Here is a 55,166-nt window from a genome sequence, read left to right on the forward strand (position 1 = left end):
GTTCGATTTCCGCACCGGCGATGGCGCCGCTGATGGTGGGATGAAACAATAAGGCGCGGCGAAACGGCACCGGCTGAGTGACCATGGCGTAGGCGGCGAGGTCAGCGCCGTTGGAGAAGCCCAGTAACGTCGGCGCGTGGGTGAGCCCTTGCGCGGATAAAGTCGCTTCGATGTGAGCCATCAGCGTGGTAGCCGCTTCCTGCAGGCTGGCCGGATGCGGCGAGCCATCGGGCAGGTGCCGAAAATAAGTGGTTCGCCCATCTTCGACCAACGGTGCCGCCACGGCGAGCACCGGCGCCGCCGGATTGAAGCGCTGGGCAATGGGAATTAAATCCTGCGGCCGACCGCCATGGCCATGGAGCAGGATAAAGGGCGATAGGGTGGCATCGCCAGGGATGAAGACATCGTGCATGTGACCACCGCCTTTCCAGAATAATGGTAACCGATTTTCCCGGGAGACGCGAACATTTCGATGCGCCGGTCAGACAAAAAAAGAGCCGCTGGCGCGACTCGACGTTACCGTAACGCATTGACCAATAACGCAACGACGGCCACCACTGCGGCCCATCCGCACACGCGGCGAGGTAGGCTGGCGTCGCGTTGGCGCACCATGGTGACCAGCCACCCCACCATGGCCACGACGCACACGATGGCACTGCCGACGAAGACGACTGCGGTCAACCACCCCAAAATCGACATCAGGCCGTCTCGTGGTGGGTTTGGCGTTCGGCGAGGGCGGCCAACTGCCGCGCCTTGGCCCGAATCTCCGCCGGTGGCGCCTGCGGTAGCGTGAAGTGGGTGACCATTTTGTGGGGATCAAAGTCGTCAGTCACCGATACCTGTGAATAGAAGACATCGGGTTCGGTGGCCGCGGGGATGGTGGTCAGCGTGTACGCGGTCAGGGCCGCTTCGCCGGCGGGGAGGTGCTTGAGAAAATCGGCCAGCACCCGGTAGGAGTAGTAGGCGGCTTCCTCGTAATTCTCACCGACGGCTTGCGCAGCAGGAATATTGGGAAAACTGATCTCATACCCGTGGGCGGTTTTCTTGTTCTTTGCGATGAAATTATAGTGTCGAATCGCCGCTGCCATTTGCCTCACCTTTCAGTCTTGTTTTCTATTATTATAGCACGATTAAAAATCATTTCAATAAATGACAACTCTTTAATTGTCGAATCCCGCCCCAACTTTTTCAGCGGCGTGGGTTGCAATTTCAGGGGCTTATCGCTATACTCTTACATGTTGTTGCGGTTGTAGTTTAGTGGTAAAACTCCAGCTTCCCAAGCTGGCGTCGCGAGTTCGATTCTCGTCAACCGCTGCAGGGCTGGCGCATCTTGCCAGTTTTTTATTTTGATTCAGAGGAAGCCAAATAGCCGGCACAGTGAACTCGCGGATGGTGGAAGCGAGAGCGGTGATTTGGGGGCGCGCTGATGACACAAGTGGATACATCGAGTGGACAATTTGTCAATGAGAGTGGTACCGCGGGGTGACTCGTCTCTCTTGAAGCATTCGCTTCAAGGAGACGAGTCTTTTTGCGGATTGAGGAGGAAATCATGGATTTTAAACAGCAGGTCGTGACCGCATTGCACCAGGCAATCGGCGACACGATTCCGGAAGCACAACTGATGCAGCTGATCGAAACGCCAAAAAGTGCCGATTTAGGGGATTACGCGTTTCCAACGTTTAGCCTCGCCAAGGTGTTGCGGCAGGCGCCCAAGCAAATTGCGGCAGACCTGGTGACCAAAATCGACGCCAGCTCCTTTGAACAGGTGCAAGCCGTGGGCGGCTACGTGAACTTTTTCTTGCCAAAGGTCGCGTATGCCCACGAGCTGTTGACCACCATTGCCGCCGACCCGGCGCATTACGGTGACGCCACGGTCGGCCATGGCAATGTGCCAATCGACATGAGTAGCCCCAACATCGCCAAGCCGATGAGCATGGGCCATTTGCGGAGCACCGTCATCGGCAACGCGTTGGCGAATATTCTCACCAAGGTCGGCTATTCGCCGATTAAGATCAACCACCTGGGCGACTGGGGCACCCAGTTCGGTAAGCTGATCGTCGCTTACCGCAAGTGGGGCAACGAAGCGGATGTGCGCCGCGACCCGATTCATTATCTCGTGCAATACTACGTCCAGTTCCACGAAGAAGCGGAAAAGGATCCGAGCTTAGACGAGGCGGCGCGCGCCGTGTTCAAGCAGCTGGAAGACGGCGACGAAACCGTCACCGCGTTGTGGAAATGGTTCCGCTCGGCTTCGCTGAAGGAATTCAACCGCATCTATGCGATGTTGGGCATCAGCTTTGACTCGTACAACGGCGAGGCGTTTTACAACGACAAGATGGATGCGGTCGTGGCCGAGCTGACCGACAAGCACCTATTGCACGAAAGCCAAGGGGCGGAAATCGTCGACCTCAGTCAATACGACTTGAACCCGGCCCTGATTAAAAAGTCCGACGGCGCCACCTTGTACATGACGCGGGACCTAGCGGCGGCAATTTATCGCCACGACCACTACGACTTCGTGCAAAGCCTGTATGTCGTCGGCAACGAGCAGCGCGAGCACTTCCAGCAGCTCAAGGCCGTGTTGAAAGAAATGGGCCACGACTGGGCCGATGACATTCACCACATTCCGTTTGGCCTGATTACCTCCGGCGGGAAGAAATTGTCGACGCGCAAGGGCAACATCATCTTGCTCGAGCGCGTGCTCAACGACGCCATCGACCTGGCGCAGCAACAAATCGCTGACAAGCACCCGGACCTGCCGGATGCCGAGACAGTGGCGCATCAAGTCGGCGTCGGTGCGGTGATTTTCCATGACTTGAAAAACGAACGGCTCGACTCGTTTGACTTCAACCTCGAAGAAGTCGTGCGCTTTGAAGGCGAAACCGGTCCTTACGTGCAATATACGAACGCTCGGGCCAACTCGATTCTGCGCAAAACAACCACGGCGCCGGCGCCTGAAGTGGCGCTGACGGATCCCAGTGCCTGGGGCGTCTTGAAGGCCCTCGGCGACTATCCCGACGTCGTCTTACGCGCGGCGCGGGAATACGAGCCGTCGGTCATCGCCAAGTACACATTGCGCTTGGCCAAGGCCTTTAACCAGTACTATGCCAACACCAAAGTCCTGGTCGATGACGCCGAATTACCGGCGCGGCTGGCGTTGGTCAAGGCCGTTAGCCTCGTCTTAGAAAACGCGCTGAGCCTGCTTGGCGTTGGCGCGCCAGAGGAAATGTAGGCGCCGCCGGTGGTGCATGCTATAATGCATACGAGGTGAATTTTTATGAACAAGTCGGAGCGCCAAGCCGCGGTTGCGCGGATTATTAACCAACAGCCCATCGCCACGCAAGATGAACTCCTTGAGGCCCTCAAGGCTGCCAACATCACGGCGACGCAGGCGACCATCAGCCGCGACGTTCGCGAGTTGAAAATCTTCAAGGCGCAAGACGCCAATGGCAACGTGCGCTACACGCTGTTCCGCGGCGATGAAGCGTCACAAATCGAGCGTCTTGGCGCGTCCATCCGCGAGGTGGGCTTGGGCATCACCCGAGTGCAGTTCATGAACGTGATCAAGACGCTGCCGAGTAACGGCAACTTGTTGGCCGCGCAAATCGACGAGATCCACTTTAAGCAGGTGGTGGGCACGTTGGCCGGTCACGACACCATTGTCGTGATTAGCCCTGACGAAGTGGCCGCCAAGTGGTTCCAGCAGCGCTACGAAAATAGTTTTGAATAAACCAAACGGGTACCGACTGGTGAAGCCGGTACCCGTTTTTGTTTGCTGTCAAAATGGCACGGGACACGTCACCGTCAAGGCCTCACCGGTAAACGGTTGGGCCAGCGTGATTTCATCGGCGTGCAGCATCAGCCGCGGCGCAGCTTCAGTGCTGTACAGCGGGTCGCCGATGATGGGAAAGCCCAGATACGCGAGGTGCACGCGCAACTGGTGCGTGCGCCCGGTGGCTAGGGTCAGCCGCACGCGGCTGACCCCGGCGGTCGTGCTCATCACGCGATAATGGGTGATGGCCGGGGCCCCGTCTGGTCGCACCATGCGCTTACGCTTGTCGGCGGGGTCGCGGCCGATTGGCGCGGTGATGGTTCCGGTTGCTGGCAAACCCGCAGGCACGAGGGCAACATAACTGCGCGCCATGGTTTTGGTGGCCAGCTGGCGGTTGAGGATATTTTGCGTGATGGGGTCGCGCGCAATCACCACCAAGCCGCTGGTTGCCATGTCCAACCGGTGGGTAATGTACGCCGGGCGCGGCGCCAAATACGCGGCGACTTGATTCAGCAAGGTGCCGGTTTCGTCCGGCCGGTTGGGGTGAGTTTTGATGCCAGTCGGTTTGTTCACCACCAGTAAGTGCGCGTCTGCATAGGCAATCGTCAAGGGCGTCGGCGCCAGCAAATATTGCGGCGGGGTGGCGTCGACGATGGTCATGGTAACCACGTCGCCGGGGTTCACCGGTTCGTTAAAATGGCGGTACTGGTCATTGACCAAGACGCGGCGGTGAATGCGCAACTCATGGCGCTGCGTCTTCGGCACCTGCCACGTGGTCAGGGCCGCGCGCAGGCTCGCGGCCGAGTGTGTGACCGTGACGCGTAAGGTAAATTCCATGGTGGCCTCCAATCGGCAGTTTTTTCGTTTTCGCTAAGTTCGGGCTGGGGGCCGACAAGCGGCCGGAGTCTGTATGCTACAATAACAAGGATTATCGACACGGGGAGGTGTTGGCTTGACAATCCTGAATCGCGTTTGGGCAGCCATCAAGCCCGCCTTGAAGCAAGGGGGGCATTTGGTGGGCTGGGTCTTCCGGCGCTTCCAGCTCATTCGGTGGGGCATCTTACTGGTGCTCACCTTGATTTTGTGTGCCTCTGCGTGGTTCACCTACCAAGCCAAAACCGCCGATGTCCAAACGGTGAAAAGCAGTCTGCAAACACGGACGACGCTGTATGATCGCAAGGACAAGCGCGCGGGGATGCTGTACGGGCAAAAAGGCACCTATGTGGAGCTCGATAAGATTTCCCCCGAGGTCCAAAACGCCGTGATTTCCACGGAGGACCGGTCGTTTTATACGAACTGGGGGTTTTCCATCAAGGGCATTTTGCGCTCGGTACTGGGGCTGATCATCCATCACGGCCAAATCAGTGGCGGCGGTAGCACCATCACCCAGCAGCTGGCCAAGAACACGCTGCTGTCGCAGAAACAAACCTTCCTGCGCAAGGCGCAGGAGCTGTTTCTCGCGGTGCAATTGACTAAAGTTTACTCTAAAAAAGACATTCTGACGATGTACCTCAACAATGCCTACTTTGGCAACGGGGTGTGGGGCGTGGAAGACGCCAGCCTGCGCTACTTCGGCAAACACGCTAGCGCCCTGACTGCCAGTGAAGGTGCGACGCTGGCGGCGATGCTGCGCAACCCCAGTTACTATAACCCGTTGGATCACATGGATAACGCCATTGCTCGGCGCAACTTGGTGCTGGGGCTGATGGTGGATAACGGCAAGCTGACGGCGGCACAGGCCGCCTCGGCCAAGGCCAGCCGCCTCACGTTAAAAGACGCCTACACGGCTTATTCCCAGGAGCGCTACCCGTATTTCTTCGATGCTGTCATCGAAGAGGCGTGGCAAGATGGCATCAGCCAAGACGATATCGTCAACAAGGGGTACAAAGTTTACACGACGCTGGACACCACCTACCAAACGCAGCTGCAAACCGCGTTTGACAACGACGCCGCGTTTCCGGCGGCGGCCAGCGACGGGACTAAACCGCAGGCCGCTAGCGTTGTGGTGGATCCCCATACTGGCGGCGTCATGGCCGTCGTCGGCGCTCGCGGCAAGCACGTTTACCTCGGTAGCAATTACGCCACGCAGCTGCAACGTTCGCCTGGCTCAACCATTAAGCCGCTGATGGTGTACACGCCAGCGCTAGAAAATGGCTACTCCTATGACTCAATGCTGGAAGACAAAAAGCTCAGCTACGGCACGAATCATTACACGCCGACCAACCCCACCGGCCAGTACCTAGGGAAGACGCCGATGTACAACGCCTTGGCGCAGTCACTCAACGCGCCGGCGGTGTGGTTGCTCAACAAGATTGGCGTCCAAACCGGCGTCGATTCCCTGCAACGCTTCGGCATCACACTGAAGAAAAAGGATCAAAACCTGGCAGCGGCCTTGGGCGGGGTGACCACCGGGTTTTCCCCGCTGACTATGGCGCGGGCGTATTCTGCCTTTGCCAACGGCGGCACGTTGCCACAAACGCATTTTATTCGCAAGATTGTGGATGCCACCGGCAAAACGGTCGTGGACAACACTAAAGTCGATGCCAAGCGCATCATGAAGAAGCAAGTCGCCACGGAGATGACTAGCATGATGCTCGGTACGTTCAAGTATGGCACGGGCGTTTCGGCGCAACCCTATGGCTACACGGTGGCCGGCAAAACTGGCTCCACCGAGGTTCCGGATAGCTGGGGCTACGGGACGCGTGACCAGTGGGTGGTTGGCTACACGCCGGACATGGTAGTGGCGACTTGGGTCGGTTTTACCACCACCGACGCGAACCATTTCCTGCAAGGCACCAGCGAGTCTGGCGTGGCCGGAATTTTCAAGACGGAGATGGAAGCGATGCTGCCGTATTCGCCACACACTAGCTTCAACACCGAAGACGCCAAGGCCAAGGCAACGGTTCAAGCGGACAGTGCTGATGGCAGCGGTGACGTCTGGCAGTCGATTGGCGACGGGATTAAAAATGGGTTAGATACCGCCAAATCGAAAGTCAGTCAATGGTACAATGACGTTAAGGGCCTTTTCGGAGGCAACTAATACATCCACGAAATGAGGCGCCACATGGCAAATATTTACGACACCGCGAACCAAATGGCTCAAGACTTGAAGGCCAGCCAGCAGTTTCAAGAAGTCCAAAAGGCTTACGACCTGCTGAAGCTTGACGCAATGGGCTGGGCGCTGTTCCAGCAATTCCAAAGTAAGCAAGCTGAGCTCCAACAAAAGCAGGCCAGCGGTCAGGAAGTCACGCAAGACGACATCACTGCCATTCAAGACCTGGGCAATAAGATGCAAAACATTCAGCCCGTGCAGGATCTGATGGCCAAGGAACAGATTCTCTTCAACATGATGGACGAATTGAACCGCGTTATCGCCCAGCCGATTGTGGATCTGTACCAAACCAACGACCAGTCGACGCCCGCCAAGGACTAGGTTGGCCAGTCGCCACGTTCACGCGAACGTGGCGATTTTTCGTGGCATTCATGGTATGCTAAAGGCAAATACGAGAGGTGAAAGCATGGCAAAACAAATCTTCGATTATCAAAATGGTGACGAAATGAAGCTGGCGGTGTTGATCAAGTCCGCCGAAGTGCGCGTGGCGAAAAATGGCAAGAAGTTTATCGCCTTTAATTTTCAAGACGCTTCCGGCCATATCTCCGCGAAGTTTTGGGACGCTACCGATGCTGACATCGAGCAGTTCAAGCCAGGCGAGGTGGTGCGCCTAGCCGGCAAGCGCGAGCTGTACCAAGGCAATCCACAGGTCAAGATTTATAACATGCGCTTGGCCACCCAAGAAGAAGGCAACGATCCGGCCAAATACGTCGAATCCGCCCCGGAAAGCGCCGATGACATGGGGGAGGAGCTTAACGACTTCATCTTCCAAATCACCAACGCCAACTGGAACCGGATTGTGCGCAAGCTCTTAGGCGATCACAAGCAGGCATTTTTGACCTACCCGGCTGCCAAGGCGCTGCACCATGCCTTCGCCGGTGGGTTGGCCTTCCATACCTTAAGCATTCTGCGCCTCGCCAAAAGCGTGGCCGAACAATACAGCAGTGTGAACCGCTCATTGCTGTATACCGGCGCGATTTTGCATGATTTAGGCAAAACGATGGAACTGTCCGGGCCGGTATCGACTGACTACACCATCGAAGGCAACCTGATCGGCCACATCGTGTTGGTCGACGAGGCGATCGTTCAAGTCGCGGGACAGTTGAAAATCGACATTCACGGCGAGGACATGATGATGTTGCGGCACATGGTGTTGGCGCACCACGGCTTGCTGGAATACGGTTCGCCTGTGCGCCCGGAGCTGCTCGAGGCGCAGATCTTGCATAACCTCGATGAGCTCGACGCCGAGATCAACATGATGACCGGCGCCTATCAACACACCGAACCAGGCACGTTTACCGAGCGCCTCTTCGGGATGGACAACCGGCGTTTTTATCGCCCGCAAAATGGACAAACCTATCCGGATCCCAAATAAAAAAATTGCGCGTCTTGGCGACATGCCGAGGCGCGCAATTTTTTCGATTAAAAAACCCTCGCCAACGGGTGGCGAGGGACTGGTACTTAGTTGGCGGCGCTCGTAGAAGCGGCGCTGCTACTGCTGTCGAGGTAAACCGACAGGACGTCTTTCAAGTCGTTATCCTTGATGGAGACGTTCGCCTTCTTCAAGACCTTCTTCATGATGCTGGTCATGACGGTCGTATCGGATTGCCAAGTGGTGTAAAGCTGCTTCTTCAACGTGGCGGTGTGATCGCTCATGTTGCCCTTGCCAGGGTTCTTGATCGAGCGAATGACGTGATAGCCATAGCTCGTCTTGACTGGCGTCGTGGTGTAAGTGCCTTGCTTCAAGGCGAAGGCGGCCTTCTTGAACGTGGCATCGAGTTGCGTGTCGGTGTTGTCAAACGCCGGGATCTTGCCGGCATCGGATGCCGTCGCGGTATCGGTGCTGTACTTCTTGGCCAGCTTCTTGAAGTTGGCTTCGGAGTTGTCCTTCTTCAGCTCGGCGATGATGGTCTTCGCCGTGCTTTCTTTTTTGACCAGGATGTGTTGAACCGTGATCTTTGGTTGGTACTTGGCCCATTGCTTCTTGATTTGTTTTTGCGTTGGCTTCTTGAGGTCCTTCAACGCCACTTCAGAAAGCAGGGACGTCTTGACTTGTTCCTTGAAGGACTTGGTCGTGTAGCCACTTTGCTGCAGCACGGAGCTGAAGCTCGTACCGTAGTTGGCCTTGATCTTGTTGTATTGCTTGGTGACCTTCTTGTCGCTGACCTTGTCACCATATTGTTGTTCCAAGGCTTTCAAAACAATCATGTTCCGCAACGTCGACTGGCCAGTGGTGCTGTCCTTCATTTCGTTGTAGAACTCATCCTTGGTGATCTTGGCGCCTTTCATGTTGGCCACCGTGCCGCTTGAACAAGCAGCTAAAGTCGTGGCTAACAGCAGTGTCGCCAAACCGACGATCCATTTTTTCATAAGGTTTCCACATCCTAATTCGTTTTGTAGTGTCGCACGTGCTCTAATATAGCACAATGTCGAATTCTCTGCCGGAACTTCACACAAGTTTCACACTTGCGGGTCGTCAGGCGACAGGTCGGAGACGGCCGCATCGATGCGATCGAGGTGTTCGCCAATCTGGGTCAGCTGCGGCTGGGTCTGAAACTGAAAGTCGTTCACCGCGTCTTCAATGCCGGCCATGGCCGGCGCTAAGTCGGTGGTAAGCGTGTGTTGCAGTTGCTGGCCGGCTTCCTTCAAGTGGGTCACGCTGGCCGTGACGGCGGTGGTGCCATCGGCGATGCCGGTGACATAATCCGTCAGGGCTTGCTGCGATTGCCGACCAGTGCGCTTGGCCGTCAACAGCCCATACACCGTCCCGACCACGGCGCCGAACAGTAATCCAGTGCTGAATTTGGCCATTTAGTCCACCACCTTTGCGCGGATGCTGGCGGCCACTTGTTCCAGTGCCGCGGCGTCGTATTGCGCGCTGTGGTCACCGAAGTGGATATTGAAGTCATCGTCTGCGGAATACCGCGGAATGAGGTGGATGTGGGAATGAAACACGCTTTGGTAGGCGAGTTCCCCGTTGTTGTTCAAGATGTTGAGCCCCTGAATCGCGGGGTCGCTGGCTTTAATCGCGCGGGCAATCTTGGGCAGGCGCGCAAACACGGCCGCGGCCAACTCCGTATCATAGGCATAGATATCCGGCACGTGGCGCTTTGGGACGACCAGCGTGTGGCCCTTGGTGGCTTGGCTGATGTCGAGAAAGGCGAGGACGGTGTCGTCTTCATAAACCTTGGTGCTTGGAATCTTACCGGCGATAATCTGACAAAAAATACAGTCTTCCATAGTAAATCCTCTTTCCTCAGCTGAATTTAGTTGGTTCCATGCTATCATATAGGGAAGTGAAAGAATAGTTGAGGTAACGCGCATGAGCTTAGAAATTCAACAATTGACCGGCGGCTATGGCACCATGCCGGTGATTCAACAACTTGAATTTACCGTTCCGGCCGGCAGCATCGTCGGGTTAATCGGGTTAAACGGGGCCGGAAAGTCGACCACCATCAAGCACATCATCGGGCTATTGACGCCGATGAGCGGCAGCATCGCCATCGACGGCAAGACCTTGGCCAGCGACCCAGACGGCTATCGTGCCGCCTTGGCCTATGTGCCGGAAACGCCGGTGCTGTATCCAGAGTTGACGCTGCGCGAACACATCGACTTGACGATTATGGCCTATGCGCTGGACCGCAAGCAGGCCTGGCAGCGCGCCGAGGCCATGCTGGCCAAGTTTCGCCTGGCCAACAAGCTCGAGTGGTTTCCGGCTAATTTCTCCAAGGGGATGAAGCAAAAGGTCATGATTGTGATGGCCTTCATCACCGACGCCGAGGTTTTCATCATCGACGAGCCCTTCACCGGCTTGGATCCACTCGCGGTGCACGACTTGTTGGATTTGGTGCAGGAAAAACGGGCGGGTGGCGCCGCCGTGTTGATGTCGACGCATATCCTCGCCACCGCCGAGCAATACGCCGACAGCTTCGTGTTGCTTCAAGACGGCAAGGTGCGCGCCACCGGCGACATGGCCGCGCTTCAGGCGCAGTTTAACCTGCCGGCAGGAACCCTGGATGATATTTACATGGCGATGACGGAGGCGGCCCATGAATGAGCTGTGGCGAAAACGGCTCCGCGCCCATTTGCGCGGGCAGATGAAATACCTGCGCCTCGTGTTTAACGACCACTTCGTCTTGGTGTTAATCATTCTCTTTGGGGCCTTGTTGTATGGTTACAGCCAGGTGCTGAAAAGCTTGACGGTCAGTTGGTGGCTGGTGCCGCTCGTGGCGCTGGCGCTTAGTTTAGTCGGCCAACTGGGGGGACTGGCGAGTCTGGCAGAACCGGCCGACGCCACGTTTTTGCTGCCGCAAACGCAGGCCTATTCGCGCTACTTATTTAAAGCGCGCCGGTACAGCCTGTGGTTGCCAGCCACGATTTTGGTGTTGGCGACGCTGGCGGCTTGGCCGTTGATCGGCGTGGTGCACCACACGGATTGGACGCAGCTGGTGACCTTGGGGGTCGCGGTCTTGGTATTCAAGGACCTCGAGTTATGGTTGCGCCTGTTGCGCTTGTACCGGCAGCCGCAAATCGCAGGCTGGGGCCGGTTGGCACTTTGGGGTGGCGAATGGGTCGCCATCATGCTTGGCTTGTGGTGGCATCCGGCCATTACGATGGCGCTGGCCTTGGCCGTCAACTTATTATTCCGCTGGCATCTCACCACTTGGTTCACCCCGGCCAAACTCGACTGGCTCGGGATGATTGCCCAAGAAGACCATCGCATGAGCCGAATTTATCGCTTCTACAATTTATTCACCGATGTGCCTGGCTTAAGCAGCGGGGTGAGTCGGCGCCGGTGGTTGGATCCGCTGGCAAAATTGGTGCGCCGGCGGCCAGAGCGGCTGTGGGATTTCCTGTATGTCCGCGGGTTTTTGCGGCGCACGGAGTGGAGTGGCTTGACCTTGCGCCTCGCGCTAATCGGGGCGGTGGTCGAGGCGCTGGCGAGTCAGTGGTGGCTGGCGGCGATCTTGGCGGCAGTCGTCGTGTATTTGATTGGCTTTCAGCTTTTGCCGTTTTACCTGGTGTATGATGAAATCGTCTTTTCTCAACTGTACCCGAACCAGGACCGGCTGCCAGCGTTTCGCCGCTTGGTCGCCCGCGTGCTCGGCGGCGTGAGCGTGGCCTTGGCCGCCGGCGCATTGGTCGCCAACTGGGTGACGGCCCTTGTGGTGTTGGGCGTGGCCGGCGGCGTCAGCCTCGCGTTTTGCGTCTGGTATTTGCCGTGGCGCCTGGCGCCGAAGCAGGCTTGACGCGGCCGGGTCGCCTTGGGTAAGATGGGAACATGTTGCTTTGCGCCATCATGCGCCAAAGGAGTAATGGTATGGATTTCGATCTCGACCCTGGATGGTCCCTCGAGCCGGTTGGCGGGACCACAGGAGGCGCCTATTTAGGCGTCCACGCACATGAGAAATACTTTTTAAAACGAAATGCGTCCCCCTTTCTGGCGGCCTTATCCGTGACCGGCATCACGCCGAAGCTGATTTGGACCAAACGCATTTCAACTGGTGATGTCCTCACCGCCCAGGAGTGGCTGAACGGCCAAACGCTGACCCGCGCGCAAATGAATTCGCCGCGAGTCGCGCAACTCTTGGCCAAGGTTCATGAGTCTGCGCTGTTGCGGCGGATGCTGGTGAAGGTCAACGGCGTGGTCATGACGGCGGCGATGGTGCGCGAGCGGACGTTGTTGCGGCTGCCGGCGGAGTTGCGCAACCACGCGCTGGTGCAAACGGCGATTGCCGCCTTGGCGGTGGCGCCGGCTGCACCGAGCCGCCTCACCGTGTTGCACGGCGACCTCAACCACAAAAACTGGTTGCTTTCCGATACCGACCGGTTATATCTGGTGGACTGGGACCAGGCGGCCTTAGGCGATCGCGCCTTTGACCTCGCCAGCGTCTTGGTGCCGTATGTGCCGACAGCGGAATGGGGCACTTGGCTGGCCGCGTATGGCCTGCCGCCTGATGCCGACTTAGCCGCGCGCTTGCGGTGGTATGGGGTGGTCAACTTACTCGGTGAGCTGGCGCGCACCTACCACGCGCAACGCTACACGGAAATGAACCAATACTTACTTGCCTTACAAGGGCTGCTTGAGCGCCCATTGGATACTTTCAACGCGTGACCGTGGCCACGCGTTTTGTTTCGCCGCGGCTCGGCCGCAGAAAGGATCACCATGCGTTTACGGAACAAACCTTGGGCGGCACCATTAATTGCCGCACACCCAGAATGGATTTCAGTGCGACCGGTTGGCATGATTGGAAAGTGGCAGGACCGCTTTGCTCAAAGCCAACCCCTAGCGTTAGAAGTTGGATCTGGCAAGGGCCAATTCATCATCGGCATGGCCCAAGCCCATCCTGAGCAAAACTTCATCGCCTTAGAGATTCAAGAAGTCGCTATCGCGTATATTTTGCGCAAGCAAGTCGAGCTGCAGCTGCCGAATCTGCAGCTGATTCTCGGCGACGGGGCGGCCTTGACGGATTATTTTGCGCCAGGTGAAATCAGCCAGCTGTTCCTCAATTTTTCCGACCCTTGGCCCAAGTCGCGCCACGAAAAGCGCCGCTTGACGTATCGGCACTTCTTAGCCGAGGACCAAGCGATCCTGGCTAGCGACGGGCGCCTGCAATTCAAGACGGACAACCAAGGCTTCTTCGAGTATTCCCTTGTCAGCATGAACAATTTTGGCATGACGTTCGACCTCGTGGCGCTGGATCTGCACCACGACGCGCGAGTCACTGACAACATTGAAACCGAGTATGAGCAGAAGTTTGCCTCGCGCGGCGGGCGAATTTATGAACTGGTGGCGCATTTTCCCACTAAAAAAGACACGCCTGCGCGTGCCTAACCGTCAAGCCGTCAACCGGGCCAAGTAGGTGATGGCGCCGGTTTCGGCAATGTCGAATTCATAAGTCACCGGCCGGCCCGCCTGCAGAACTGTCAAGCCGCCGTGATAGGAAGCCACCAAATGATTAGCCACATAGCCGGCCCGCGGGGTCTGGTCGATCCAGCCCCCGGTGATCGGGCCCTTAGCGGCCAGCGCCAGTTGCGCCTTGCGGTACAGGCGGTTGGGTAATACCTGGTGCCAGTAGCGGGTGGTTAGATAAGCTGCCGCTGCAGTCGTGGCCGCTGCCAAGCCGGCAGCCAGCGTGAATAAGCGAGTCGTTGATTTCACCAGCGTCATCCTTTCGTCGTCGATAGGTGCAGTATAGGTGACTAGCGGCGCTTGCACAAGTGCCAGCGGCCGGCTATACTATTCTTATCAAAGGTAAGTGGAGGAATGTGCCATGAAGAAATTTGACACGAACGAAGAAATTGTCAAGGCCAGCCAAGCCGCTGGGAAAAAGATGTTATTTTTCAGTGCGGACTGGTGCCCAGATTGCCGCTTCATCAAGCCGGCAATGCCTGAAATCGAGGCGGAGTACCCGGATTACGACTTTATTTATGTTGATCGCGATGATAACATTGACGTGGCCCAAGACATGGGCGTCTTCGGGATTCCGAGCTTTATTGCGTTTGCCAATGGCAAGGAAACTGGGCGCTTTGTCAACAAGGACCGCAAAACTAAGCAAGAGGTTGAAAGCTTCATCAACGGCCTCCCTGCCTAATCAATTTGGAGGAACACATGCTCATTACCAGTTATAACCGGCGCGCTTTTGGGGACACGTTGATTGCCATTCTCGGCCCGGACCAGCAGCCCCAAACCGTCTCGCAACAAGGTGACGTCGTTGGCATTTTTGCTGGGGACACCGCAATTGGCTTCAACTTTCACCATGTCGCGCAGTGGGGCGTAACGGGCTTAACTGACGGCCAGGTGTTCCTCAGTGAGTCACAGATTGCCAGCTTAAATGCGGCGTTAGCCGCGGCCGGTTTTACCACCAAGCTGGCGGCTGACACCACGCCGAAGCTGGTCATTGGTAAGGTGCTCAAGCTGACGCCGCATCCGGACTCCGATCACCTGCAAGTCGCGCAAGTCGACCTTGGGGCTCAGCAGGTGCAAATTGTCTGCGGTGCCCCCAACGTCGCCGCCGGTCAAACGGTGGTCGCCGCGATTCCCGGCGCCATGATGCCAAACGGGCAATTGATTTGGCCTGGCCAGTTGCGTGGCGTCGATTCTTACGGCATGTTGTGCGCGGCGCGAGAGCTGGCAATTCCCGGCGCTCCGCAGCGGCGCGGCATCTTAATTATGCCAGACGACTTACCCGCGGGCCAAGCCTTTGACCCAACGCTAGCCGAGCAAGTCGTTGCCGCCCAAAATTAATTGAATCTGTTCAAATGAACCGCTTTGCGAAATTTATTTGCGAAGCGGATTTTTTTGACCAGAAAGCAGGCGGCATGATGCAAATGACCAGTGGCTTGATCATGTTGGCGACGCTTGGTGGGTGGTGGCCAACCGGTGGGAATGTGATTCCCGAAACCCAAGCACCGGTGGCAACGGTGTTACCCGGGGATGCGTTACAACAATCGGTGATTGGGGTAGACACGCGCAAGATTATCGGTGCGACGAAGACGTACCCTTACCGCGCGATCGTCAGAATCCGGGTGCACTTTCCCAAGTTGGCCGCCAACATCGACGTGCAAGGCACCGGGACCTTGATTGGCAATGATACCGTCCTCACCGCGGGCCACGTGTTGTATGATCGCACCCTTGGCGGCTGGGCGACGCGAGTGCAAGTCGCCCCTGGTGCGGGCAAAACCGGTACGCCTTACGGGATTGTCAGCGGCCGACAGTGGACGGTGCCGACGCAATACAGTTCGACAGGCAAGGCGAGTGCCGATCTTGGCGTCATCAAGCTGGCGACACCCATCGGTAAAACCACGGGTTATCTGGGGTTAACCAGTGCCATGCCGGCCGGCACGCGCGTGACGCTGGCGGGGTACGCCGTGGCGGCAGGCGGCAACCTTGGCGTGGCCACCGGCAATCTGCAGACGGTGAGTGGTGGCATGGCTACCTACACGCTTGATACGTCTGCCGGTGATAGCGGCAGCGGCTTATTTTCCACCACGCATCGCATCGGCGTCGTGCACACACTGGGGAGCAGCACGATGAACGAAGGGGTGGCGTTAACGGCAGCCTGGGTGGCGTGGCTGAATCAATGGCGGGCCAAGGCGACCAGCGTTGCCGCCAATCACCTGGTGACCATCACCAAGCCGCTGACCATTTGGCAAACGGTCACGTTTCAACGCAAGGTCGCCACTGCCCGCCTTGGCACCGTGTACCGGGTGCGCCGAGAATATTTGGCGCCCAATGGGTATTATTATGACGCCTTGTATGACGGCACCGGGAAATTGCGCGGGGTGATCAATCGCGGGGCGGTGACAACGCTGAAGGCCACACCGGTCCGGCAGTGGCAGGTGGTTCGCCGCGTCGGTTATACCCGGTGGCAAAATCTATTCTGGACCAAGCGCAAAGGCACGACGACCGCGTGGCGCGGGCGTCGGGTCTACGTGGCGACGCGGTATCGCCTCGGCAACGGGGTCAGCTATGCATCGCTGTACACGCGGCCTGGTGGCACCTGGCTGGGCTTTGTGAATGTCAGTGCGCTGGGGTAACAAATTGCCGGCGCCACGCAATAGAGCGCTGTGTTAAAATAGTAGCATTGACGAAACGTCGGGTGACCAATCCGGGTGGCTGAGCATCACCGTACCCTTGGCACCACGACAGAAGAGAAGGACCGCAATGACAGAAGAAATAGATTACTTTATTGGCATCAAAGGCTCAGGGATGAGTGCGCTCGCCTTGATTTTGCACGACCTCGGTCACACCGTGTTGGGCAGTGACATTACTCAGTACACGTTTACCCAGCGCGGCTTGGCGGCGGCGGGCATCGAGATGCTGCCGTTTGCTGCGGAAAATCTAAAGCCTGGCTACACCGTGATCGCCGGTAACAGTTTCACCGAAGAGCATCCGGAGATCAAGGCGGCAAAAGCGTTAGGCCTCAAGATTTATCGCTATCATGAATACTTAGGCCGGTTGTTGGCCAACTACACCAGCATTGGTGTCGCCGGGGCGCATGGCAAGACCAGCACCACCGGGTTGTTGGCGCACACGCTGACCGGGGTGGCGAAAACCAGCTACCTCATTGGCGATGGTACCGGCAAAGGCGTCCCGGATTCGCAGTTCTTCGTGTTTGAAGCTGATGAATACCGGCGGCATTTCCTGGCGTATCACCCGGATTACCTCATTATGACCAACATCGATTTCGATCACCCCGATTACTACACCGGCATCGAAGACGTCTATGATGCCTTCGAAACGGAGGGCAAGCAGGTCAAGAAGGCGATTTTTGCCTGGGGCGACGACCCGTGGCTGCGCAAGCTAAACGTCACCGTGCCCGTGTACTACTACGGCTTGAAGGATACGGACGATTTTCAGGCGAAAAACGTCGTGCGCACCACCACCGGTTCGAGCTTCGACGCCTTTCATGGCACCAGCCTGATTGGCCACTTCCACGTGCCGTTATTCGGCGAGCATTCGGTGTTGAACGCCTTAGCCGTTGTGGCCGTGGCCGACACCGAGGGTCTGGACGCGGAACTCATTGCGCAGGAACTCGCCAGCTTTGGTGGGGTCAAGCGGCGCTTCTCCGAGAAAAAAGAGGCGGATGCTGTCATCATCGATGACTACGCCCATCATCCGAGTGAAATCAAGGCGACCTTGGATGCCGCTCGGCAGAAGTTCCCGGATAAACAAGTCGTCGCGGTGTTCCAGCCGCATACTTTCTCGCGGACGATTGCCTACCTCGATGACTTCGCCACAACGCTATCGGCGGCGGATGCCGTGTACGTGACGCCAATTTTCAGCTCGGCGCGGGAACAATCTGGCTCCGTCAGCGCGGCCGACTTGGCGGCCAAGATCGATAACGGCCACGTCATCGAATTAGCCGACATGTCGCCATTACTGGATTACCACGACGCTGTCTTTGTCTTCATGGGCGCCGGGGATATCCAAAAGTATGAGCACGTGTTTGAGGACCTGTTGGAAGATATCAGTCCAAAGTCTAACTGACAATCAGGTTGCATGCTGTTATACTATTCATAAATTAGTAGGTGAAAGGAGCCGATCAGATGCAAGAGCGGCGAGTTGTGAACGAAGTAGGAGTGGCCAGTTGGTTCAACCGAGTCTATGCGGTTGTCGGTGGCGGGATTGCCATCACTGGGTTGATTAGCGCCCTCCTGGGGAATGTGTATCGGGAACAATATGTCAATTTTATCGGCAGTCATCAGATCATGTTTTACGTGATGACGTTCCTGCCGTTGATCTTGAGTTTCTTCATCTACGGTAAGCGGGCGCGCGCCAATGCGGCGTATGCCAGCGTCATGTTCGTGTTGATTTCCGCGGCCTTCGGGTTCACCTACGCCAGTCTGTGGCTGATTTATCCGGCGGCGAATATTACAGCGGCGCTGTTTACCACCGCGGTGGTGTTCATCAGCATGTCGGTGGTGGGGCGCACCACCAAGACGGATCTGTCGCGGGCTGGTGGGATTGCCTACACGGCATTGTGGGGCATCATCTTGATGAGTCTGGTGAACTTCTTCATCGGCTCGTCTGGCATGAGCTTGCTCATCTCCTACGCGGTCTTGATCGTCTTCATCATCTTGACGGCTTGGGACAATCAGTCGCTGAAGCGGATGTACATGCAGGCTAGCGGCGGTCAGCTGGATGTCAGCATGAACTCGCTGGCCATCATGGGCGCGCTGCAACTGTATCTCGATTTTCTTAACTTGTTCCTCGCCATTCTCCAGATCTTCGGTGGCAACGACAATAACTAACGCAAACCCGAGGCAGGTGCCTCGGGTTTTTGTGTGACCAATTGTGTGCCTTGTGACAATTGCGTCTCAAAGGTGTGACGGTCAGGGTTGTGCGTCAATTGCGTAACAATGTCTCAAAATTTCCGGCAGTTTGTCGCCCCAGTGGTGCAGCGGTGTCATGTTCACCCCGTATAGTAAGCGGTGTTGATGAGTCCTAAGCCAATCCATATAGGAGTGACATGATGATAAAATTTAAAGCCATGACTTGGTGGTTAACCGCCACGCTGGCCGCCGCGTTCGGCGTGACCGTCGCGACGACTGCCCCGACCCACGCCGCCACAATCAGTGGCAACACCGCCACGGTGCAAAGTGGCGATACGCTGTCTGAAATCGCCCACACCACTGGCACCAGTGTTGACACGTTGGTGAGCTTGAACCACCTCGCCAATCGCGACTTGATTCTCGTTGGGCAAAAATTGACCTTGACCGGCACGACGACGGCAGCCACAGCGACGCCGTCCTCAGCGGCTAAGCCCGCGACGGCGCGCGCCACGACGCCGAGTCAACAGCCAAGTACGGGCACCGCGACGAGCCAAGGCACGTTTAAGCTGACGTTTTACGATCCTGCCGTGCTCGGCTCAAACATGGGCTACGGTGGCGTCGCGGCGAACCTTTCCGTTTTTCCTAAGGGCACCCGGTTGAAAATCGTCTTGAGCGACGGCACCACCTGGTATCGCGTCGTCAATGACACCGGTGGTTTTGCCGCCAGCAACCCGCGGCAACTGGATGTCGCCATGCCAAGTAGCCAGATTCCGTCCGCAGGCGTCTTGTCCGCCACGGTTTCCGTTGTCAATTAACACATGTTCCCCGCTGCGGCGGGGATTTTTTTGTGGCTTGCGAATTTGTTTGGTAGGAGGTGAGGAGTTGGACGAGCTGATGGCGTTGTTGCAAGCCGCCGCCGACCTGCACGCAAGCGATGTCTACGTGCTACCGCAAGGCGCGACGTATGACATCTGGTGGCGCACGACGGCGGGGATGCAGCGTAACCAAACGGTCCCCGCCACGATTGCCGCGCGGTGGCTAAATTATTTGAAGTATCAAGCGGGGATGAACATCGCCGAGCACCGCCGGGTCCAGCTCGGCGCGGTGTCCTTGCCGGGGCTGACGCCTCGGTTGCGGCTGAGCACCGTCGGTAACTTTGCCGATCAGGAAACGCTGGTGATTCGGTTGCTGTACGGTATTCCGCTGGTGAACGTCCGCACCGCCATCGTCGTGCGGCAGTTACACCACCTGCTCGCCACGCGCGGCATGTTGGCCTTGTGCGGGCCCACTGGCGCCGGCAAATCGGCGCTGTTGTATCAGGTGGCAGCCGATTTTGCCCAGACGCAAATGGTGATGACCATCGAGGACCCGGTGGAAATCATCCACGCGGCGTTTTTGCAGTTACAGGTGAATGAAGCAGCGGGGCAAAGCTATGCGGCCTTGTTGAAGGCGGCGTTGCGGCACCGGCCGGACGTCTTGGTCATTGGTGAAATCCGCGACCACGAAACGGCGGTGACGGCCTGTGAAGCGGCGGTTAGCGGCCACATCGTCTTGACGACGGTGCACGCCAAGGACGCCAGAAGCGTCCCTGTGCGCCTGCGTTCACTGGGCGTCGCGCAAAGTTTAATCGAGGCCGCGCTGGTGGTGAGTGGCGCTGTGCGCTTGCGTTTGTCCCCGGAGGTTTATCCAGAAGTGGAGATGGTGAAATGGCAAACCGCAAGTTCACGCTAGCTGCGCAAGTCGCGGCGCTGACGACGCTTGCCGCGTTGCTAGATGCCGGGTTTTCGCTCCGCGCCAGCGTGGCGTACCTCGGCGTGAGTCAGCCGCAATTTCAAGCGCGCTGGCGGCAGTTGGAAACGCAGTTAACCGCTGGTGGCGACTTCGCCACGGGACTCGCCGACTTAGGGTTTCACGACGCCATCGTGACGCAAACTACCTTGGCCACCGCGCACGGGCAACTCGCCTTGGCGCTGCGCCAGGCCGGCGAGTTAATCGACTTGCAAACGCGGCGGGTGGGTAGGCTGCGGCAGCTGTTGGTGTACCCGTTACTCCTGTTGGGTTTATTGGCGGGGCTGCAGGTGCTGGTCATCGGCTGGGTATTGCCCACGTTCACGGCGCAACAGCGCCAAGTACCGCTGACCCTAGTGGTGACCGGCGGGGTGGTGCTCGGCGGCGCGGTGGTGGGCTGGTGGCTGCACCACCTGAATGCCCTGCGGCGGTTTGCCATTTTGTCCCGCGTGCCTGGTATCGGGCCGCTGGTGGTATTAGATCAGCAATTTCAATTTGTCAGCGGCGCGGCGCAGTTTCTGGCCGGGGGCCAAACCCTCACGCAATATTGCGAGCACCTGGCGCAGTTGCCGCCTGGCGTGTTGGCACAGGCCGGCCGGCGCATCGTGGCGCGCGTCGCCGCCGGAGCGGCCTTGCCGGATGCGTTAGCCGAGCGGGTGGTGTTTCCGCCGGTGGTCGCCTTGTTGCGGCTGGGGCAGCCAGAGGCGTTGGTGCAACAAGGGGTGGCGTTATTTGCCCAGCAGTTATTGGCCACGCTGGAGGCGCGAGCCAACCGACTCTTGGCGCTGGTACAGCCACTGTTGTTCGGCGTGATTGGCATTCAGATTGTTTTGGTTTATCGCGAATTATTAGTGCCCTTGTACAGCCAATTTGGAGGTGGCTTTTGATGAAAAAACGACTGCGCGGCTTTACGTTGGTCGAGGTGCTCGCGGCGTTGGGCATCATCATCGTCTTGACGTTATCGCTGGTGGCGACGATTCAAGCGCAAGTCACGCGCGCTCACCGGCAACACTTAGAAGCACTTGTGGCGGTTGTGAACAGCGAAATCGTGGCGGCCTACCAAGGCCAAAACGTGGCCGCTAGTGACCTAAAAAGCGGCGAGACCATGGTGAAGGCCCAGATTATCACGAGCGCCCAATGGCAAGAACTGGCCGGGGCGGTGAAGCTTTCGCTGGATGAGCCGCCGCAGTTTACGGTGACCGGCGAGCCATGAGGAAGCCCGCGTTCACGTTGATCGAGGTAACCGCGGCGTTGGCCATCTTCATCACCGTGCTATTAGTGGGCGGCTGGCTGTTGCCCCAAGCGATGCAGGCGCGGCGCGAGCAGGCTTTTTTCACCGAGTTTGAACAAACCTGGCGCACGAGCATGCGAGACGCGCGGCGGCGCCGGCAAGACATCAGCGTGAAGATTGGGCCCGATGCGGTGACCTTTACCGTGGGCGGCCAAACCACCATTGCCATCCCAAAGGGGTTACGGGTGGTGGATGGCCTGGGCAACGCCAGTGTGCTTTCCGTGGTGAACCGCTTCAAGTCGACCACGAGTTATGGCTTTTATACCACGCCGGCGACGGTGCGCTTCTTGCGCGCCAATGGCCGCACGCAAACTTACACGATTCAGTTAGGATGGGGAGTATTATTCAGCAAAAGCAGTTAAGTGCCGTCATCCTCGCCGAGCACCTGGCGGCCATCATGGTGACGGTGCTGATTGTTGGCTGGGTGACGATGACCTATACCGTGTATCAAACCACGACCACGCCACTGCGGGCAGCCGCCTCCGCACGCTATGCCGCGCGGGTCGCCTTGCTGCGCCGAAGCACGCCTGGCGAACTCACGGTGCACGTTGGCTCGGCGACGTGGCACGTGACGATCACTTTGCAGAAAGTAGAGGTAATCAGTGATGCGGGGACAACCACCTACACGCTTAGCCGCGACGACCTTGATTGAAACCACCGTTGCGCTAGCGGTATTTGTTGTGCTGGCCGGCTTGTGGTTGGGCGTGATGCACCTGATGGTCGTGCCGCTATGGCAAGATGAGGCCTTAATTGAAATGTTTGATGCCGAACGGGCGCTGAACGACTTGGCCACGGACGTGACGCCGGTGGTCCAGCGCCCAAGTTCCGGCGCAGGTAAGGAAGCCACGGAGTTAAAGTTGAAGCGATCGGATCAGACGTACCTGGTGGGGGTGGCCATCAGCCCGACCCTCAATGCTTCGGTGTTGCGCGCCACCGGTCCGACCGGCGCCGGTTATATGCCGCTGATGACCGGCGTGGCGGCGATGCACTGGGCACAACTCGATGCCACCCACGTGACCTTTCGACTCGAGACGCTGCCGCGGTGGCGCGGCTTGGGCTATGCCCCTGGCCAGACGTTTGAGGGGGTGATTGGCCGTGCGCTTACCCGGTAGTGCCTTGATTACCGCCATCGGGATCTTAGCGGTGGTGATCATCGTGTCGACGGCACAGCTGATGCAGCTGGCCCAGTGGCAGGCGGAATATCGCAGCGAGATTCGCTGGCAACAACAGGAGGTGGTGCGTACTTATCGCGATTGGTTAGCCATGCAGGCAAAATGAATCCGCTCCCGGCGCCGTTTCTCACCAGTTCACCTTGAAACTGCTTTCTTGGATGGGTAGAATATACTGGTACGTACTGATGAGAATAAAGGGGGTCAAGCAGTGGCACAAGCGGAACTAAAGGCGTTGTGGCAAGCGCTGGAACAAGCGACGACCTTGCTACAAAAAAACCTCCACACGAGTTTTTTAGACGCCGTGATTGAGGCCGGTGAAGACCTTCAGTTGGGTATTCGCCACGAAGACGGGCTGCCCGATGCCGCCACGACGGCAAAACTCAAGGCGTTGTTTGCGCCGATCAACTTGCGCGATTATTCGCCCGAGGAGTTGCGCCAGGCCTTGCAGCTCGTGTTGGTCAAAGCCATTACGGTTGATGGCATTCAGCCGAATCAGCAGGTCACGCCCGATGCGATGGCCAGCTTGGCTTCCTTCATGGTGACGACGTTCATGCCGCACTTTTCGCCCGCCGCCACCATCGTGGATCCCACTGCCGGCACGGGCAACCTGCTTTTTGCTGTGATGAATCAATTGCACACGGCAACTGGCAGCAGCTTGCACGGGGTGGGCATCGACAATGACGAGCAGCTGCTTGGCGTGGCCAGCATGAGCGCGGCCTTACAAGGGCTTGACGTCGAGTTGTTGCACCAAGACGCCTTGGCCAACCTACCGGTGACCGCGGCCACGCTGGTGGTTGCCGACTTGCCGGTCGGGTTTTATCCCGTTGACGAGCGGGCCAAGCAGTTTGCCACTGCAGCCAAGTCGGGGCACTCGTATGCGCATCACCTGCTGATCGAGCAAAGCGTGCGGATGTTGGCCCCAGGCGGGCTCGGGCTGTTCTTTGTGCCGAGCGACCTGTTCCAAACCGAAGAGGCGGCGGGGCTCACCGCGTGGCTGACGCAGGCGGCGCTATTTCAAGGCTTGCTGAATCTGCCGAAGGGCTTTTTCACCAGCGCAACGGCGCAAAAGGCGTTGCTCGTGGTGCAAAAACCAGGTGGCAGCGCCAAGCAGGTCAAGCAGGTGTTGCTCGGCGAGTTCCCGGATCTCAACGACCGGGCGGCGTTTGCGCAGTTTGTGGACTCGGTTCACAGCTGGGCGGCGCAAAACCTGGCGTAATCGCGATACGAATTCATTTTGAGGAGATGCACTATGTCAAAAATTCTTGCAATCAATGCTGGTAGTTCAACGTTAAAGTGGAAGCTGTTCATCATGCCCGACGAAACCGTCGTGGCCTCTGGGATGGTTGACCGCATGGGGTTACCCAACTCGATTTTTAAGGTCAAGTATGGCGATGGGCAAAAATATCAGGTGGAACAAGACATTCCAACCGCCGATATGGCCGTCGATATGTTGCTGAAGGCCTTGTTGGACCTGAAAATCATTAGCGATTACCGCGAAATCGAAGGCGTCGGTCACCGCATCGTGGCCGGTGGCGAACGCTTCAAGGAATCCGAGCTACTGAATGCGGACTCGTTGAAGGAAGTCGAGGCGTTGGCCGAATACGCGCCGCTGCACAACCCCGCCGAAGCCAATGGCATCAAGGCGTTCATGAAGCTGTTGCCAGGCGTGCCGGAAGTCGGCGTGTTTGACACCTCCTTCCACACCACCATGCCGAAGATGAACTACCTGTATTCGATCAAGCCGGAATACTACGAGAAGTACGGCGCGCGCAAGTACGGGGCGCATGGCACGAGCCACCGCTACGTGTCGCACCGCGCCGCCGAGATTCTGGGCAAGGATTTGAAGGACCTGAAAATGGTCACGATGCACCTCGGCAGTGGGGTGTCCATCACCGCCGAAAAAGATGGCAAGTCCTTTGACACGTCGATGGGCTTCACCCCGCTGGCCGGCGTGACGATGAGTACCCGCTCCGGGGACATCGACCCGTCGCTGGTCGCCTTCTTGATGCAAAAGCTTAACCTGACGGATCCCGAGGACATGATTCACATCCTCAACAACGAGTCCGGGTTAAAGGCAATTTCTGGGTTGTCCCCAGACATGCGTGAGTTGGAACAAACCCGCACGGAGCGGCCGGCGTCGCAGTTGGCCATCGACATTTTCACCAACCGCGTCGTAAAGTACGTCGCCGGCTACATCGCCGAAATGGGCGGCGTCGACGCGCTGGTGTTCACCGCCGGCATGGGCGAAGGCGACAAGGTTGAGCGCAAGCGCATCATCGACGGGCTCAGCGTCTTCGGCGCCAAAATCGACGACGAAGCCAATGACGTAATGGGCGAAGAGCGCATCATTTCTAGCGCCGACTCCAAGGTCAAGGTGCTGTTGGTGCCGACTAACGAAGAGTTGATGATTGCCCGCGATGTTGTGCGGTTGAGCAAGTAAACTGGGGGGAAGGCAATGGCCTTCCCCTTTGTCAACGAAAGGGTTGCTATGAATCTATTGAGTTGGGGCTATATCGCCATCTTATTGATTGCCCTCGGCGTGTCGCTGTGGTTGCGTCACGCCATCGTCTTTGCCGCCAGGGTGCGGTGGGGCTGGCGGTTGTTTTACCTGATCGGCGCGGCGCTGGCCGGTGGGCTGACCTGGCTGACGTCGGGCAAGTTCACAGATCTGGTCAGCGGCGGCTTCATCGTGGGGATGTTTCTCGTGTTTGCCTTTTGGCCGCGCGGATTGACCAACGAAGCGCTGGTCAACGGGTTAGGGACATTGCGCGCGTATCGCGTCTTAACCGAGGTGCAACTGAGTGCCAACAATTCCGGCACCCTGGTGACGGCGAAGGTTGGGGCGGTGACCGTGGTGACGATGCGCCTGCGCGAAGCCCCGGCGCCTGTGGCCAAGTGGCTGAAGCAGCGCATGGATCCGCAACGGGTCATCATCACAAAATGAATGATTTTCATGCAAACCGGGAGAACGGTGAAGCGAGCGCGTCAGCTCGCCGCTGCTCCCGGTTTGTTTTGTTGTGCGGCAGGTGGCGTAACCAGCGATAGACCGCGGGTTTGTGTATAATGGACCCATTACGGAGGTTATTTATGGCTAAATCCGCCCAGCCCACCATGGCGCGCAGTTTGAAAAATCGACACATTCAATTGATGGCCATCGGTGGCACTATCGGCACCGGGCTATTTTTAGGCGCGGGGCAATCGATTCACCTCGCCGGCCCGTCGCTGCTGCTAGCGTATGCGATTATGGGCGGCGTGTGCTTCTTCATCATGCGTGCGCTGGGTGAGTTGTTGGTGTCCGACGTCGACAAGCCGTCGTTCATCGACTTTATCAAGCAGTACCTCGGCAGCGACTGGGGCTTTGTCACCGGCTGGACCTATTGGATCTGCTGGTTGGCGATCGCCATGGCCGAGGTGACGGCCATTGGGGTGTATATCCACTACTGGCTGCCGGGGTTGCCGCAGTGGCTGCCAGGGTTAGTCGCGTTGGTGATTTTGCTGCTGATGAACCTGATCAGCGTCGGGGTCTTTGGCGAGACGGAGTTTTGGTTCGCGTTGATCAAGGTGGCGGCGATTTTGGCCTTGATTGCCGTGGGGATTTGGATGCTGATCATGCGCTACCCGACGCCGGCCGGGCACGCCAGCCTGCGCAACCTGGTGGCATACGGCGGCTTCTTCCCGCATGGCGCACGCGGGTTTTTCCTGTCGTTTCAAATGGTGACCTTCTCGTTTGCCGCCATTGAAATGGTGGGGCTGACGGCGGGGGAGGCGAGCGATCCGGAAACCGTGATCCCCAAGGCCATCGATGAACTGCCGATGCGAATCATCTTGTTTTACATCGGCGCCTTGACCGTGATCATGGCGATTTATCCTTGGAACACGGTGCACGCTAACAGTAGTCCCTTCGTGCAGGTCTTCGCCAACCTGGGCATCGGCTACGCGGCCGACGTGGTGAACTTTGTGGTGATCACCGCCGCGGCCTCGTCCTGCAACTCCGCGCTATTTTCCACCGGCCGGTTGTTGTTCTCGCTGAGTCTGACCAGCACGTCGCCGCGCGTGCGGCGGTTGGCCAAGCTCTCGCGGCGCCAGGTGCCGGCGCGGGCGACGCTGGTGTCGGCGTTAATCGTCGCCGGCGCGGTGGTGTTGAACCTCGTGTTGCCAAGCGCGGTGTTCACGCTGATTTCAAGCGTGGCGACGACGAGTTTTCTGTTTATTTGGAGCATGATCGTCTTGGCCCACCTGCGCTACCGCCGGGCGCATCCCGGTGGTGGGCGCTTCCCGGCGCCGTGGTTCCCCTGGGGTGACTATGTTGTGTTGGCATTTTTGGCCGCGGTGTTCGTGATCATGTTGTTCACGACGACGACGGCCGTGTCCGCCGGGGTGGCCATCTTATGGGTGGTGGTGCTGTACGGCGCGCGCCGGTGGTGGCGCAAAACAAATTGATGAATTGGGTGGCTCGGCGCAAACGCCGAGCCACCTTTTTGCTTGCATCGGCGCCTGTCAAGTTGGTACGGTGGAGGCAGGAAGGGCCCCTGCGACTTCACATAAAGTTTTGACCAAATGGGGCTAGTTTGTGCTTCATGTTAGATTGAGTTAACATAATATGTATACTTTACTGAAAAGGGGCGAGCGTTTGAATACTGTTTCTCTGAAAATTTTACCCGACGCCATCGCGGTGACGTTGCCGGCCGGCGCGACTGCCGATCAGCTGCGCATCACCGACGATCCCGACCAAAGCATCGGCGATAACCTCGAAAATCTGCGGGTGCAGCTGGTCGGCATCGATTTTGCCGCCATCATTATTGAAAATCCCTTGAGCTATCCCTTTTCTGATACGGTTGTTGGCTTTCACGGCGGGCGGATCGACATCGGCTTAGCGTTGACCAACATGTTTAACGTGCCGGTGGTGGCCCAGCCGACGGTCAAGCGCATTGGCCTAGCCGAAGCCCTAAACGCCAAGCGCGAGCAGGCCAGCTGGCATCTCGATTATTACGGGCAGTACCAAGGCAAGCGCAACCGCGGCCAAGAGGCGATGCTCACCATCGGCAACGGTTTTTATGGCTTGCGCGGTGCGTATGTTGAGGCGCAAGCCGACGCGGATAATTATCCCGGCCTGTACGTCGCCGGCGTGTATAACCAAACCACGACGACCATTAATGGCCGCGACGTGACCAACGAGGACCTGGTCAACCTGCCGAATGTGCAGGCGCTGACGGTGTCGATCGACCAAGGCAACCCGATTCGGATTCGTCACCGCGACATCCACGATATTTATCGCAGCCTCGACCTGCGCACCGGCCGGCTGACGACGACCTTGATGCTGGCGCTGGCCACCGGGCACCAGCTGATGATCCAAACGCAAAAAGTCGCGGGCATGAACCACTGGCACCAGCTGGGGTTGCGCTATGCCATCACGCCGCTGAATTTTGCCGGCACGATTCAAATCAGCGCGACAATTGACGGCGACGTGGTCAACGGCAACGTCGACCGCTATGCGCAATTCGACCAGCACCACGTGGCGGTGACCGGCATGGCCAGTGCCGGCGAGCGCGCGCTGTTAACCGGCCAAACCAAAACCAGTCACATCGAATTCGCCTTAGGCAGCAAACTCACGACCGGCGCCAAGGCCACGCCGGTGACCACTACCACCGGCGCCAAGGCGATTCGCCAAAGCCTGACGCTCGACGTGCAGCCCGGTGAAACCTACACCGTGGACAAAACCGTGGCAATTTTTACCAGTCGTGAAACCAGCGGTGCGCTGGACACGGCGGTGTGGGAGGAACTGGCTGGTGCCGACTTCGACCATATTACCGCCGACAGCGCGGCGTATTACCGCCACCTGTGGCAAACCAGCGACATCACCGTCGACGGCGACTTGATCAGCCAAAAGCTGTTGCGGGTCAACGCGTTTCACCTGGCCGTGGCGGGTGGGGCGCTGGCCAGCGGGCAACTGGACGCCTCGGTTGGCGCCCGCGGGTTGCACGGCGAGGCTTACCGTGGCCACGTGTTTTGGGACGAGCTCTTCGTGATGCCGGCGTATATCGACCAGTCGCCTGAGATTGCCAAGCAAATGCTGCTGTATCGCTACCGGCGCCTGCCGGCTGCGCGGGAGGCGGCCAAGGCGGCGGGCAACGCCGGGGCAATGTTTCCCTGGCAATCCGCCAGCCGCGGCGACGAGCAGGCGCAAAGCCTGCACCTCAATCCCTTGACCAACCAGTGGGACCCGGATTACTCGCGGCGCCAGCGCCACGTCAGCCTGGCGATTGCCTATAACGTGTGGCTGTACTGGCACACTACCGGCGATGACGCATTCATGCGCGACAACGGCTTGGAAATGCTGCTGAGCATTGGCAAGTTTTGGTTGAGCAAGGCCGAGCTTGATCCGCAAACCAAGCAGTATCACATCAGCGGCGTGATGGGGCCCGATGAATTCCACGAAGGCTATCCCAACGCCAAAACGGCGGGGCTCACCGATAATACCTACACGAATCTATTGGTGGCGTGGCTGCTCGGCACCCTGCAGCAATTGCAGGCCCCGTTTGCGAAGAACTGGGCCCAAGCCGCGCAAGCCAGCGACTGGCAAGCCGCCGACACCAAGCTGGCCAAGGCAGTTCAGCAGCACCTGGCGATTCCCGTCAACCGCGATGGCATTCTCGGCCAGTTCGCCGGTTACTTTAAGTTGCCGACGCTGGATTTTGACGCGTATCGCAAACAATATGGCGACATCTCGCGGCTGGATCGGATCTTAAAGGCGGCGGGCAAGACGCCGGATGCCTATCAGGTGGCCAAACAGGCCGATACCTTGATGGCCTGGTACCTGTTGCCGCAAGCCACAATGCAGCACCTGCTGAAGGGCCTCGGGGTGAAGTTGCCACCGGATTATTTTGCCCAGAACCTGCAGTTTTACCTCGACCGCACCACGCACGGGTCGACGCTGTCGCGAATCGTCTACGCGGCCTTGACCTTAATGGCCGGGCGCAGCGACCAATCCTGGCAGTTTTACCACCAGGCGCTGTTCTCGGATTACTGGGACATTCAAGGCGGCACCACCGCTGAAGGGATTCACCTCGGGGTGATGGGCGCGACCTTGAACGTGGCCACGCAGGTGTATGGCGGCGCCGACCTGCGCGGCCCGCAGCCGACAATCACGCCGCACCTGCCGGATCACTGGACCAAGTTAAGTTTTTCGCTGCGGTGGCACGGTACCGTGCTACGCGTCACGGAAACAGCCGCCACCATCACGGTGCAGGCCGATCACGACTTGACGCTGCAGGTGCTCGGCCGGTCGTTATCGTTGACGGCTAACCAGGCGCAGACGGTGACAATGGGAAAGGATGAGGAACATGAGTCGCTTTGAACAGTTACAAGGCGCACTATTTGATTTAGACGGGGTGATCACGGACACCGCGCGGCTGCACGCGAAGGCGTGGCAAGCCGTAGCGACCCAGGTCGGCGCCGACTGGACGCCGGCGCTGGCCGATTCCCTGAAGGGCATCGACCGCATGAGCAGCCTCGAGCTGATCCTGCGCGCAGCCGGCAAGCAAGACGCATATAGCGCGACGGAAAAACAGGCGCTGGCCACGGCGAAAAACGAGCGTTACTTGGCGCTGGTCGACACGCTGACGCCTGCGGATATCTTACCGGGCATCGAGGCGTTTGTCGGCGAGTTGAAGAATCACGGCTTCCGGATTGCCTTGGCGTCGGCGTCGAAAAATGCGCCGAAAGTGCTCGCTCGGCTCGGCCTGGCCGCAGACTTTCCGCACATCGTCGACCCCGCCACGCTTCAACACGGCAAGCCGGATCCGGAAATCTTCGAGCGGGCCGCCGCCAGCATTCAGCTACCGGCTACTGCCTGCTTCGGTGTGGAAGACGCCGCGGCTGGTGTGACAGCGATTCGCCGGTCGGGGGCGCTGGCGGTGGGCATTGGCGACCCGGCGGTGTTGCGCGATGCGGATCTGGTTTTCGCCAACACCGGTGACTTGACGCTTTCGGCGCTGCAACAACGATTGGCGGGTGACGCCCATGCCTAATGCCGTCGTGTTCTTTGATTTGGATGGCACGCTGTTGGCCGACGACAAGTCGCTGTTGCCGAGCACGCTGGCGGCGATGACCAGCCTGCGCCAGCACGATATTTTGCCGGTGGTGGCCACGGGACGCAACTTGTTTGAGATTCAGTATGTGCTCGACGCCACGCAAATCGACTCGATTGTCTCCGCCAACGGTTCCTACGTGCAACTCAATGGCCAGCCGATTGCGACGGAGACGATTCCGCCGGCGGTGATCACGCGGTTCAACGTGTTTGCCGCCAAATTCGGCGACCCGGTGGGCTGGTACACGCACCAGGGCTTTGCCTTGAGCGCGGCGAGTACGGACACCAAGGAAAACTACGCGCTGTTGCGGCTAGCGGCGCGCGTCGACCGCACCTGGTGGCAGGCTCGCGACATTAATTTTATGTTTGTCTTTGACCGAGGGCGAGACGCTGAGTTTCAGGCCGCCTTTGCCGGCGAGCTCGACTTGGTACGCAACAACATTCGCGGTTTAGATGTGATGAATCACGGCGTCAGCAAACGTACTGGCATCATGACGCTGCTGGCCCAGGCTGGCTTGGCGCATTTGCCGACTTATGGCTTTGGCGATGCAGCAAATGATTTGCCGATGCTGCAACTGGTTGATCACCCGGTGGTCATGGCCAATGGGGAGCCGGCGGCCAAGGCGCTGGCGGAGTTTATCACCACCAGCAACACGGCCGATGGCATCGCCAATGGGTTGCGGCATTACGGGCTGATTGACTGACGGCAAGTTGAATTTGCGTGAGTGTGACGCGCGACGCGTCGGATGAGGTGTCGCGCGTTTTTGGTTGGCGTGGACGGTTGGGCCGCGGTGAGGGAATGTGACGCGTGAGGCGTCACATCGAAGCGTCGTGGCGGTCACAGTCGACAGCAAACGCTCGTTGGAAAGTGGCGATGATTCGATTGACCAGTTCATCTGACGCGTGACGCGTCGGATTGGGTGCCGGCTGTGAGTTGCTGGGGTCGATGGGGGAAGAATCCGGTCTAACAAAATGCGCGTGATAGGTGAGTGTGACGCGTCGTGCGTCACACCGAAGCGGGATGGCGGTCACGGTCGACAGTAAACGCTCGCTGTGAACTGGCGATGATTCGATTGACCAGTTCATCTGACGCATGATGCGTCGGATTGGGTGCCGGCTGCGAGTTGCTGGGGTCGATGGGGGAAGAATCCGGTCTAACAGAGTGCGCGTGATAGGTTAGTGTGACGCGTCGTGCGTCGAATCGAGCAGAAACTGGCGATTTGTCACCGGCTGGTGTGCCCAACTTGATGAATGACACCGTAAAGCATTTTGGTTACGACCAAGTCTGACGCGTCACGCGTCAGACTCAACCGACCCAACAATCGCATCAAAAAAGTCCGACGCGTGATGCGTCAGACTTTGGTTGAGCCAACTATTCGACAGAAATCAAGGCCACATCGGTGACGCCATGGGCTTGCCGCAGCTTGGCGAGTAAATCGTCAAGCGTGCCGGTGAGGTTACTGATGTCGAATGAAATCACAACGCTCGCCCAGTCGTGAATCGGGATGTTTTGGTTAATGGTCAAGATGCTAGCCTCGGCATTCGACACCGTGGCCAAGACCTCGGACAAAATGCCGCGGTCGTGATGGAGCATCAATGAGATCACCGCTTTGCGTGAGGTCAACCCGGCGTCGGGGAGAAACACGTAGTCCTTGTACTTGTAGTAGGTGCCGCGACTGATGCCGACTTGGCGCACGGCCTCGCTGACCTGGCGGACCTGACCGTTTTCGATCAGCGTGCGCGCCTCGATGACCTTGTCGACCACGTCGGGCAGAATCGAACTGTCGACGATATAATACTTTTCCATCGGATTTCCCCCAATTGAGCTTGTAATGCGGCAATTGTACCATGAATCGCGAACACATGACTCAATCTTCCTCAAGGTTTGGTGAAAAAGTCGCGAATTCTTCACGCTTTTCATGCACACTTTGGATGGTAGCGACCGTTGTGCAAAAAACGGCGCCACCGACTGTTTGCACAGCAGGTGGCGCCGAAACCTAAGATTTCTGAGGTGATTAAGTCGTATTGAGTTGGATGTGAGCCATGAATGTCCAGTAAAAATAAAGTTGACGTTGTCGTTTTTTCAAGTGGCGACAATTTACAAAAGCCTGACTCAAAATTGACTCAGACTTTTGACGAAGATGCCGTTATTACTGTAAAAAAATCGGCTACAAACGCTGATTTAGCAACGATTGTAGCCGATTGTAAATGATGTGATGTTACTTTATGGAGGTGAGGAGAATCGAACTCCTGTCCATCAGCCCCGCTCCTTGCAGCTCTACACGCTTAGTCGTCCCATTTGAAGTTCACCAAGCGGCCGCGCCGGACGGCAGGGCTAACGCCACTTGGCTAACCTAAAATCTCTTGACAGCGCCTCAGGTGGCAACGTTGCCCGTAGCTCAATGCTTTTAGACCTTGACACACCCCTTGAGCAAAAGTGGCAAGATCACGCTAGGCCGTAATTAAGCGGCGAGTGCGTAAGATGGTTCGTTGTTTTTTGCAGTTAAATAAACTGTGTTCCGTTGATGACGGAGCCGGACTCCGGCGTGCACCACAAGGGCTAAGACCAATGTCGAGACCATTACACCCCCGGGAAACTCAAGCATAGCAGGGCTTTAGCCGTTTGTCAAAGCGCGGTGGACGTGCTAGTCTGATGAATAGACAATCAATGGAGGAACGCGCATGATTTTTATGTTTGCTGGGACGTTCGAATGGTTATTGGCGCTGATGTATTTGGTGAACCGGGCGCACAAGCGTGGCGGCATTTTCGGCTACACGAGTTACCTGGCTAGCGTCACCGATGACGGGTTTGCCCATGCGCAAACGTGGTGCCGCAACAGTTTATTTATGACCGGCTTGGGCGAGCTGCTGGTGGGCGCCGGGATTCATTACCTCCAGTGGGACCGCTTCTTTATTATCTGGTTGTTCCTGGCGGCGTTGGCGTTTTTAACGCCGTATCTGTACACCGAAAGCCGGCTGAAGCGCTACTTAATCGCGCATGATGCCTTGCCGGATGACTACGTGGATCCGGATGAGGCGTTGCGTCAGCGCTCGGCGCAACGCCAGCGCACCGAGGGCTTGCGCGACCAGTTACGTCACCATCGATAGGAGTTAGATAGATGAAGATTTTGATGATTGAAGACAACGAGAGCGTGTCCCAGATGATGGACATGTTTTTTAAGAAGGAACAATGGGACGTGGTCAACGCCTATGACGGCGAAGCGGGGCTGGCGACCTTCAAGGCGGCGCCGGACAGCTTTGACATCATCACGTTGGACTTGAACCTGCCGAAGATGGACGGCATGCAGGTGGCGCAGGAAATCCGCAAGGTCAGCGCCACGGTGCCGTTGATCATGCTGACGGCGCGGGATTCGGAAAGCGACCAAGTGTTGGGGCTGGAACTCGGCGCCGACGATTACGTCACCAAGCCATTTTCCCCAATCACATTGGTGGCGCGCATCAAGGCGTTGCACCGGCGGGCGGAAGTCGAGCCAGAGGCAGAAGCTGACCAAGGCGTCGGCAATTTTGACGTGGTGACGCGGCACTTTAAGCTCAGCACGAAGACCCGTGAGGCCTTTCTCGACGACCAGCCAATCGAGAACCTGACGCCGAAGGAATTCGACCTGCTGCACACCTTGGCCAACAAGCCCAAGCAGGTGTTTTCCCGCGAGCAACTGTTGCAGCTGGTGTGGGATTATGAATATTACGGCGACGAGCGCACCGTCGACGCCCACATTAAGAAGCTGCGGCAGAAAATCGAGAAGGTCGGCCCCCAGATTATTCAAACGGTGTGGGGCGTCGGCTACAAATTCGATGATTCGGGCCTTGATTCATGAAATTACTCTATCAACAAATGCTGGCGTTTTTCGGCGTCATCGCCATTACGCTGGCGATTTTTGGCATTTTGATGGTGCGCTCCACCAGCAATACGGTGTGGGATAACAGCTTCGACCAGCTTGAGGAATACACCGACGTTTTGACCCAGCGCGCCGTCGATCAGAACACCTATATGATCAACGCGCAGTTCATCCAAAACAGCGAGGAAATTCTGGCCAAGCAGCACACCCGCTTCATGATTTACGACGCCACCAACCAGGCGCGCTACCCGCAAATGGCGCAAGGCACGCGGCCAATTGCCACCAAGTACTGGCGCCAATTGAAAAAAGGCACCGCCGTGGCGCTGCCGGAGCTGACGACCAATCCGCAAACCGGCAAGCAACAAAGCCTGGTGATTTACTACAAGCCGGTGTTCTTGTCAGGCAAGCTCTTGTTTGTCATTGCCGCCTTTGCGCCGGTGGACAACATTCAAAGCGCTATTAATAAAACCGAGCACAACTTATTGATTGCCTTTTTCTTCTCCATGTTAGCGGCGGTGGTGGTGAGTTACTTCCTCGCGCGCTTTCAGGTCAACCGCATCAACCGCCTGCGCGCGGCGACCCACCAGGTGGCGGAAGGCGACTATGACGTCGACGTGGCGTTTCCGACGAAGGCCCACGACGAAGTGGCGGCCTTGGCGAACGATTTTCAAGACATGGTCGGCTCGCTGCGCGCCAGTCAAGCCGAGATTCACCGCCAAGAGGAGCGCCGGCGCCAGTTTATGGCCGACGCCGCCCACGAGATGCGCACGCCGCTGACCACCATCAACGGCTTGCTGGAGGGGCTGGCGTATGACGCGATTCCCGAGGAAAGCAAGGGCGAATCCATCACCTTGATGCGCAACGAAACCAAGCGCTTGATTCGCCTGGTCAATGAGAACTTGGACTACGAAAAGATTCGCACCAACCAAATCGCGCTGAACAAGCGCACCTTCTCCGCCGCCACGGCGCTACAAGGGATCGCCACCCAGCTGCACCAAAAAGCCGAATCCGCCGGCGACACATTGACGGTGCAGGCCCCGGATACGGTGATGGTATACGCCGATCACGACCGCTTCGTGCAGGTGATGTTTAACATCATTCAAAACGCGATTCAATTCACCGACCATGGCGAGATCACAATCACCGCCAAGGCCGGCTACCACCAAACCGAACTCAGCGTCAGCGACACCGGCATCGGCATGAGCGCCGACCAGCTGAAAAACATTTGGGAGCGGTACTACAAGGCTGACCCGTCGCGGAAAAACACGAAGTACGGCGAGTCAGGGCTTGGCTTGGCCATCGTCCATCAACTCGTCACGTTGCATGGCGGCACCATCGACGTGACTTCCGAGCTCGGGCAAGGCACCACGTTTACGCTCACTTTTCCGGATGAAGCAACGGCACCGAGCCAGGCGCCCATTACCCATACGGCCAAATAAAAGCCGCGACTCGGTCGCGGCTTTTTATAGTGGCTTGATTGCCCAGCGGTCCATCAACTGGTGGGGGCCGGGCCGCAGCGGCTCGGCCAACAAGGTGTAGCCGCTAGCGGCATACAGGTGCAACGCCGCGGTCAACCGGTGGTGACTTTCGAGGTAGAGCTTAGTATAGCCGGCAAGCTTGGCTTCGGCCTCGGCGCGAGCCAACAACGCCCGGCCCAACCCCTGGCCGCGGGCGGCCGGAGTGAGGTACAGTTTTTGCAGCTCGGCGGTGGTTCCAGCGTACTCGCCAAAGCCGGCACCGCCCAGCACTTTGCCGTGGGCCACGGCGACAAAATAGCCGCGCCCAGGCTGGGCATAAAACGTACTGAGGTGATCGAGTTGCGGGTCGGCAAAGGCCGTGCCCGGTAGCGCGAGATTAGCGGCGGTGAGGCTGGCGCGAATAATCGCGGCCAGCGGCGCGTCGTCGGTGGGTTGAATCGGTCGAATCATGATGGCCTCCTGAGGTTTCCTTCGATTATCGCACATTCGCGGCCAAACGGCGGTGGTATAATAATCAATAGTTTACGGAAGAAGGCAAGGATCATGACAGCATTAACTGAAACATGGCAACTCCCTAACGGCGTGGCAATTCCGCAGGTCGGGTTTGGCACCTGGCAAATCCCGGCAGGAGAAACGGCCCAAGCCGCGGTCACTGCGGCGCTTGAAGCGGGTTATCGCCATATCGACACGGCTTGGCAGTACAAAAACGAAGCGAGTGTCGGCGCGGCCGTGCGAGCTTCCGGCTTGCCGCGCGACCAGGTCTTTGTCACCTCGAAGCTCCCGGCCCACGCCAAGGATTATGACGCGGCCATGGCAGCCTTTCACGAAAGCATGACCAACTTGGACCTGGGCTACATCGACATGTACCTGATTCACGCCCCGTGGCCATGGGCAGAGCTTGGCGCCGATTACCGCAAGCAAAATCGCGAGGTGTGGCGCGCCATGGAGGATATTTACGAATCTGGGAAGGTCCGCGCCATCGGCATCTCTAACTTCAACGTGCGCGACTTGACTGACGTCGTCGACCACGCCCGCATCGCCCCGATGGCCTTGCAGTTGCAGTATTACATTGGCTTTACCGAAGACGCCATCGTCTCCGCGGCGCGCAAGGCGGGGATGCTGGTCGAAGGCTTTTCACCATTGGCCACTGGGTTCTTGTTGAACAATCCGGCGGTCCAGGCCATCGCCGACGCGCATCACGTCAGCGTCGCTCAGGTGGCGATTCGCTACTGCCTGCAAAATCAGGTGTTGCCGCTGCCTAAGGCGACCAGCCCGGCGCATATTCAAGCCAACGCGCAACTGGACTTCACGCTGACTGCCGACGACATGGTCACCCTCGATGGGCTGACCGATACGGCGCCTGGCGAAGATCACAACGTCTATTAATCAGCACCACGAAAAACGCGGATGAATCGGCTTTCGATTTATCCGCGTTTTGGTGTCGTCAGGCGGACAGCACCGGCGGGGTGGCCAGCTGGTGTTGGGCGTTGGCGGCCAGTAACGTCTCGTCTTGGGTGAAGACGACCAGGCTGCTGGTGGTTTGCCGCAGCGCCGTTTGGGCCAGCGTGATGAAGGCGCGCACCGCCTGGACCGCCATCGTCGCGGGGAAATCGCCCATCACGATGAGCTGGCGGCCACCGAGTATGGCGCGAAAAAGCTGCACATACAGGCTCTGCTCGGTAGTCAAGGCGACGGCGGGGCGGTTAAGGAAGTCCAAATCCTCGCGAAACGCCTTGGGCAAGACGTGAAACGGCACCTTCTCGCCATTTAACAAGAGGTTGCTGCGCACACTTAGGTAAGGCACGACCGCCGGAGCCGGCAACCCGATGGCCGCAAACAATCGGGCGGCCCCTTGCCGGTGGCACACCTGCTGATACTCGCGCATCGTGGCCGCCGCCAGTTCAGGCGTGGCGTGCACAAACGTGATGTGCGCCGGTGGAAACACTTGGTGCACTTGGGTGATGAATTGAAGTTGCAGCTGACGTGATGGCATGGCCACTCCTTTCTAGCGTATCGTGCGCCGGGTGCGCCAGGCACCGATTCCGGCTGCGGCCCCGATACTCAGCATCATGGCACCTGCGCCGACGAAGTAGGTGCGCCACACACCGGCTAACAGGCGCGGTGGCTGGTCGGGGTGCGGCAACATTAAGCCGGTGCCGTTAAATTCGGTCACCTTGTGGGCAAACAGTTTCTGCATAATTTTCGCCACCGTGCCGGCCGATACCTGACTGCGCAGCGTCGCGTCCATCAGCTGATGGTTAAGGCCCTGCAGCCAATCGGTGACCCCGGCGCTGATCACGGCCAGGCCCGCGACGACCAGCCAAAATCCCAGCGTAAAGGCAATCAAGGCTTCGCAGGCGGCTTGCGCGGCGATGTTCCAGCCGGATTTGCCCATGACCAGGTAAGCGGTGATTTCCGTGCGCCGACGCTTGCGTTGCAGCAGCGCAAAGCCCACGCCGATCAGCACCAAGCTCCCCATGCACGCCCACCAAGCCAAGGTATAATGGCTACCGATGGTGTGGTAGGCCTGCGTGACGATGCGCTGCAAGGGCCGCCCGGCAGTGTGATTTAATCCCGCGATGCGGTGCAAGAACCCAGCCAGATTGACTTGGTTCATCATCGTGGCAGTCGCGAGTAAGATAGCGCCAGCGGCCACGCCGCCAACGAGAATCACCAGCACAGCATACGCGCGCCGGTGATACCAAAGCGCATTCAGCGCGCGTTCGACAAACCTCATGGTGTCACCTCGTTATCTGAAGTATAGGCGCGACGTTTGAACTTTGTATGAATATCGCGGGAAATTTCACGCGCCAACGCGTAAAATAAAAGGCAACTTTGACGGTGACACAGAAGGGGAGAACATGCAGAAAAAACAGTTGTGGTTGATTGGCGGCGCAGTGGTGCTCGTGCTTGGTGGCGGGGTCGGCACCACGGTGTGGTGGCAACGCCACCAGGCTGCCCAGGCGGTGCAAGCCGTCGCCACCCGGTACACCAAGGCGTTTGCCCAGCGCGACTACGCCAAAATGGCCAAGGTGGTGACGCCGACCCAAGGCTACACGGCGAAGACCTTGATTGCCCGCAACCAGGCGGTGTTCGCCCGGCTTGGGGCCAGCCATATTAACATTAGCCGGCTGACCACGACGCGGCAATCCGCTCGCGTGTACCGGTTGCGCTTCACGGCGCGGATGCGCACGGTACTTGGTCAACTGCCGGCGCAGCATTACCTGGCCACCATCCAGCGCACCAAGGGCCACTGGCGCGTACGCTGGACCACCAAGTTATTGCTGCCGGCGATGCAGCGCCAGTCGACCCTGCAGCTCACGGTGACGCCGGCGGTGCGCGGTCAGATTTTCGATCGCGACAACGAACCGCTGGCGAAAAACGGCACGGTGACAGAGGCCGGGTTGGTGCCGCGCAGCCTTGGCACCGGCACCACGCAAACGGCGCGGCTCACCGCCATCGCCAAGGCCTGGTCGACGACAGTGGCTGCGCTGAAGCAATTGCTGGGGCAATCCTGGGTGACCAAAGACACCTTCGTACCGGTGAAGGTGGTGAAGGCGCCGACCGTGTTGCCTGGCGCGGCGTACCAAGCTAAGGATGCGCGGACCTATCCGCTCGGTGCCGCGGCGGCGCAACTGATCGGCTATGTCGGTCCCGCGACAGCCGCAGACATCAAGGCCAATCCGGCCTTAACCGCCGCTAGCGTGGTGGGCAAGGCTGGGCTGGAGCGCCGCTACGATCGCCAGCTGCGCGGTCAAACCGGCGGCAAGCTCACCATCGTCACCGGCAAGCACCAGCACCTGTTGTTGGCCAAAGACGCGGCAGACGGTACCGATTTGCACCTGACGATTGCGGCCACCGCGCAGCGGGCCGCGTATCAGCGTCTCGCCGGTAAACCCGGCAGCGTCGTCACGATGGCACCGAAAACCGGGGAGTTGTTGACCTTGGTCAGCTCGCCGAGCTACGATCCCAACGCCTTTGTCACCGGCATCAGCCAGGCCGACTACAATCGCTACGCCAAGAATGCGCAGCTACCGTTTGTCAGTCGCTTCACGCAACGTTATGCGCCGGGCTCGACGTTTAAGCTGCTGACGGCGGGGATTGCGTTGGCCAACGGCACCATCACCACGGCAACCACGAAGACCATCAGCGGGTTGAAGTGGCAGCCGAATGAAAGTTGGGGCAAGTATTTTGTCACCCGCACCGTTGCCGCCGGCCGCGAAAACATGACCCAGGCGCTGGTGAACTCGGATAACATCTGGTTCGCCCAGGTGGCGCTACAAATGGGTCAAGCCGCGTACCTGAAGGGGCTCGCCCCGTTTTTTGCCACCAAAGCAGACCTGCCGCTGACGATGAAGGCGGCGCAGCTGTCGAATTCTGGCAAACTGGCCAGCGCCACGTTGCTGGCCGACACCGCCTATGGCCAAGGCCAGCTGCTGTTGTCGCCGATTCAACAAGCCGCGTTGTATAGCGCCATCGCCAATGCCGGCACGCTGCAACAGCCAACGCTGATCGCCGGGCAAGCCGGCAAGCGCACGGCTGTGTTGAAGGCCAGCGCCGCCAACGCGGTGAAAACGGCGCTGACTCATGTTGTGAGCGACGCGGCTGGCACCGCCCATGGGTTGCAGCTGGCCGGCCACACCATCGCGGCCAAAACCGGCACAGCCGAGCTCAAGCAACAACAAGACACCGCCGGCAAGACCAACGGCTTTCTGGTGGCAATGGACGCCGATCATAACACCTACCTCACCGTCGCCATGCTGGAAAATGCCGGCAGCGACGCGGTGGTAACCGCGTTAAAACCTTATCTGGCCAGCCTTTATTGAACCAAAAAACTCACCGGCAGATGCCGGTGAGTTTTTAATTGGTGCTGAATGAGCTACTTGTCGTCGCCTTTTTCGTGGGGTTCGTGGTGCTCGGGAACTTGGTGATGACGCTGGTGTCGGTTTGCACCTCTGGCGCGTCGGTGCGGTACAAGCCGGTGGTCGAGTGATTGCCGTGTTCGCTGTACAGCGAGGTCGAGGCCTTGCCGAGGTCCTTGGCCACCGTCAACACGCTACGCAGGCTCTTGGTGTAGTCGTATTGGCGCGGGTCAATCGGTGTAAAGCCGTCGGGGACGTAGAAGCGCAACAGGTTTTTCTCGTTGAGCAGATCCGACATAGCGAGTTTCTCGTCGACGGCGGCTTGGTCCTGCTTCAGCTTCTGTTGGGTCGCCGCTGGTACGGTGACCAGCTCGCCGGTGGCATTGCTGTAGATGCTGTCGCCGACGACGGTATACTTCGGCGTCACGAAGTTGTGGTTGCGGAAGGCGACGACTTGGTTGTGTTGCGCCGACAGCAGGTCGGTCCCAAATTGCATGTACTTCCCCGTGTTGACGCCCAGCAGATGCAGCAAGGTCGGCAGCACGTCGATTTCGCCGCCATAGGTATGCCGAACGCCGCCTTTTAAGCCCGGCATGTGCAAAATCAACGGGACGCGCTGGAGCTTGGCGTTGTCGTAATCGGTCCAGTTGTCGCTGTCTAGCCCCACCAGCGGGCCAAGCGTTGAGGCGCGGTCGTTACTGATGCCATAGTGGTCGCCGTACAAGACCACCAGCGAATGCTGCTCAAGCCCCGAGGCCTTCAGGTAGGCGAAGAATTCCTTCAGCGATTGATCGAGGTAGTGCGCGGTTTTGAAGTAACCATTCACGTATGGGTCCTTGGTCCCGGCGTCGGGAAAATCGGAGTCGGTGGCACTGATGTAGTACGGGTAGTGGTTGGTGGTGGTGATGACCTTGGCGTAAAACGGCTGCTGCAGGCGCTCGAGGTACTTGGCGCTTTCGGCAAACATCAACTTATCCTTGATGCCGTATTGCGTCTGGGCTGCGCCGTCTTGGTCGTAGTAGTTGCCGTCGAAGAAGTATTGATAGCCCATCGACTTGTAGGTTTGCTCGCGGTTCCAGAACCCGCCGGAGCCGCCATGGAATACCGCCGTGGTGTAGTGGTCGGTTTGGTTCAAAATCGCCGGGGCGGCTTGGAAGGTGTTATCCGTGCCCAAAGAAGAAAACAGCGAGCCGGTCGCGAGGCCGAAGGTGCTGGTTTCCAACATATTTTCCGCGTCGCTGGTGCGGCCTTGCCCGACTTCGTGGAAGAAGTTGTCGTAGCTCAAGGTGTCGTCTTGTTTAATCAGGCTGTTTAAAAACGGCGTGACTTCCTTGCCCTTAATCTTCAAGCCAATCAGAAACTGCTGGAAGCTTTCCAGGTGAATGATGATGACGTTTTTACCCTTGGCTTCCCCGAAGTACTCGGGATTCGGCGCGGCGTAGTGGGCCTGCGTGTAGGCGCGCACCTTGGCGGCATCGCTGCTGTCGGCGCTAGAGCGCACGGTGTTGGTTTGCGCGGCCTTGACGCCGTCGTACACGGTGAATGGGGTCAAGCCGAGGTACTTCACGATGTAGGTGCGGTCAAAGGTCCGGGTCAACAACTGGGGCTGCTTGAACTCGCTGACGGCAATGGTCGCCGCAAAGGTGGTGGCGGCCACGACGCTGACGGCTTGGGGAAAATGGTAACTCGGTGGCCGCCGGTCGATGATAAAGCCAAAATGCGGCCACCGCAGCGGTTGCTTGTTCAAGAAACGCCAGATGTTCGCCACGCCGTAACCGAGGTAGGCGGCGACGATGATGATCCAGTCAAAGAAGTAGGCCAGGTCATGCCACATCAAGGTGTTAAACGAGCTGGCGCCGAGGCCGGTGGAGATCTTGCCGACGTTGAAAATCGTCGTCACGGTCAAGAAGTCCGACAGTTCCCGGTAGTACAGCACGTTCGACAGCAACAAGACGCCGAGCAAGACATACACCAACAAGCCAACGAAATAAGCGCGGCCGGGTTTGCGCACATACAGGGCCAGGCTCAACAAAAACGCGCTGGTGCCGAGCGGGTTAATAATGGCGATGAACCATTGCAGCCCGCCGTCGAGGCCAAGTGAAAAATCATAAAAATAGGCAAACAGGGTCTTGGCCCACAGCAGCAGTAACAACACGGCCAAAAAGCCGAGGCGCGTGGTCCGGACCCGGTGGATAAACTCTTTCACACCGAACCTCCCATGATTCTTATCTCGCCCATTGTACCGTGCAAAGCACCCGCGGGCAAACTGCCTCACCGGCCTAGCCGGCGCGAATGCCTAAGTTGTGCGACGAATGGACCCGGAAAGAATTACTAAAGATTGCCCATTTGGCTAAATTCGGCGACGTGTTCCGGCCAGTGAATTGATACAATATCCACAGGAGGAACACCCATGCTGCTGTTAGGCCCGCTTTACCGCTTCGTCGCTGCCCACTTTGCCACGCGCATCAACCACTTTCCGCTGGTGCGGCTGGTGTTTTTTAGCGTCGACAAGATGCTTTTCTACCTATTTGTGTTCATGGTGCTGCGCGCGGTGTGGGGTCGTCTGCGTCGCCAGCCGTGGCACTGGCGCCACGAGTGGAAGGTGGCGGGGTTTGCCGGCTACTTGATGTTGCTGTTGAACCTCACCGTGTTCCGCCAGACTTATTGGCCGTGGCAGCTGACTTGGTATTGGCACCGTAATCTAGCGGCGGTGAATTGGGTGCCGCTGGTCGAAACAGGCAAGCTGTGGTTCGGCGCGACGCGGTTTGATTTTTGGTACCAGTCGCTGGGCAATATCTTGTGGTTCGTGCCGTTTGGCTGGGGGATTCAGCGCCTGGCGCGGCGGCCGTACCGACTGCTCGGTGTGGCGGTGCGCGGTGCGGCGTTTTCGCTTTTGATCGAGGCCCTGCAGTTTCTGTTGTGGAGCGGCGTGGCGGACATCGACGACGTGATCTTTAACACGGTGGGGGCGATGGTCGGGTATGGCTGCTTCCAAGTGACCCGTCATTTTCAGAAACATTTTCACGCTTAGCTAATTTTGTGAAAACCAGCAATGCTTCGTTCATCCGGGACTGGGTGAACGAATTTTTTTTGCTGAAAATTTTTCTTGGTGGCGATGCCATGAAAATTCATTGAAGCCGGCATTGCCTATTTTTTCACAACAACTGGCATCGGTTTCAGTATTCGGTTTCACAACCCGCCCTGCGCACCGGTGGGGTTGATTTGAAAACGCTGAACCGATAGACTAAATACTTGTGGCTTTTTACAAGTTCCTGTAAATTAAACGATTAATCAACGAAAAGAGGGTTCACCAATGGCAATCATCATCGCACTCATCCCTGCCTTGGCATGGGGTTCAATCGGCTTAGTGAGTGGCAAACTAGGCGGCAATGCTTATCAACAAACGCTCGGGATGACCTTTGGTGCCTTGGTGTTTGGCATCGGCACCTGGCTGTTCCTGCAACCGACCTTGTCCACCAAGGTCTGGCTGTTGGGCATCCTGTCCGGCCTGTTTTGGGCGTTGGGCCAAAGCCAACAATTCCAGGCCATGAAATATATTGGCGTGTCGATGACCGTGCCGATGTCGACGGGCATGCAGTTAGTCGCCAACACGTTGGCCGGCGCCTTGCTCTTCCACGAATGGCAAAATGGCCAGCAGGTGGGCTTAGGCTTGACCGCACTGGTGCTATTGGTACTCGGCGCGGTATTGACCTCCCGTAAGGAAAGTACCGGCGAAGCCTCGGGCAACCAACAATACGCGCAAGGGATCCGCACGTTGCTGGTGTCCACGGCGGGTTACGCCGGCTACACCATCGTCGTCAACGCCGGTCACCTCGGCGCGCAAGCCGTCGTGTTACCGCAGGCGGTGGGGATGGTCATCGGCGCGTTGCTGTTCTCCATCGGCCACGACGCGATCAACCGCGAAACCGCGTTGAACGTCATCACCGGCTTGGTATGGGGGACTGGGAATGTCTTCATGCTGATGGCGATGAGTTCCGTCGGCTTGGCCATCGCGTTTTCCATGTCGCAAATGGGCATCGTGATTTCGACGTTTGGGTCCATCTTCTTGTTGGGTGAGCGCAAGACCCACAAGGAAATGACCTGGGTCACCTGGGGGTCGTTGCTGATTATTGCCGGCGGCGTCGTGCTCGGTGTGATGAAGTAGGGGATTGCTTGCATTTTCACAGCCGAATGCTTAAAGTTTAACCTGTAAGACGTGTCTACCATTTAGGAGGAAACCATAATAATGGCTCATATCAAGTTTGATTCATCGAAGTTGAGCAAGTTCGTGCACGACAACGAGCTTGGCCAGATGCAGGCGTTGGTCACTGCTGCTGATACTGAACTGCGCGAAGGCACCGGGGCCGGGAACGACTTCCGCGGCTTCATCGATTTGCCGGTTGATTACGACAAGGACGAGTTCGCTCGGATCAAGGCTGCGGCCAAGAAGATCCAAAGCGATTCCGAAGTCTTCGTCGCTATCGGCATCGGCGGTTCATACCTGGGTGCGCGCATGGCGGTGGACTTCTTGTCCCACACCTTCCGCAACTACGAACCAGGCCGGAAGCTGCCAGAGGTCTACTTTGCCGGGAACTCCATTTCCGGTTCCTACCTGGCCGACTTGATCGACATGATTGGCGACCGCGACTTCTCCCTGAACGTCATCAGTAAGTCCGGGACGACGACGGAACCTTCCATCGCCTTCCGGATCCTGAAGGCCAAGCTGATTGCCAAGTATGGCGAAGCTGGGGCCAAGGGTCGCATCTACGCGACGACCGACCGCGCAAAGGGAGCCTTGAAGACTGAATCCGATGCGCAAGGCTACGAAGAATTCGTCGTGCCGGATGACATCGGCGGCCGTTACTCCGTCTTGTCCGCGGTTGGCTTGCTCCCAATTGCCGTGGCCGGTGGCGACATCGATGAATTGATGCATGGTGCGGCCGACGCACGCAGCGAATACAGCGACGCCGACCTCAGCAAGAACGAAGCGTATCAGTATGCGGCTTACCGGAACATTTTGTACCGCAAGGGCTACACCACTGAATTGCTGGAAAACTACGAGCCAACGCTGCAATACCTGTCCGAATGGTGGAAGCAGCTGATGGGCGAATCCGAAGGTAAAGACGAGAAGGGCATCTACCCAAGTAGCGCCAACTTCTCGACGGACTTGCACTCGCTGGGTCAGTACATCCAAGAAGGCCTGCGCAACTTGATGGAAACGGTCGTCTGGGTGGAACAGCCGAACCACGACTTGACCATTCCGGTCGAAGCCGGTTCCCAAGACGGCTTGGCCTACCTGGAAAACCGCAAGATGTCCGAAGTCAACCGCAAGGCCTACGAAGGCGTTGTGTTGGCCCACTTGGACGGCGGCGTGCCAGTGATGACCGTGTCGATTCCTAAGCAAGATGCTTACACGCTTGGTTACCTGATTTACTTCTTCGAAGCTGCCGTGGCCATCTCCGGTTACCTGAACGGGATCAACCCGTTCAACCAGCCAGGGGTCGAAAGCTACAAGCGCAACATGTTTGCCTTGTTAGGCCGCCCAGGTTATGAAGAAATGACCAAGGAATTGAATGCTCGCCTGTAAGTTAACTAACGTCGCGACCCTTGTGGTGGCGGCGTTTTGATTTGGTTTTGACGACGGCGGGGTCATGTGATAGCGTGAACGTATAAGTGGAGGATGAGATATGTTAAATATTGGTGTTATTGGTATCGGCAAAATTGCCCAAAAGGCTTACTTGCCGGTATACACCCAACTCCAAGACCGGGCGCGCTGGTATCTGATGAGTCGGGACCTCAACAAGCTGACGGCGGCGTCGAATCGGTTCGGGCTGGCCGCCGCGGGGACGGATCTGGCCGATATGGACCGCTTGGAGTTGGACGCGGTGATGATTCACGCGGCCACGCCGGCGCATTACGAGCTGGTGAAGCACTTCTTGACGCACGGGTTGCACGTGTTTGTCGACAAGCCGTTGGCGACGGACATGGCCAAGGTGACGGAGCTCTACATGTTGGCGGCGCAGTACAAGGTGATGTTGACCGTGGGCTTCAACCGCCGCTTCGTGCCGGCTTACCAACCGCTGTTGGCCTTGCCTGATAAGCAAATGATCACGGTGATGAAGACGCGGGTGAACAAGCCGCTGCCGGCTAAGCAGGCAATTTTTGACGAGCTGATTCACCCGTTGGACACGGCGCTGGCGCTGGCGGGGTTCCCGGAGTCGCCGAATGCGCGCTTTGCCGTGCACACGAATGACCAACACGACGTCGAGCAGGCCAGCGTCGAATTCACCGCACCGGGGATTCGCGCCAGCGCGAGCTTGAACCTCGTGGCCGGGGCCAACTTCGAAGAAACGACCATCGCCACGCCAAGCGGCTTGTACCGCGTGCAAAACCTGAGTCAAGCCACGACCTACCAAGATACCGGGGCCACGCAAAGTACCCCGCCGGACTGGGCGCAAATGCTGACGACGCGCGGCTTTAAGCCGATGGTCTCCGCGTTTTTGGATGCCGTGGAAACGGGTTCTGCCAATCCCGTGGCGCCGGACACGAGTCGGCTGACGCATCAGCTGCTGGCGGAAATGGCCAGTCAATTCTAGGCATTGGTGAGGCGCGGCGAAGAATATTGCCTTGAAGCGAGTTTCTCCTGCGGAAACGGTTGACAGTCTCGGTAATCTTCGGTAATATATTTAGCGTGCTCATGAATGCCATTGCCCGTTGGTCAAGTGGTTAAGACGCTTGGTTCTCAGCCAAGAATCACGGGTTCGACTCCCGTACGGGTGATCACAGCCACCGCGAACCGATTGCGGTGGCTTTTTTATTTTCTGGAGGCGATTTTGGTGACGTTAGCGATGACAGCTCTTTCTGCCGGGGACCAAGCAGCGTGGCGGCGCGTGATTCGCGCCAGCCAGGCGACAGTTCTGCGTCGGCAACCCTGGGGCACGCGGCACCGCCTGCTAGGCCAGGCAACCAGCAGTGCAGCGTTTGAGGCAGCATTACAGTTGCCGGCGCATTCATATTTGTTGTTGCAAGGGCGCGCCGTCGTGGGCTGTGTGACGTTGCGCGTAGATCAAGTGGAAAACGCCGCGACCATTGAAACCATGGCGCTGCGACCGCATGTGAACACCGCGGCCAATCGGGCTGAGGTGGTCGCTGCTGCCATCGCGTTTGCGCACCAGTGGTACGTCAGCCGCCTGGTGGTGACGCCGCCGGCTGAGTGGACAGACCAAGTCGCGGCGGCCGGGTTTACGCAGGAGTCTGCCGGGGCCGCGTGGGTGCGGCCAATCGTGTAAAAAAAAAGGGACGCTTGCCGGTTGGCGAGCGTCCCTTTGTCGTCAGTAAGTCATTACTGGCGAATGTGTTTGACGTCGTGTTGACGTCCGGTCATCATGGTTGCGCGAGACCACATTGCGATAAACATTAAAGCAAAGCTGATCAGGGCAAGCAGGCTGATTGAGAAAACCATCATACATACCACCCTTTCGTTAGTGTCACCAGTTGGTTCAAAGCTGCCAACTTGATGAATGGCAAATCCGTGAGCGTTTCTCACGAATATTTAAGTAATGAGTATAGTCGCAATGTGGCGACTTGTCAAATCCGAACCCGAAAAAAATTGGCATTCTGCATTTTTCCCAGCGTAAAGAAAAACGTTCCCGCCAATGTTGCGGAAACGTGACTCGTTAGTCTTGCTGAGTTGGGTCGTCAGGCACGAACACGATGGGGCGTTGATGTTCCTTGCCTAAGATAATGGCGACGTCGTGATAGGACAGGCTCATCGTGACGCCGCCGGGTTCGACGATGTACTCGTCGCGCAGCAGATACAAGCCGCCGAAAATCACGATGAACATGATTGGCAGCACATCGAGTTGCGAATCGAAGCGGTGAATCAGAACCAACGCGACGACGGCGACAATCAGCAAGATTCGGTAGCGGCCCGGTTTGCGTTGGATGTGCGGCTGACCGCCGTGAGTCGCCATGAGGGCGTTAAGTTTTGGCTCGCGAAATTCGCGACCGTCTGCGCTGTGATAGTGGGTGGCCACAATGATGCCTCCTTTTGTGACGCGGCTACTTCAGTAGGGCGGCCGCTTCGGCTTTGGCTGTGCCGTCGAGGTTGCGGTACGCCTGATAGGCCTTGACGTAATCGCCGGCTGCGATGGCTTCGCGCAACGGGGTCAGCGCGCTGGAGGCAAAAACGGTGCCGGCGGCGCTGTTGGCCTGCGCCGCAGGGATCCCGGTGGTCGATTGCAGGAGGCGGGCAAATTTACTTTGGTTGCCGGCGGCCGCCACAATGGTGCTCATCTTGGTGTTTTTCAACGTCGTGGCCGCCTGGTCCAGCACGCCATCGACGGTGGGGTTGCCGGTTTTGTTGGCATCGATTTGTTTGACCAGTTCGTTTTTCACGGCACTGTCAGCCGGCGTGTCGTTGCCCGTGGCATTGCGGTACGCGTTGTTCAGTGGCGTGAAGAACACGACCAAGAGGATGCCGAGGATCACAATGAGGCCGAAGAAAATCCCCAGTACTCGTGGCCAGCGGCGCTTGTGCGGCCGCCGTTGTTGACGCTTTGCTTGACGCATCTCATCACTCCTTATCTTGCTTCTATTATATAGCGGGGTCGTGCCGTCATTTGGTAAGATTCTCTGTTTTTTGCTTGGCGGCGATGTGCGCCACTTTAGAAAAACGCAGGTAGGCGATGAAGTGGAACACGACCCCGGCAATCAGCAGAATACCGGCGACCAGGTTGGAAAAACTGGTGGCAATCATCGACAACAAGTAGATGATGACGCTGCGGGCGGGGTCCAGCCGGATGCGTTCGTAGTGGCTAGTGATGCCGCTGCGCTCGACGGTTTGCAGCTCCGGATGGTGCTCGAGGTAGCGATACAACACGAGAAACGAGAACGAAATCAACAGCGCCACGAGGTCGTAGACGATGAAGGCCAAGCGGATGTCGCCAGTGTTACCATCCGACAGCGCCTCGATCAAGAGCACCATGGCGTAATTGACCAACGTCACGGTGAACAGGAGGAACAGGTTCAAGATATTCACCGTGCGGTTGGTGCGCTTGACGTACTGAAAATAGTCATGGTGAAATAGCCAGCTGGTGCCTACGTAAAAGTAGGACAGCAAATACATCAGAAACAAAGGAAGCTGGTGGAACACGACGGTTTGCAGCGAGCCGGGCTTGATGGTTTCCGGCTGAAATTCCAAGATCAGAATCGTCAGGAGAATGGCGAAGACGCCATCGCTTAAGGCGTCGATGCGTGATTTGGACATGGTGATCACCTCGAAAATGCTGGGCAGGGGCCGAGCTGACCCCTGCCTTTTGGTTTAGTATGCCGCATCTGGGCGAAAAAAACACCCACCGAACGTCGGTGAGTGTCGGAATGGCTACAAGTTCTTGTCCATGTTGAAGGTGAGCTTGGACAGTTCCATGCCTTGCATCAACATGCTGGCAATTTGTTTTTTGGCCTCGGCCTTCACGGTGGCGACCAGCTTATAGTTGGCTTGGGTCAAGGCATCGGTCAGGTCCTGGCCGGAGAGGTCCTTGGTGGCCGCATCGGTGGCCGCGATGTGGATGCGGAACAAGCGGGCTTGTTCGGTCAGGTAGTCGCGATTTTGCTGGATAAACTTGCTGTAGTGGCTCTCCACCAACATCCCCAGGCTACGGTGCAGCCAGTAGGCGGAATCTTGATCGAGGTCCAGCTTCATGGGCGTCTGCGAATACGACGGGTCGGTGTCATCGGCGTTGCAGTAAAACGGCACGTAAGGACTGAAGGTCGGCATCCCAATATTCAGCCACATGATGGCGGACTGGCCGGTGGGCACGTCGTTACGCAACTGCAGGATGTGCGAGTTTTGCGTGCGGTTCAACCCAATTGGCCGGTAGCGCAGGCGGTCTGCCTCATCACCATGGCCGAAGGGATCAAAGCGCGTTTCATTATAGTGGCTGCCGAGAATCTGGGCGATGTCCTCGCGGGTGATCTTGTGATCAGTATGCATGATGAACGGCAACTCGGCGGATTCGGGTTCCTCCGGCGTCTCGGGGTTCAAAATGTGGTGCGCGTACCACACGCGCGGCGTGTTGTAGTGGCGATCTTTTTCGTTCATCGTGCCGAAGATGTGGCGGAAGTTCCAGCCAGTGTGGTCCGGGTTCAGGTGGTGAGCCTCAACGAAGTCTTGAATGCCGTCGCTCCAGATGAAGTTATCCGGATCCTCAAAGTCGACTTGTTGAATCGCCACCTGGTTAGCGGCCACGGCATAAGCGTCGTCGGGAATGCGCTGGGCGACCCAGTGGTGACCGGTGACGATTTCCATGTACCAGACGTTATCCTTGTCGGAAAAAAGCACGGAGTTGCCGGCCGGGGAGCCGTATTGCTTGATCAGCTGGCCGAGGTATTCGACGCCGTGGCGAGCCGATTCGATGAAGGGCAGCACCATGTTGACGATGAGGTCCTCATCTAAGCCGTCTTCAACCAGCGGATCAAAGGCCAAGGTGCGCTCGTTGCCATAGGTGCTTTCGGTGGCTGACATCGCCACGTTTTGGGCGTTGATGCCACTTTCCTCGTAGTCGCCAAGGTGTTCGCGGTCGACGTTTGGCACGGCGTTATAGCGGTAGCCATTTTCTGGGAGCGGCGCCTTGAAGCCGTTGAGCGGTGACGTCACGGTCAGGCCCTTTTCACCATGCCACGCGGGGTGCATGTAGAAGCGGTGCGGCGCGAGGACGTGAAAGGTGTCGTCGTTGCGCGCAATCATCGTGCTGCCATCAATGCTGGCATTTTTCCCCACTAAAATCGATGTGCAGGCCGTTTCAATTTTCATCGTTGTTCCTCTTTTCGTTATGATGAGTCTAGTTTACGCTAACTGAGCGCGAATTGCCCGTTTCGCGGAATTTCGCGAAAAATTGGGAAAAGGCGTTGACAGGGTGGGGGATTTTCCATAATATAGTATTCGTGCTTTAAAGTTATTGGGTAGTAGCGAAGTGGTAACGCAGTGGACTCTGAATCCATAATCATAGGTTCGATCCCTATCTACCCAAGCGCGAGTCGTCACAGCTGTGGCGACTTTTTTTGTCGGCAAGGCAGTGGGCTCACCCTGCACACAAGCCGTGAATGCGGTACAATATGTCCTAATTGATTCGGATTATAACGCAGGAGGCATCATCATGAGAAAAGTGCAACCAAAACGCCGCGGGCTGTTGGCCTGGGGCATCGTCTTGCCCGTTGTGTGGGCGTTATTGACCACCTTCGTCGAGGCGCGGCGCATTGGCATGTTAGGGACGCTGCTGACGGACATCGGCAACTGGCTGATTGCGCCGCTGTGTGTCGCCGTGGGCTTATACTACCTGATGGACTGGTCGCAACCAGAAGAGCGCGACTCAAGCCCGCAGCCGACTCGCCAACCAGCCCCTCAATCCGAGCCAACGCGGCAGGCGCCGGCGCCGTTGAAAACGACGCCGATCGTGACCAGTAGCGTGGTGCCAACCACGAGTCACTCGGCGTCGGCAGCAGCCGTGACGGCGACCAGCCGTCAAGCCGCGCAAGCGCCGGCGGTCCCCCAATCGACGACGGCACCGGTAACTGCGCCGGAGTCGGAATCGGCGCCGACGACAGTAGCCGATTCGGCCAGCGCCCAGACGCCTCCCGAACGATTAAACGCTAACTTGATGGCGTATTTTCAAACCGATGAATCTGAATCGGCCACGGCGCCAACGAGTACGCCTGAATCTGCACCGACCACCGCGTCACGCCTCACGCGGCGGCAGGCGACGCCGGATTCCGAAGCCGCGCCGTTACCAGACGTCAACGTGCCCACCGCCGCGGCCGGCGATATCGATGCCAGTCCGATCGACAAGGCCATCGCGATTAAGTTTGGGTTCTCCAGCGGCACCCAACAAGAAGTGGATGATGCCTTGAATACCGCCCGGCAGCAGGCCGATTCCCGAATGAGTCGCCGCGACCGCTAGGCAATGCAAAACCCCGCAAGCCAAACTTGCGGGGTTTTCATTCGGGATGATGGTCGAGCCACCACAACACGCTGGCGTAGCCGAGGCAAATGAGGGCCACGACGAGTGCGGCCATGATGGGAAAAATCAACCACCACAGGCCAAAGGCGATGCGGCCAAGCCACAACAGTGCGGCGAAGATGGTGGCCTGCACCGTGCGGGTGCGCCACACCGCAACGTCACGACTCAAAAGCGACCTCGATGTACAGCGCGCGCTTAGCCAACACGTGGCTGGTGGTGAGCCACAGTTGCTGAGCGACTGGGGGTTCTTCCGGATTCACCAGGCGGGCCAGCCACGCGATGATGTCCGGCCGCTTGGCGATCAATTCCTGCGGCAGGCGCAAGGCGTCGAGCGCATTTGGTGGAAATAGCGACCCCGGTTCCGGCAGAATTAGGGTATCGGGCAGGATGAGGGCCACGGCGTTTTGGTAGCGCTCGGTTTCGGTCGTGTAACTTTGAGGATGGGTGTAACAATAATCCAGTAACATTTCCACGTTTTCCACTACCGTTAGCCTCCGGTGGGTGCTTCGCCCTGATTTTCTTTCATGATACCACACTGGTTGCGCTTAGGTGGTTTCTGAAAAAAGACCTTGGCCTTTTTGGCAAATACGCGTATAATGACACTTTGTCATATGACAACGCGTCACGCGTGTTGTCAGAAAGGAGGCGGGCATGCCGAAACCAACATTTTTCCGGTTAGCGGACGAGAAACGTAGTCGCTTGATCAAGGCGGCTTACGATGAATTCACGCGGGCGCCGTTTGCCGAGGCCAGTATTAGTAATATCATCAAAGATGCTGGCATTCCGCGCGGGAGCTTCTATCAATACTTCGATGACAAGGCAGACGTGTACTTCTACTTGTTGAATCGGATGAAGACCTCCGCGACCATGCAAATCAAGCAGGCGATGGACGTGCACGATGGGGATTTATTCGCCGCCATGCGTAGCTTGTTTGCGGGGATGGCCAAGGCCCTGATTGAAGGACCCTATGCGAAGTTCTACCGCAATATTTTTATGTACATGGATTTCCATGCCGCGTCAAAGATGTCGACCCCGCCGCCACCGCATCCCCATGGCAATGGGGAAATCATGGATTTTCTCGTCGACCGAACGGACATGACCAAGCTCCGCGTCAGTTCCGAGGAAGACTTGCGGACCTTGATTCACCAACTGATGGGGCTGTTCATGCAGACGATTGGCTACTACTATAACCGGCAAAGCGCCGGGGCGGTCGTCGACGAAGCCGCGTTGTTGCGGCGCCTGAATCAACTGCTCGATTGGTTGGAGTTCGGCGCGGGCCAACCCCGTTAGGCATACTTGTTAATTAGGAGGCTTATATGTTCAAAATTGCCAAAGGCCGGGTGTCAGCCTGGATGATCACGGGGGCTGTGCTCTTCATGATTATTCAGGTCATTACCAGCCTATACTTACCAAACCTGACCTCGGATATCGTCAATAACGGGGTCGCCAAGGGGGATGTCCCGTACATCTGGAAGACGGGTTTTCAAATGATTGCCTTCGCCTTGGTCAGCGTCATCGCCGCCGTGGGCAACGTCTTCATCGCCTCGAAGGTGTCGCAGCGGCTGGGCCAACGCCTGCGCAGCGATGTTTACCGCAAGGTCATCAACTACTCGCATGACGAGATGGATACCATCGGCACCAGCAGTTTGATCACGCGGACCACTAACGACGTCACGCAGATTCAAAACGCCTGGGTGATGGTCTTACGCATGATGATCATGGCTCCGATCATGCTTATTGGCGCGAGCTTCCTCGCCTATCAGAAGAATCATACCTTGACCTTGGTGTTCCTGATTGTGCTGCCAATCATGGCCATTTTCATGGGGGCTGTGATGTACTTCGCCGTGCCGTTATTCCGCGCGATGCAGCAAAAAACCGATAACATCAACCTGGTGTTCCGTGAAGGACTCACCGGCGTGCGCGTCATTCGCGCCTTCCGCCAGGACGCCTTCG

General features: G+C 57.8%; 62 protein-coding genes, 3 tRNA genes and 1 other RNA gene (2 of these 66 only partly in view). 46 read left to right on the forward strand and 20 right to left on the reverse strand.

Going from position 1 to position 55,166, the window contains the following annotated elements:
- The 3 genes from FD02_RS00275 to FD02_RS00285 form a co-directional block, all read right to left on the reverse strand.
- Positions 1-412, reverse strand: partial view of an alpha/beta hydrolase gene (locus FD02_RS00275; protein WP_056949812.1) — the 5' portion only. Its footprint begins 188 nt before the window's first position; the window shows 412 of its 600 coding nt (coding positions 1-412); the start codon lies at positions 410-412; its stop codon lies beyond the left edge, outside the window.
- 104 nt (positions 413-516) lie between these two features.
- Complete coding sequence (locus tag FD02_RS00280; protein ID WP_054723098.1) at positions 517-699, reverse strand: hypothetical protein; 183 nt, start codon at positions 697-699, stop codon at positions 517-519.
- The gene (locus FD02_RS00285; RefSeq protein WP_056949813.1) at positions 699-1,088 is read right to left on the reverse strand and encodes a hypothetical protein; all 390 of its coding nucleotides are present in this window, start codon (positions 1,086-1,088) and stop codon (positions 699-701) included. Before FD02_RS00285 ends, FD02_RS00280 begins: the two co-directional genes overlap by 1 nt.
- 155 nt (positions 1,089-1,243) lie before the next feature.
- Between FD02_RS00285 and FD02_RS00290 the strand changes: the two genes are divergently transcribed.
- From FD02_RS00290 to FD02_RS00300, 3 genes are all read left to right on the forward strand, one after another.
- Positions 1,244-1,314 (forward strand) — tRNA-Gly (locus FD02_RS00290).
- A gap of 235 nt (positions 1,315-1,549) precedes the next feature.
- Positions 1,550-3,232, forward strand: a complete 1,683-nt coding sequence (gene argS, locus FD02_RS00295) for an arginine--tRNA ligase (RefSeq protein ID WP_056949814.1) — start codon at positions 1,550-1,552, stop codon at positions 3,230-3,232.
- 45 nt (positions 3,233-3,277) lie between these two features.
- Complete coding sequence (locus FD02_RS00300) at positions 3,278-3,730, forward strand: arginine repressor (protein WP_054723097.1); 453 nt, start codon at positions 3,278-3,280, stop codon at positions 3,728-3,730.
- A 48-nt stretch (positions 3,731-3,778) separates the two neighbouring features.
- On the opposite strand, the gene FD02_RS00305 is transcribed toward FD02_RS00300, so the two are convergent.
- The gene (locus tag FD02_RS00305; RefSeq protein ID WP_054723096.1) at positions 3,779-4,609 is read right to left on the reverse strand and encodes an RluA family pseudouridine synthase; all 831 of its coding nucleotides are present in this window, start codon (positions 4,607-4,609) and stop codon (positions 3,779-3,781) included.
- Between the two features lie 115 nt (positions 4,610-4,724).
- On the opposite strand from FD02_RS00305, the gene FD02_RS00310 reads away from it, so the two are divergent.
- The 3 genes from FD02_RS00310 to FD02_RS00320 all read left to right on the forward strand — a co-directional run bounded on the left by FD02_RS00310 (position 4,725) and on the right by FD02_RS00320 (position 8,259).
- On the forward strand, positions 4,725-6,812 hold the full coding sequence (locus FD02_RS00310) for a PBP1A family penicillin-binding protein (protein WP_082603251.1): 2,088 nt from the start codon (positions 4,725-4,727) through the stop codon (positions 6,810-6,812).
- Between the two features lie 24 nt (positions 6,813-6,836).
- Entirely contained in the window at positions 6,837-7,205 is a 369-nt protein-coding gene (locus tag FD02_RS00315; RefSeq protein WP_054723095.1) for a YlbF family regulator, read from the forward strand.
- Positions 7,206-7,290: 85 nt separating this feature from the next.
- Positions 7,291-8,259: a 3'-5' exoribonuclease YhaM family protein gene (locus tag FD02_RS00320; protein WP_056949815.1), complete on the forward strand. Its 969-nt coding sequence runs from the start codon at positions 7,291-7,293 to the stop codon at positions 8,257-8,259.
- A gap of 86 nt (positions 8,260-8,345) precedes the next feature.
- Here the strand turns inward: FD02_RS00320 and FD02_RS00325 are convergent, their stop codons facing one another.
- From FD02_RS00325 to FD02_RS00335, 3 genes are all read right to left on the reverse strand, one after another.
- Positions 8,346-9,254: a peptidylprolyl isomerase gene (locus FD02_RS00325; RefSeq protein ID WP_056949816.1), complete on the reverse strand. Its 909-nt coding sequence runs from the start codon at positions 9,252-9,254 to the stop codon at positions 8,346-8,348.
- Between the two features lie 90 nt (positions 9,255-9,344).
- Entirely contained in the window at positions 9,345-9,695 is a 351-nt protein-coding gene (locus tag FD02_RS00330) for a YtxH domain-containing protein (protein WP_054723094.1), read from the reverse strand.
- On the reverse strand, positions 9,696-10,124 hold the full coding sequence (locus FD02_RS00335) for an HIT family protein (protein WP_056949817.1): 429 nt from the start codon (positions 10,122-10,124) through the stop codon (positions 9,696-9,698).
- A gap of 82 nt (positions 10,125-10,206) precedes the next feature.
- Between FD02_RS00335 and FD02_RS00340 the strand changes: the two genes are divergently transcribed.
- From FD02_RS00340 to trmB, 4 genes are all read left to right on the forward strand, one after another.
- Entirely contained in the window at positions 10,207-10,941 is a 735-nt protein-coding gene (locus FD02_RS00340) for an ABC transporter ATP-binding protein (protein ID WP_054723092.1), read from the forward strand.
- On the forward strand, positions 10,934-12,133 hold the full coding sequence (locus FD02_RS00345; RefSeq protein ID WP_056949818.1) for an ABC transporter permease: 1,200 nt from the start codon (positions 10,934-10,936) through the stop codon (positions 12,131-12,133). Before FD02_RS00340 ends, FD02_RS00345 begins: the two co-directional genes overlap by 8 nt.
- A gap of 71 nt (positions 12,134-12,204) precedes the next feature.
- A complete protein-coding gene (locus tag FD02_RS00350) occupies positions 12,205-12,999 on the forward strand; it encodes a phosphotransferase family protein (RefSeq protein ID WP_054723089.1) in 795 nt (264 codons plus the stop codon).
- Positions 13,000-13,050: 51 nt separating this feature from the next.
- Positions 13,051-13,719, forward strand: coding sequence for a tRNA (guanosine(46)-N7)-methyltransferase TrmB (trmB, locus tag FD02_RS00355; RefSeq protein ID WP_056949819.1), 669 nt, complete (start codon positions 13,051-13,053; stop codon positions 13,717-13,719).
- A 3-nt stretch (positions 13,720-13,722) separates the two neighbouring features.
- Here the strand turns inward: trmB and FD02_RS00360 are convergent, their stop codons facing one another.
- Positions 13,723-14,046, reverse strand: a complete 324-nt coding sequence (locus tag FD02_RS00360; protein WP_056949820.1) for a hypothetical protein — start codon at positions 14,044-14,046, stop codon at positions 13,723-13,725.
- 112 nt (positions 14,047-14,158) lie between these two features.
- Between FD02_RS00360 and FD02_RS00365 the strand changes: the two genes are divergently transcribed.
- The 20 genes from FD02_RS00365 to FD02_RS00460 all read left to right on the forward strand — a co-directional run bounded on the left by FD02_RS00365 (position 14,159) and on the right by FD02_RS00460 (position 31,703).
- Positions 14,159-14,479: a thioredoxin family protein gene (locus tag FD02_RS00365; protein WP_054723086.1), complete on the forward strand. Its 321-nt coding sequence runs from the start codon at positions 14,159-14,161 to the stop codon at positions 14,477-14,479.
- 17 nt (positions 14,480-14,496) lie between these two features.
- Positions 14,497-15,132, forward strand: coding sequence for a YtpR family tRNA-binding protein (gene ytpR / locus FD02_RS00370; RefSeq protein WP_056949821.1), 636 nt, complete (start codon positions 14,497-14,499; stop codon positions 15,130-15,132).
- Between the two features lie 77 nt (positions 15,133-15,209).
- Positions 15,210-16,424 (forward strand): trypsin-like serine peptidase, encoded by a 1,215-nt coding sequence (locus FD02_RS00375; RefSeq protein WP_162255559.1) that lies wholly within the window; start codon positions 15,210-15,212, stop codon positions 16,422-16,424.
- Positions 16,425-16,551: 127 nt separating this feature from the next.
- Positions 16,552-17,877: a UDP-N-acetylmuramate--L-alanine ligase gene (gene murC, locus FD02_RS00380; RefSeq protein WP_056949823.1), complete on the forward strand. Its 1,326-nt coding sequence runs from the start codon at positions 16,552-16,554 to the stop codon at positions 17,875-17,877.
- A 59-nt stretch (positions 17,878-17,936) separates the two neighbouring features.
- Positions 17,937-18,641: a Bax inhibitor-1/YccA family protein gene (locus tag FD02_RS00385; RefSeq protein ID WP_056949824.1), complete on the forward strand. Its 705-nt coding sequence runs from the start codon at positions 17,937-17,939 to the stop codon at positions 18,639-18,641.
- A 239-nt stretch (positions 18,642-18,880) separates the two neighbouring features.
- Complete coding sequence (locus FD02_RS11585; RefSeq protein WP_268871586.1) at positions 18,881-19,477, forward strand: DPBB and LysM peptidoglycan-binding domain-containing protein; 597 nt, start codon at positions 18,881-18,883, stop codon at positions 19,475-19,477.
- 67 nt (positions 19,478-19,544) lie between these two features.
- A complete protein-coding gene (locus FD02_RS00395; RefSeq protein ID WP_162255560.1) occupies positions 19,545-20,393 on the forward strand; it encodes an ATPase, T2SS/T4P/T4SS family in 849 nt (282 codons plus the stop codon).
- Positions 20,369-21,337: a type II secretion system F family protein gene (locus tag FD02_RS00400; RefSeq protein WP_056949825.1), complete on the forward strand. Its 969-nt coding sequence runs from the start codon at positions 20,369-20,371 to the stop codon at positions 21,335-21,337. Before FD02_RS00395 ends, FD02_RS00400 begins: the two co-directional genes overlap by 25 nt.
- The gene (locus tag FD02_RS00405; protein WP_056949826.1) at positions 21,337-21,663 is read left to right on the forward strand and encodes a type II secretion system protein; all 327 of its coding nucleotides are present in this window, start codon (positions 21,337-21,339) and stop codon (positions 21,661-21,663) included. The genes FD02_RS00400 and FD02_RS00405 overlap by 1 nt, the downstream gene beginning before the upstream one ends.
- Positions 21,660-22,103, forward strand: coding sequence for a type II secretion system protein (locus FD02_RS00410; protein WP_056949827.1), 444 nt, complete (start codon positions 21,660-21,662; stop codon positions 22,101-22,103). Before FD02_RS00405 ends, FD02_RS00410 begins: the two co-directional genes overlap by 4 nt.
- On the forward strand, positions 22,073-22,393 hold the full coding sequence (locus FD02_RS00415; RefSeq protein ID WP_056949828.1) for a hypothetical protein: 321 nt from the start codon (positions 22,073-22,075) through the stop codon (positions 22,391-22,393). Before FD02_RS00410 ends, FD02_RS00415 begins: the two co-directional genes overlap by 31 nt.
- Entirely contained in the window at positions 22,347-22,853 is a 507-nt protein-coding gene (locus FD02_RS00420; protein WP_156408192.1) for a hypothetical protein, read from the forward strand. The genes FD02_RS00415 and FD02_RS00420 overlap by 47 nt, the downstream gene beginning before the upstream one ends.
- Complete coding sequence (locus tag FD02_RS00425) at positions 22,837-23,019, forward strand: hypothetical protein (RefSeq protein WP_054723527.1); 183 nt, start codon at positions 22,837-22,839, stop codon at positions 23,017-23,019. The genes FD02_RS00420 and FD02_RS00425 overlap by 17 nt, the downstream gene beginning before the upstream one ends.
- Before the next feature lie 102 nt (positions 23,020-23,121).
- Positions 23,122-24,129, forward strand: a complete 1,008-nt coding sequence (locus FD02_RS00430) for a class I SAM-dependent methyltransferase (protein WP_056949829.1) — start codon at positions 23,122-23,124, stop codon at positions 24,127-24,129.
- Positions 24,130-24,162: 33 nt separating this feature from the next.
- Entirely contained in the window at positions 24,163-25,353 is a 1,191-nt protein-coding gene (locus FD02_RS00435; RefSeq protein ID WP_056949830.1) for an acetate/propionate family kinase, read from the forward strand.
- 48 nt (positions 25,354-25,401) lie between these two features.
- Positions 25,402-25,857: a hypothetical protein gene (locus FD02_RS00440; RefSeq protein ID WP_156408193.1), complete on the forward strand. Its 456-nt coding sequence runs from the start codon at positions 25,402-25,404 to the stop codon at positions 25,855-25,857.
- 143 nt (positions 25,858-26,000) lie between these two features.
- Complete coding sequence (locus FD02_RS00445; RefSeq protein WP_056949831.1) at positions 26,001-27,353, forward strand: amino acid permease; 1,353 nt, start codon at positions 26,001-26,003, stop codon at positions 27,351-27,353.
- Between the two features lie 190 nt (positions 27,354-27,543).
- On the forward strand, positions 27,544-30,267 hold the full coding sequence (locus tag FD02_RS00450; RefSeq protein WP_156408194.1) for a glycoside hydrolase family 65 protein: 2,724 nt from the start codon (positions 27,544-27,546) through the stop codon (positions 30,265-30,267).
- A complete protein-coding gene (pgmB, locus tag FD02_RS00455) occupies positions 30,254-30,940 on the forward strand; it encodes a beta-phosphoglucomutase (RefSeq protein ID WP_054722185.1) in 687 nt (228 codons plus the stop codon). Before FD02_RS00450 ends, pgmB begins: the two co-directional genes overlap by 14 nt.
- Positions 30,933-31,703 (forward strand): Cof-type HAD-IIB family hydrolase, encoded by a 771-nt coding sequence (locus FD02_RS00460; RefSeq protein ID WP_056949833.1) that lies wholly within the window; start codon positions 30,933-30,935, stop codon positions 31,701-31,703. The genes pgmB and FD02_RS00460 overlap by 8 nt, the downstream gene beginning before the upstream one ends.
- 668 nt (positions 31,704-32,371) lie before the next feature.
- Here FD02_RS00460 and FD02_RS00465 read toward each other — a convergent pair.
- Complete coding sequence (locus FD02_RS00465) at positions 32,372-32,806, reverse strand: ACT domain-containing protein (protein WP_054722187.1); 435 nt, start codon at positions 32,804-32,806, stop codon at positions 32,372-32,374.
- A 240-nt stretch (positions 32,807-33,046) separates the two neighbouring features.
- Here FD02_RS00465 and FD02_RS11135 point away from each other — a divergent pair, with 240 nt between their 5' ends.
- Complete coding sequence (locus tag FD02_RS11135) at positions 33,047-33,211, forward strand: hypothetical protein (protein ID WP_156408195.1); 165 nt, start codon at positions 33,047-33,049, stop codon at positions 33,209-33,211.
- A 12-nt stretch (positions 33,212-33,223) separates the two neighbouring features.
- Here the strand turns inward: FD02_RS11135 and ssrA are convergent.
- Positions 33,224-33,590: a transfer-messenger RNA gene (gene ssrA, locus FD02_RS11010) on the reverse strand.
- Between the two features lie 91 nt (positions 33,591-33,681).
- Between ssrA and FD02_RS00470 the strand changes: the two genes are divergently transcribed.
- Genes FD02_RS00470 through FD02_RS00480 form a run of 3 tightly spaced genes read left to right on the forward strand, consistent with a single transcriptional unit; the run spans position 33,682 to position 36,295 of the window.
- Positions 33,682-34,107 (forward strand): hypothetical protein, encoded by a 426-nt coding sequence (locus tag FD02_RS00470; protein ID WP_082603252.1) that lies wholly within the window; start codon positions 33,682-33,684, stop codon positions 34,105-34,107.
- A gap of 11 nt (positions 34,108-34,118) precedes the next feature.
- Positions 34,119-34,835, forward strand: coding sequence for a response regulator transcription factor (locus FD02_RS00475; protein ID WP_056949834.1), 717 nt, complete (start codon positions 34,119-34,121; stop codon positions 34,833-34,835).
- Positions 34,832-36,295: a sensor histidine kinase gene (locus tag FD02_RS00480; RefSeq protein ID WP_056949835.1), complete on the forward strand. Its 1,464-nt coding sequence runs from the start codon at positions 34,832-34,834 to the stop codon at positions 36,293-36,295. Before FD02_RS00475 ends, FD02_RS00480 begins: the two co-directional genes overlap by 4 nt.
- Before the next feature lie 24 nt (positions 36,296-36,319).
- Here the strand turns inward: FD02_RS00480 and FD02_RS00485 are convergent, their stop codons facing one another.
- The gene (locus FD02_RS00485) at positions 36,320-36,784 is read right to left on the reverse strand and encodes a GNAT family N-acetyltransferase (RefSeq protein WP_054722189.1); all 465 of its coding nucleotides are present in this window, start codon (positions 36,782-36,784) and stop codon (positions 36,320-36,322) included.
- A gap of 93 nt (positions 36,785-36,877) precedes the next feature.
- On the opposite strand from FD02_RS00485, the gene FD02_RS00490 reads away from it, so the two are divergent.
- A complete protein-coding gene (locus tag FD02_RS00490) occupies positions 36,878-37,720 on the forward strand; it encodes an aldo/keto reductase family protein (RefSeq protein ID WP_056949836.1) in 843 nt (280 codons plus the stop codon).
- Between the two features lie 58 nt (positions 37,721-37,778).
- Here FD02_RS00490 and FD02_RS00495 read toward each other — a convergent pair whose 3' ends face one another.
- Positions 37,779-38,327, reverse strand: coding sequence for a hypothetical protein (locus FD02_RS00495; RefSeq protein WP_054722191.1), 549 nt, complete (start codon positions 38,325-38,327; stop codon positions 37,779-37,781).
- Between the two features lie 12 nt (positions 38,328-38,339).
- Positions 38,340-39,071, reverse strand: coding sequence for a hypothetical protein (locus tag FD02_RS00500; RefSeq protein ID WP_054722193.1), 732 nt, complete (start codon positions 39,069-39,071; stop codon positions 38,340-38,342).
- 124 nt (positions 39,072-39,195) lie between these two features.
- Here FD02_RS00500 and pbp4 point away from each other — a divergent pair, with 124 nt between their 5' ends.
- Positions 39,196-41,160: a penicillin-binding protein PBP4(5) gene (pbp4, locus tag FD02_RS00505; protein WP_056949837.1), complete on the forward strand. Its 1,965-nt coding sequence runs from the start codon at positions 39,196-39,198 to the stop codon at positions 41,158-41,160.
- Positions 41,161-41,194: 34 nt separating this feature from the next.
- On the opposite strand, the gene FD02_RS00510 is transcribed toward pbp4, so the two are convergent.
- Positions 41,195-43,402 (reverse strand): LTA synthase family protein, encoded by a 2,208-nt coding sequence (locus tag FD02_RS00510; protein WP_056949838.1) that lies wholly within the window; start codon positions 43,400-43,402, stop codon positions 41,195-41,197.
- A 204-nt stretch (positions 43,403-43,606) separates the two neighbouring features.
- On the opposite strand from FD02_RS00510, the gene FD02_RS00515 reads away from it, so the two are divergent.
- The 6 genes from FD02_RS00515 (at position 43,607) to FD02_RS00540 (ending at position 48,485) form a co-directional block, all read left to right on the forward strand.
- Entirely contained in the window at positions 43,607-44,227 is a 621-nt protein-coding gene (locus tag FD02_RS00515; RefSeq protein ID WP_054722196.1) for a VanZ family protein, read from the forward strand.
- 282 nt (positions 44,228-44,509) lie between these two features.
- Positions 44,510-45,361 carry a GRP family sugar transporter gene (locus FD02_RS00520; protein WP_054722201.1) on the forward strand — a complete coding sequence of 284 codons (852 nt, stop codon included), beginning with the start codon at positions 44,510-44,512 and terminating at the stop codon, positions 45,359-45,361.
- Positions 45,362-45,442: 81 nt separating this feature from the next.
- Positions 45,443-46,783: a glucose-6-phosphate isomerase gene (locus FD02_RS00525; protein ID WP_056949839.1), complete on the forward strand. Its 1,341-nt coding sequence runs from the start codon at positions 45,443-45,445 to the stop codon at positions 46,781-46,783.
- Positions 46,784-46,883: 100 nt separating this feature from the next.
- The gene (locus tag FD02_RS00530) at positions 46,884-47,792 is read left to right on the forward strand and encodes a Gfo/Idh/MocA family protein (protein WP_054722203.1); all 909 of its coding nucleotides are present in this window, start codon (positions 46,884-46,886) and stop codon (positions 47,790-47,792) included.
- 112 nt (positions 47,793-47,904) lie between these two features.
- Positions 47,905-47,976: transfer RNA gene (locus FD02_RS00535), tRNA-Glu, on the forward strand.
- A gap of 56 nt (positions 47,977-48,032) precedes the next feature.
- A complete protein-coding gene (locus tag FD02_RS00540) occupies positions 48,033-48,485 on the forward strand; it encodes a hypothetical protein (protein WP_056949840.1) in 453 nt (150 codons plus the stop codon).
- Positions 48,486-48,872: 387 nt separating this feature from the next.
- Here FD02_RS00540 and FD02_RS00545 read toward each other — a convergent pair whose 3' ends face one another.
- From FD02_RS00545 to FD02_RS00560, 4 genes are all read right to left on the reverse strand, one after another.
- Positions 48,873-49,232: a hypothetical protein gene (locus FD02_RS00545; protein ID WP_054722205.1), complete on the reverse strand. Its 360-nt coding sequence runs from the start codon at positions 49,230-49,232 to the stop codon at positions 48,873-48,875.
- A 25-nt stretch (positions 49,233-49,257) separates the two neighbouring features.
- Entirely contained in the window at positions 49,258-49,767 is a 510-nt protein-coding gene (locus tag FD02_RS00550) for a hypothetical protein (protein WP_054722207.1), read from the reverse strand.
- Between the two features lie 46 nt (positions 49,768-49,813).
- The gene (locus tag FD02_RS00555; protein ID WP_056949841.1) at positions 49,814-50,464 is read right to left on the reverse strand and encodes a TMEM175 family protein; all 651 of its coding nucleotides are present in this window, start codon (positions 50,462-50,464) and stop codon (positions 49,814-49,816) included.
- A 114-nt stretch (positions 50,465-50,578) separates the two neighbouring features.
- Positions 50,579-52,009 (reverse strand): C69 family dipeptidase, encoded by a 1,431-nt coding sequence (locus FD02_RS00560; protein WP_056949842.1) that lies wholly within the window; start codon positions 52,007-52,009, stop codon positions 50,579-50,581.
- Positions 52,010-52,155: 146 nt separating this feature from the next.
- On the opposite strand from FD02_RS00560, the gene FD02_RS00565 reads away from it, so the two are divergent.
- Both FD02_RS00565 and FD02_RS00570 read left to right on the forward strand, forming a co-directional pair.
- A tRNA-Gln gene (locus FD02_RS00565) sits at positions 52,156-52,226 on the forward strand.
- Positions 52,227-52,352: 126 nt separating this feature from the next.
- On the forward strand, positions 52,353-53,153 hold the full coding sequence (locus FD02_RS00570; RefSeq protein WP_054722209.1) for a hypothetical protein: 801 nt from the start codon (positions 52,353-52,355) through the stop codon (positions 53,151-53,153).
- 37 nt (positions 53,154-53,190) lie between these two features.
- On the opposite strand, the gene FD02_RS00575 is transcribed toward FD02_RS00570, so the two are convergent.
- Together FD02_RS00575 and FD02_RS00580 are read right to left on the reverse strand one after the other, a co-directional pair.
- Positions 53,191-53,382, reverse strand: a complete 192-nt coding sequence (locus tag FD02_RS00575; protein ID WP_054722211.1) for a hypothetical protein — start codon at positions 53,380-53,382, stop codon at positions 53,191-53,193.
- Positions 53,372-53,686 (reverse strand): hypothetical protein, encoded by a 315-nt coding sequence (locus tag FD02_RS00580; protein WP_235806648.1) that lies wholly within the window; start codon positions 53,684-53,686, stop codon positions 53,372-53,374. Before FD02_RS00580 ends, FD02_RS00575 begins: the two co-directional genes overlap by 11 nt.
- Before the next feature lie 178 nt (positions 53,687-53,864).
- On the opposite strand from FD02_RS00580, the gene FD02_RS00585 reads away from it, so the two are divergent.
- Entirely contained in the window at positions 53,865-54,503 is a 639-nt protein-coding gene (locus FD02_RS00585) for a TetR/AcrR family transcriptional regulator (RefSeq protein ID WP_054722214.1), read from the forward strand.
- A 26-nt stretch (positions 54,504-54,529) separates the two neighbouring features.
- Positions 54,530-55,166 carry the beginning of an ABC transporter ATP-binding protein gene (locus FD02_RS00590; protein ID WP_056949843.1) on the forward strand. Its footprint extends 1,094 nt past the window's final position, so only the first 637 of its 1,731 coding nucleotides appear in the window; it begins with the start codon at positions 54,530-54,532; the stop codon falls past the right edge of the window.

The sequence above is a fragment of the Lacticaseibacillus nasuensis JCM 17158 genome (assembly GCF_001434705.1).
In the GTDB taxonomy this organism is placed as follows: domain Bacteria; phylum Bacillota; class Bacilli; order Lactobacillales; family Lactobacillaceae; genus Lacticaseibacillus; species Lacticaseibacillus nasuensis.

What these genes read in the sequence shown, in the direction of transcription:
- FD02_RS00280 (WP_054723098.1), bottom strand. Translation starts at nt 699, where the DNA reads ATGTCGATTTTGGGGTGGTTGACCGCAGTCGTCTTCGTCGGCAGTGCC.
- FD02_RS00285 (WP_056949813.1), bottom strand. Translation starts at nt 1,088, where the DNA reads ATGGCAGCGGCGATTCGACACTATAATTTCATCGCAAAGAACAAGAAA.
- argS (WP_056949814.1), top strand. Translation starts at nt 1,550, where the DNA reads ATGGATTTTAAACAGCAGGTCGTGACCGCATTGCACCAGGCAATCGGC.
- FD02_RS00300 (WP_054723097.1), top strand. Translation starts at nt 3,278, where the DNA reads ATGAACAAGTCGGAGCGCCAAGCCGCGGTTGCGCGGATTATTAACCAA.
- FD02_RS00305 (WP_054723096.1), bottom strand. Translation starts at nt 4,609, where the DNA reads ATGGAATTTACCTTACGCGTCACGGTCACACACTCGGCCGCGAGCCTG.
- FD02_RS00315 (WP_054723095.1), top strand. Translation starts at nt 6,837, where the DNA reads ATGGCAAATATTTACGACACCGCGAACCAAATGGCTCAAGACTTGAAG.
- FD02_RS00320 (WP_056949815.1), top strand. Translation starts at nt 7,291, where the DNA reads ATGGCAAAACAAATCTTCGATTATCAAAATGGTGACGAAATGAAGCTG.
- FD02_RS00325 (WP_056949816.1), bottom strand. Translation starts at nt 9,254, where the DNA reads ATGAAAAAATGGATCGTCGGTTTGGCGACACTGCTGTTAGCCACGACT.
- FD02_RS00330 (WP_054723094.1), bottom strand. Translation starts at nt 9,695, where the DNA reads ATGGCCAAATTCAGCACTGGATTACTGTTCGGCGCCGTGGTCGGGACG.
- FD02_RS00335 (WP_056949817.1), bottom strand. Translation starts at nt 10,124, where the DNA reads ATGGAAGACTGTATTTTTTGTCAGATTATCGCCGGTAAGATTCCAAGC.
- FD02_RS00340 (WP_054723092.1), top strand. Translation starts at nt 10,207, where the DNA reads ATGAGCTTAGAAATTCAACAATTGACCGGCGGCTATGGCACCATGCCG.
- FD02_RS00345 (WP_056949818.1), top strand. Translation starts at nt 10,934, where the DNA reads ATGAATGAGCTGTGGCGAAAACGGCTCCGCGCCCATTTGCGCGGGCAG.
- FD02_RS00350 (WP_054723089.1), top strand. Translation starts at nt 12,205, where the DNA reads ATGGATTTCGATCTCGACCCTGGATGGTCCCTCGAGCCGGTTGGCGGG.
- trmB (WP_056949819.1), top strand. Translation starts at nt 13,051, where the DNA reads ATGCGTTTACGGAACAAACCTTGGGCGGCACCATTAATTGCCGCACAC.
- FD02_RS00365 (WP_054723086.1), top strand. Translation starts at nt 14,159, where the DNA reads ATGAAGAAATTTGACACGAACGAAGAAATTGTCAAGGCCAGCCAAGCC.
- ytpR (WP_056949821.1), top strand. Translation starts at nt 14,497, where the DNA reads ATGCTCATTACCAGTTATAACCGGCGCGCTTTTGGGGACACGTTGATT.
- FD02_RS00375 (WP_162255559.1), top strand. Translation starts at nt 15,210, where the DNA reads ATGCAAATGACCAGTGGCTTGATCATGTTGGCGACGCTTGGTGGGTGG.
- murC (WP_056949823.1), top strand. Translation starts at nt 16,552, where the DNA reads ATGACAGAAGAAATAGATTACTTTATTGGCATCAAAGGCTCAGGGATG.
- FD02_RS00385 (WP_056949824.1), top strand. Translation starts at nt 17,937, where the DNA reads ATGCAAGAGCGGCGAGTTGTGAACGAAGTAGGAGTGGCCAGTTGGTTC.
- FD02_RS11585 (WP_268871586.1), top strand. Translation starts at nt 18,881, where the DNA reads ATGACTTGGTGGTTAACCGCCACGCTGGCCGCCGCGTTCGGCGTGACC.
- FD02_RS00400 (WP_056949825.1), top strand. Translation starts at nt 20,369, where the DNA reads ATGGCAAACCGCAAGTTCACGCTAGCTGCGCAAGTCGCGGCGCTGACG.
- FD02_RS00405 (WP_056949826.1), top strand. Translation starts at nt 21,337, where the DNA reads ATGAAAAAACGACTGCGCGGCTTTACGTTGGTCGAGGTGCTCGCGGCG.
- FD02_RS00410 (WP_056949827.1), top strand. Translation starts at nt 21,660, where the DNA reads ATGAGGAAGCCCGCGTTCACGTTGATCGAGGTAACCGCGGCGTTGGCC.
- FD02_RS00415 (WP_056949828.1), top strand. Translation starts at nt 22,073, where the DNA reads ATGGGGAGTATTATTCAGCAAAAGCAGTTAAGTGCCGTCATCCTCGCC.
- FD02_RS00420 (WP_156408192.1), top strand. Translation starts at nt 22,347, where the DNA reads ATGCGGGGACAACCACCTACACGCTTAGCCGCGACGACCTTGATTGAA.
- FD02_RS00435 (WP_056949830.1), top strand. Translation starts at nt 24,163, where the DNA reads ATGTCAAAAATTCTTGCAATCAATGCTGGTAGTTCAACGTTAAAGTGG.
- FD02_RS00440 (WP_156408193.1), top strand. Translation starts at nt 25,402, where the DNA reads ATGAATCTATTGAGTTGGGGCTATATCGCCATCTTATTGATTGCCCTC.
- FD02_RS00445 (WP_056949831.1), top strand. Translation starts at nt 26,001, where the DNA reads ATGGCTAAATCCGCCCAGCCCACCATGGCGCGCAGTTTGAAAAATCGA.
- pgmB (WP_054722185.1), top strand. Translation starts at nt 30,254, where the DNA reads ATGAGTCGCTTTGAACAGTTACAAGGCGCACTATTTGATTTAGACGGG.
- FD02_RS00460 (WP_056949833.1), top strand. Translation starts at nt 30,933, where the DNA reads ATGCCTAATGCCGTCGTGTTCTTTGATTTGGATGGCACGCTGTTGGCC.
- FD02_RS00465 (WP_054722187.1), bottom strand. Translation starts at nt 32,806, where the DNA reads ATGGAAAAGTATTATATCGTCGACAGTTCGATTCTGCCCGACGTGGTC.
- FD02_RS11135 (WP_156408195.1), top strand. Translation starts at nt 33,047, where the DNA reads ATGTCCAGTAAAAATAAAGTTGACGTTGTCGTTTTTTCAAGTGGCGAC.
- FD02_RS00470 (WP_082603252.1), top strand. Translation starts at nt 33,682, where the DNA reads ATGATTTTTATGTTTGCTGGGACGTTCGAATGGTTATTGGCGCTGATG.
- FD02_RS00475 (WP_056949834.1), top strand. Translation starts at nt 34,119, where the DNA reads ATGAAGATTTTGATGATTGAAGACAACGAGAGCGTGTCCCAGATGATG.
- FD02_RS00480 (WP_056949835.1), top strand. Translation starts at nt 34,832, where the DNA reads ATGAAATTACTCTATCAACAAATGCTGGCGTTTTTCGGCGTCATCGCC.
- FD02_RS00485 (WP_054722189.1), bottom strand. Translation starts at nt 36,784, where the DNA reads ATGATTCGACCGATTCAACCCACCGACGACGCGCCGCTGGCCGCGATT.
- FD02_RS00490 (WP_056949836.1), top strand. Translation starts at nt 36,878, where the DNA reads ATGACAGCATTAACTGAAACATGGCAACTCCCTAACGGCGTGGCAATT.
- FD02_RS00495 (WP_054722191.1), bottom strand. Translation starts at nt 38,327, where the DNA reads ATGCCATCACGTCAGCTGCAACTTCAATTCATCACCCAAGTGCACCAA.
- FD02_RS00500 (WP_054722193.1), bottom strand. Translation starts at nt 39,071, where the DNA reads ATGAGGTTTGTCGAACGCGCGCTGAATGCGCTTTGGTATCACCGGCGC.
- pbp4 (WP_056949837.1), top strand. Translation starts at nt 39,196, where the DNA reads ATGCAGAAAAAACAGTTGTGGTTGATTGGCGGCGCAGTGGTGCTCGTG.
- FD02_RS00515 (WP_054722196.1), top strand. Translation starts at nt 43,607, where the DNA reads ATGCTGCTGTTAGGCCCGCTTTACCGCTTCGTCGCTGCCCACTTTGCC.
- FD02_RS00520 (WP_054722201.1), top strand. Translation starts at nt 44,510, where the DNA reads ATGGCAATCATCATCGCACTCATCCCTGCCTTGGCATGGGGTTCAATC.
- FD02_RS00525 (WP_056949839.1), top strand. Translation starts at nt 45,443, where the DNA reads ATGGCTCATATCAAGTTTGATTCATCGAAGTTGAGCAAGTTCGTGCAC.
- FD02_RS00530 (WP_054722203.1), top strand. Translation starts at nt 46,884, where the DNA reads ATGTTAAATATTGGTGTTATTGGTATCGGCAAAATTGCCCAAAAGGCT.
- FD02_RS00550 (WP_054722207.1), bottom strand. Translation starts at nt 49,767, where the DNA reads ATGCGTCAAGCAAAGCGTCAACAACGGCGGCCGCACAAGCGCCGCTGG.
- FD02_RS00555 (WP_056949841.1), bottom strand. Translation starts at nt 50,464, where the DNA reads ATGTCCAAATCACGCATCGACGCCTTAAGCGATGGCGTCTTCGCCATT.
- FD02_RS00560 (WP_056949842.1), bottom strand. Translation starts at nt 52,009, where the DNA reads ATGAAAATTGAAACGGCCTGCACATCGATTTTAGTGGGGAAAAATGCC.
- FD02_RS00570 (WP_054722209.1), top strand. Translation starts at nt 52,353, where the DNA reads ATGAGAAAAGTGCAACCAAAACGCCGCGGGCTGTTGGCCTGGGGCATC.
- FD02_RS00585 (WP_054722214.1), top strand. Translation starts at nt 53,865, where the DNA reads ATGCCGAAACCAACATTTTTCCGGTTAGCGGACGAGAAACGTAGTCGC.